This window comes from Candidatus Methylobacter oryzae, from assembly GCF_003994235.2.
GTDB lineage: Bacteria > Pseudomonadota > Gammaproteobacteria > Methylococcales > Methylomonadaceae > Methylobacter_A > Methylobacter_A oryzae.
Window position 1 is genome coordinate 1 of sequence record NZ_RYFG02000101.1, and the last position, 57,671, is coordinate 57,671.

A 57,671-nucleotide genomic window follows, 5' to 3' on the forward strand; every position below is an offset into this window, starting at 1 on the left:
AGGTTATCGCCACGTTCATCACCGGCTTTATGCCGGGCAAAGACCAGCTCAATCCACAATATTAACCAGCGGTCAATGCGTAACTTCTATAATGCGTTTTATCTAATACAATTACTCGTCCACAACCCTGGAGGCATTCATGAAAAAGCAATACTTAATAGCAACTGTGTTAGTTACCTTGCCAATCATTGTTAATCAAACAAGTGCAGGCGGAAAAGAGCTGGCTAAAAGCCAAGTACCCAAAGCGGTTATAGATGCGTTCGAAAAGGCGTATCCGAATGCCAAGTCCTCGGAGTTTGAAACGGAAACTTTTGAAGGCAAAGCCGTCTATGAAGTGGAATATAAGGAAAACGGCAAAGAATACGAGTTGCTGTATAGCGCCGACGGCATTCTGGTACAGAAAGAAGAGGAAATCGACGTTAAATCGCTGCCTGAGCCTGTCGCCAAGGCGATTAACGAAGCTTATCCGAAAGCCACCGTCAAGGAAGCGGAAAAATTGATGAAGCCCGACGGGACGCTGACCGGCTATGAGGTGGAAATTAAAACCGAGGGTAACAAGATTGAGCTTGTGCTGGATGTTAACGGAAAGATTCTAAGGACAGAGAAGGAGTAATTACACTGTATTTACCGCATAAAAGCGCTATAAGCTGAGTTGAGCAGCTTGCCTGCTCAATCGAAACTTACGCCGTTTGAGCATAAACAGCGCTGTTATGCGGTATTTTATTTTGAATGACGCCTGCTGAAACCGATGCAAAAAAACTGAAAGCAACTGTTGCGCAAGCAAGATAAGAGAAGCGGCAACAGCGTCAAACGCCGCAGGCGGATAATTCCAGACTTTCAGGAAAACTTTCGTTAGCGGATTTCAAGCACTTACGGGCGCAACTGGTACAAAGACCGCAATCAACACTTACTTTCAAATCGCGGCGTAAATCGCTGAGCGTTTTTGCGCCGTTTCTGGCGGCTTGATGAATATCGAACTCCGTCACTGCCTGACAAACACATATATACATAGAATAAGCTCCTCTATAATGCAGCAATATACATTTATTAAGAAACATTCTCATTTAGTTTAAAGTGTCTGTCAAGGCCAATTAGAAAGTAAAACAAAAAACGCGTCATTCCTCGCAAACATTCAGTATATGAAGCATTGCGATACTACATGTGCGATTGCAGATAATTAGGCAAGCTGACATCTTTCATCAGGCTTTGCTGGCATTCCAGCCAATCGATGGCTTGCTCGCAGTGCTCTAACAGTTCTTCCAGCAAATCGCGGCTGACGTAATCCTGTAGTTCTTCGCATAAACGCACGGCTTCTATCAACTGCGGACGTTGAACGTTTTTTTCATACTCCAGATCGCCGTTTAAGCATTCAACGACATTTTCGCCGATCAGCAGCTTGCCAAGATTTTGCAGATTGGGAAGACCTTCCAAGAAGAGGATTCGCTCAATCAGTTCATCGGCTTCCTTCATGACGCGGATCGATTGCTTATAGTGGTAATCGTTAAGTTTTTCCAAGCCCCAATGACGAAACATGCGGGCGTGCAGGAAATACTGGTTGATCGACGTCAGCTCGTTTTTAAGTACTTTATTGAGGGTTTCAATAATTTTTTTATCGCCTTTCATGTCTCCTCCTCGCTCTAGTTAAATACTTGGTTTCATTTGACTTTGTTGGTAGTTCTCAAGGCCGACAAGATTAATCAGCTTCAATTGTTGCTCCAGCCAATACGCATGATCCATTTCCGTATCTTCCAATTGCACCGTCAACATGTCGCGCGTCACATAATCCGAGGCTTCCTCGCAAGAGGCGATGGCTTTTTTCAATTCGCCAACCACATGATATTCGACTTCCAAATCGGCTTTTAGCATTTCCGGCACTGTGCTGCCGATATTCAAGGCCGCACGTTTAACCAGATTGGGAGTGCCTTCCAAGAACAGAATGCGCTGAATCAAGGCTCGGGCATGCAAGCGTTCATGCTCGGACTCGTGCAGGCTTTTTTCTGCGAGATGGTTCAATCCGGAATCGGCATACATCTCGCCATGAATCAGGTATTGATCGGAGGCGCTCAGCTCTCCGGCAAGCAGATCGTTGAGAATTTCCAGAATTTTATTGTCGCCTTTCATAATAGCCTCTTAAAGTGAGTCGGACGGAATCCTATCAGCGAGCTGATAAGTACTTGAATAGCGATTCTATCCTGCTGAAATCTACGGTCAAATTAATTCTTCCGGAACGACTCATCCAGCCATTCCGTTTGAAAGCTAGAGCTCTACTATCAAAGTACCCAATCCGGAAATTGGGGACGGGCGGACAGTGCAATCTTAGTTTTTATGAAGATTCAGCTCATTAGCGGCAACCAGCAACTCGTCGATAAAATGCTGCGTATACAACGGCAGGTAGTTGTTTTTCAAATACGCGATCTTGGTTTTCGAGCAGGGAATCAGGTGCGACAGGTCCCGTGCCGCCAAATCCTGATCCATTGCCGGGTCATAGGCCATGCCGGCGATAATGCCGGCGCCCATGCCCAAACGTACGTAAGTCTTGATCACGTCGGTATCGGCGGCGGCCAGGATGATGTCCAATTCCATATTGGTGTTTTTAAACGCGCTCTCGATATTCGAGCGCCCGGTAAAACCGAAGCTGTACGTCAATATCGGGTACGAAGCCAGCCGTTCCAGCGAGATATTGCCTTCGCTGAGCGGATGCCGCTGCGGCACGACCGCCGCATGATGCCATTCATAGCAAGGCTTGACGACCAGGTCGGCCACCTCGCCGACTTTCTCCGTGCAAATCGCAATGTCCGCTTGCCGGGTGTGCAGCTTGTTGATCAGCTGCTCCGGCGACGCCTCGATCATGTAAATCCGGACGCCCGGATATTTTTCCCTGAAACGCAAAATCGGTTTCGGCAGGAAATACTTGGCCTGGGTGTGCGTCGTCGCGATATGCAGAACGCCCTGGTTGCTGTCGATATAATCCGCCGCGATGCTCTGGATGTTGGTTTTAGCCAGGTTAATGGCCGCAACTTCTTTCATGATCCGGCGTCCCAACGTGGTTAAGCCAATCAATTTTTTGCCTTGCCGTTCATACAAAGGCGAACCCAATTCCTCCTCAAAAAGCTGCAATTGCCGGCTGACCGCAGATTGCACGACATGCATTTTTTCCGCCGCTTTGGACAAGTTGAAATCGTTTTCCTGAAGTACGCGAAACAGTTCGATCTGGCTTAAGTTCATAGTAATGAGCCGCTATATTATTTAAAAAGTATTAATAGTCAGGGAAATTTTAAAGCTGAGTTGAGCAGTTTGTCCGCTCAACCGAAACTTATGCCCTTTGGGTATAAAGCTGAGTTGAGCGGCTTGTCCGCTCATACGAAACTTATGCCCTTTGGGTATAAGTTACTAAAGGCTATGCCACACCCAATTATCTTATTATTAGAACATATAATCTATTAATATCATTTTATTAAAGACAATTCTGCGATTAAGATGCAATCCAACAGCACTGCCTGCTAAAGCTGAGTTGAGCAGCTTGTCTGCTCAAACGAAACTTATGCCCTTTGGGTATAAGAAGCAATCAAGCAGATCGACGCATATTAGCTCTGTTACGAAAGTTAAGTTTTTGATCACCTCTCATGAAATAAGGATGTTGTTCGGCGGGTTACGGCCCGCCTTTTTTTAGCCGCGAAGGCTGGCAGGTCCGATACAAACTTGGCGATATTGGCTTCGGCGAAATAGCTTAGTATTTTGCAACAGTTAATAATCAAAATCCGCTGGCCCGGTCCGCAATACTGGATGGCTGCAAACCTATTTCTTTATCCGACAACCGTTAATAGCGATTCATTTCCTGATTGCGGCATTTGCTAAAAAATATCTTTCGCTTCAGTTTTAACCGGTTAGCGTTATGACCCAAAGGCAAAAAATATGTCCCCTTATATAATTAACACATTAGAAACAAAAATTGCCCGCTTTGAGCATCTGCTTTCTGCCGCGCCAATCACCATTTATACCCGCAAACCGTTTGCCGATTTTGGTATTACGTTTATTTCGAATAGCGTAAAAGAGCTATTAGGGCATGAGGCCGACGCGTTCATTTTCTTTCCCGATTCATGGCTAAGCCACGTACATCCTGAGGATCACCCGGTCGTACTGGAGAATTTCCATCGTATTCTGCTGGGCGATGCGACGATCATAAAATACCGGTTCAAAATGAAAGACGGGCAATGGAAATGGATACGGGATCGTGCAAAACTGATCACCGACAGTGCAGGACGTGCGTTAGAGATAATCGGCGGCTGGACCGATATGACCGAGCTGATTCAGACCGAAGAAGCGCTGAAGCAAAGCGAGAAGAAACACCGTTTTTTGCTCGAGCAGGTCAACGCCGGCGTTATCGTTCAAACGCCGGATACCCGGGTAGTTTCGTGCAATCGGCAAGCAACGCATTTGCTCGGCTTAACCGAACAGCAATTGCTCGGCAAATCAGCCGCCGATTTTGAGCACGTTTTTATAAACGAAGACGGCACGCTGACTGCGTTGGATGACTTTCCGGTCAATCAAGTCATCGATACTCACAAAGCGGTAAAAAGCCGCGTACTGGGTATTGAGCGTAGCGACATTGACGAAATTGTCTGGGTAATGGTCAATGCATTTGCCGAATTCGATAACAACGGCGGCATAGGCGTAGTTAACACCACATTAATCGACATCACGCCGCATATTAAATCCCAGGAAAAAATTCATCGCCTCGCCCATTACGATTCGCTGACGCAATTGCCGAACCGGGTTTTAATCAACGAACGCATCGAACAAGCCATACATTACTCTTACCGGGAAAATAAAAGCTTTTCACTGCTGTTCTTGGATTTAGACGACTTTAAAATCGTCAACGATTCGCTCGGCCATCATTACGGCGACGCACTATTGCGGCAAGTTGCCCAACGCCTGGAACACAGTTTGCGCGAAACCGATAGCGCCGGGCGATTAGGCGGCGATGAATTTGTCGTTATTCTGAATAACACTAACGCCGACGGCGCTGCGGCGGCCGCACAAAAAATCATCCATCTTTTTAAAGATCCTTTTGCCGTTGACGGGCAGGTTCTTTCCATTCAAACCAGTATCGGCATCAGCATCTACCCCAAAAACGGCTGCGACAGCAATACCCTGACACGCCATGCCGACATTGCAATGTACCATGCCAAACAGGAGGGGCGAGGACGTTTTTCTTTTTTCGATTTCAAAATGAACACCCGCCTCGAATACCGCCTGGGAATGGAGCGCGAACTACGCCTGGCAATAGAAGAAAATCAATTCCTGGTTTATTACCAACCGCAAATCGATTTGACCAGCGAGCGGATTATCGGCATTGAAGCCTTGATTCGTTGGCGGCACCCACAGCGCGGCATGATTTCGCCGGCCGATTTCATTCCCGTTGCGGAAGACTGCGGCTTAATCAACCCGATAGGCGAATGGGTCTTGCGGCGCGCTTGCGAAGATATGAAAACCTGGCAGGCATCAGGTTTTGCACCGCTTAAAGTCGCGGTAAACCTGTCTTTGCGCCAGTTGCAGGAAGGCACGCTGTTTAACAAAATCAGCAACATTCTTGCCCAGAACGGCATTGCCGGCAGTCAATTGGAATTAGAGCTAACCGAAAGCGTAATGATGGAAAACCACTCTGTCACGCTTAATTTCATGACGCAATGCAAAGATTTGGGCATTCATTTTTCAATCGATGATTTCGGCACAGGCTATTCGTCGCTGAGTTATTTAACGAAGCTTCCGCTGCTGGATAAGTTAAAAATCGATCGTTCTTTTATCCAGGAACTGTTTAAAAACAACGACGCGAATACGATCGTCGGCGCAATCGTCAACATGGCAAAAAGTTTGCGATTGAAGGTCATTGCCGAAGGGGTGGAAACCGAACAGCAACTGGATTATTTAAGAGACTGCGGCTGCGATACGGTGCAGGGATTTTATTTCAGTCCGCCGGTCAGTTATGAGGCATTGACGCAATTGCTTGCGCAAGAGGAATTAATCGCATGAGTAAGCTTAGACCTTCCAGGTTTTGAAAACCTGGAAGGTCTGTTTATCGGCCTATTTTTGCAAACGCAAGCGGTTAAAACCGCCTGGACCAAGCCAGTTGAAGAGACAACTGGTCCATTTCAAGCTTGATATTCTGGCTTGGGCTCAGCGGATTAGCGCCTTTGACGGAATTGGTGGGCGGGCTCCTCTCAATACGCATAGCCCTATTTTTACGAAATAACAGTATTTTTCCGCTAACTTGCGTTTTAGGGAATGTCTGTAATAGGTATGCATAGAATAAGCGGATCATCGGGAAGAGCGACAACCCCATAACGGGCATAGAATGCTGCCAATTCAGTGTTTTTCGCATCGATAAATAGAAAACTGCCGCCAATTAGTTTGGAAGCAATTTTAGCTTTCGCCACGGCGTCGAGTAATAATCGTTCGCCGTGACCTTTCTTTTGTTCGTCAAGCGATACGGCTAAACGGGCAAGGGTTATTGCCGACACATTTGCAGGAAGGGCTTTTTTCATGTTTTGCGGCAAGATGTCTCTCTGCGCCAATCCACGAATAGCAAGCGCGTAATAACCGGTAATGCTGGCAGGGGCGACCTATATAGGCTTGCCGATATTTTTTTCATTTCTCGGAATTTTAATTATGTCACAGCGGTGCCAATATGACACCGCTTTATTACAATCTCGCCTGCCCAGATAAGCTTGGGATTGTTTACGTCACCCGGCTTGCTTAACAACGTTAAGAGCGAAGTGTCGGCGTGCCGTAAGCGGTATATTTCCGCCTCAACTTGAAAACGTACCCAATAGGCAAAGATAGAAATTAACAAAAAAAGAGCAGGGGCTTCTGAGCGTAAGCCTTACTGAGAACTCAACTCGTTAGCCGCGCCCAGCAGCTCGTCGATAAAATGCTGCGTATACAACGGCAGATAGTTGTTTTTCAAATACGCGATCTTGGTTTTCGAACTCGGAATCAGGTGCGACAGGTCCCGTGCCACCAAATCCTGATCCACCGCCGAATCGTAGGCCATGCCGGCGATAATGCCGACGCCCATGCCCAAACGTACGTAAGTCTTGATCACGTCGGTATCGGCGGCAGCCAGGATGATGTCGAGTTCCATCCGCGTGCTTTTAAACGCGCTCTCGATATTCGAGCGCCCGGTAAAACCGAAGCTGTACGTCAATATCGGGCACGAAGCCAACCGCTCCAGCGAAACATCGCCTTCGCTGAGCGGATGCCGCTGCGGCACGACCGCCGCATGATGCCATTCATAGCAAGGCTTGACGACCAGGTCCGCCACTTCGCCGATTTTCTCGGTGCAAATCGCGATGTCCGCTTGCCGGGTGTGCAGTTTATCGATCAGTTGTTCCGGCGAGGCTTCGATCATGTAAATCCGGACGCCCGGATATTTTTCCCTGAAACGCAGGATCGGTTTCGGCAGGAAATACTTGGCCTGGGTGTGCGTCGTCGCAATATGCAGAACGCCCTGGTTGCTGTCGATATAATCCGCCGCAATGCTCTGGATGTTGGTTTTGGCCAGGTTAATGGTCGCGACTTCCTCCATGATGCGGAGCCCCAACGGCGTCAAGCCGACCAGTTTTTTACCCTGACGCTCGTAGACCGGCGAACCCAGCTCCGCTTCGAACAGCTGCAATTGCCGGCTAACCGCCGATTGCACAATATGCATTTTTTCCGCCGCTCTGGACAGGCTGAAATCGTTTTCCTGAAGCACGCGAAGCAGTTCAATTTGGCTTAAATTCATTTATTGAATGTCGTTTAATGATTGAATACGGATGGCACAGATCAATCAATGAAACCAATGCGCGTGCCGTATCCGCAAATCAACTTTATCGCCTTTATTCAACTGCAAACGCCTGAATTGATCGTTCGGCATTTCCGCATAAACGCTGGCGGATTGACCGTTCACGCTGCTTTTGACTAATTCAATACGGATCAAAGAGCCCAAATGCTGCCAGTCTTTCAGGATCACAAACGCATCGTTGTCATCGGTCGATTTGGCGATCACGATGTCGTGCGGCCTGACATGCGCAACGCGGCCTTTCTGGTGCGTGGTCGGCAATCCGGCTGTTTGCAGCCAATCGGCATCGTGTTCTTCCAGATTGAATACGTTAGTCTGGCCGATAAACTTGGATACGAATTCATTGCTCGGATGATCGTAAATATCGCTAGGCGTTCCTTGCTGCTCGATATGGCCGTGATTCAGCACGACAACCTGGCTGGCGACTTCCATCGCTTCTTCCTGGTCGTGAGTCACGAAAATGCTGGTGACGTTCAGATCGTGATGCAAGTTGCGCAGCCACTGGCGCAAATCCTTGCGCACGCCGGCATCCAGGGCGCCGAACGGCTCGTCCAGCAACAGCACCGACGGTTCCACGGCCAACGCGCGGGCCAGTGCGATACGTTGGCGCTGGCCGCCGGAAAGCTGGTCGGGATAGCGGTCATGCAACCAGTCCAACTGCACTAAGTTCAATAAGTCATGCACTTTCTTGCGGATAATCGCTTCGCTCGGCCGCTCGCGGCGTGATTTGACCCGTAAGCCGAACGCTACGTTCTCGAATACGGTCATATGCCGGAACAGCGCGTAATGCTGAAACACAAAGCCGATGCCCCGCTGGCTGACGTCGTGATCGGTTTTGTCCTGTCCGCTGATCAGCACCCGGCCTTCGTCGGCGCTTTCAAGACCGGCAATAATCCGCAGCAGCGTGGTTTTACCGCAACCGGAAGGTCCCAGCAAAGCCACCAGCTCGCCTTCCGGGATTTCCAGGTTAATCTGATCCAGCGCGGCAAACGTGCCGAATTTTTTGCTGATGTTGGAAAGTAAAATACTCATAAAGAAACTCTCAAAAATAAAATCGTTGGCCTGACGATTGGTCCGTGAAAATCATGAAAATCTACGGTAGCGATTGGTCCACGAAAAGCACGAAAGACACGAAAAAATGAATAGCAAAAACCATGCGGTAAAAAATTTTCGTGCTTTTCGTGTGTTTCGTGGACATTGCTGTTATTGACTCTGTTACCGGTTAGCTTGCCGCCATTCCAGCGCCGTTTTTAAAATCAACGTCACGATAGCCAATGCCGCAAGAATCGATGCGCCGGCAAAAGCGCCGACGACGTCATAGTCGTTATAATTGACTTCCACATGCAACGGCAGCGTATTGGTCACGCCCCGGATATGGCCGGAAACCACCGAAACCGCGCCGAACTCGCCCATCGCCCTGGCGTTGCACAGCAGTACGCCGTACAGCAGCGCCCATTTGATATTCGGTATCGTAACGGCCCAAAAAGTCTTCCAGCCGCTGGCGCCCAGCGACAGCGCGGCTTCTTCTTCCTGGTTGCCCATTTCCTGCATCAATGGAATCAATTGCCGGGCCACGAACGGAAACGTGATGAACAGCGTTGCCAGCACGATGCCCGGCACCGCAAAAATGATTTTCACGTCGTGCGCGTTCAACCATTCGCCAAACCAACCTTGCGCGCCGAACAGCAGCACGAAAATAAATCCTGAAATCACCGGCGACACTGAAAACGGCAGATCGATTAACGTCGTCAGCAAGCTTTTTCCGGGAAACTCGAACTGGGTGATCGCCCAGGCTGCGGCAACGCCGAAAACGGTGTTCAACGGCACGGTGATAATCGCGGTCAACAGCGTCAGCTTGATAGCGGCCACCGTATCGTCTTGGGCTAATGCCGACCAATAGGTGGCAATGCCTTTGGAAAAAGCCTGGAAAATCACCAAGCCCAGCGGCAGGCAGATAAACAGGCCGATGAAACTTAAGGCGATAGCAATCAGGCTCCATTTGATCCAGTTCGGGTCTTGCAGCGCCCGCTGTTCGCGAACGAACAATCGCGCGGGATTTACGGGTTGGGTAGCAGCGCTCATATCGGCATCATCCTCATAATTGTCCTGAGCGCTTACGCACCCAGTATTGCAACATATTAATCACCAGCAGCAGCAGAAACGACACCACCAGCATCGTCAGCGCGATTGCGGTGGCGCCTTCGAAATCGAATTGTTCCAGTTTGGTCACAATCAGCAGCGGTACGATTTCCGACACATAGGGAATATTGCCGGCAATAAAAATGACCGAGCCGTATTCGCCGACGCCTCTGGCAAACGCCAGCGCGAAACCGGTCAACAGGGCCGGGAAAACATTCGGGAAAATAATTTTTGTAAACACCTGCAAGCGCGTGGCGCCGAGGCTTAACGCGGCTTCTTCCATCGTCGTTTCGAATTCCAGCAACACCGGCTCGACGGTGCGCACAACAAACGGAATGCTGATAAAAATCAGCGCCATGACGATACCTAGCGGCTTGAAAGCCACCTGGATGCCGAAGGTTTCGGACAACAGCTTGCCGAGAAAACCGCTGGGCTGGAAGATGGTTGCCAGCACGATACCGGCCACGGCTGTCGGCAGTGCGAACGGGAAATCGATCAATGCATGAAAGAAGCGCTTGCCGAAAAACGAATAACGCACCAATACCCAGGCGACGATAAAACCGAAGAAACCGGCGACAAAAGCAGCCACCAGCGAGGTGACGAAGCTGACGCGAAACGAGTGCAGCACTCGTTTGCTGGTGATGATATTGACGTAATCGTCCCAGCTCAGCTGAAAACTTTTAAACACCAAGGTGCTGAGCGGGATTAAAACCACCAGGCTCAGGTAAACCAAAGTGAACCCGATAGCCGGACGGAACCCCGGCATGATACTGCTTTTTGCCATTACCTCTCTCCAGTATTGATTGAATCTTTTATCGTTCCCGCGCTCCGACGCTCGCCGTTATACTCATCTCGACGTAGTAGGAAATACCCATAGGCATAAGTAAACCGATTAGACCTTCCAGGATTTTAAAACCTGGAAGGTCTACCTATGGACTATTTCCCGCATAACGCATCTGTCGCGAACGATACCCGCAAGGGGCTCATCCTATGGTCCTTTTACTTACTTCCCCGACCCGTATATCTGGTCGAAAATCCCGTTATCCGCAAAATGCTTTTTCTGTGCGGCCTCCCAGCCGCCAAGCTGGTCGATGGTGACCAACTCCACCGGCTTGAATTGCTTCGCATATTTGGCCGCAACGTCAGGATCGGTCGGGCGGTAAAAGTTTTTACCGATAATGTCCTGGCCTTCCTTGCTGTACAGGTATTTCAGGTATTCGGTCGCAACCTCGGTCGTACCGTGTTTGCGCGCCACATCTTCAACGACGGCAACCGACGGTTCGGTCAAAATGCTCAATGACGGCGTGACGATTTCAAACTTATCCGCGCCGAATTCGCGCAGTACCAGATAAGCTTCGTTTTCCCAGGTAATCAATACATCGCCGATTTCCCGTTCGACAAACGTAGTGGTTGCTCCACGTGCACCGGAGTCCAGTACCGCAACGTTTTTATATAACTTGCCGACGAACGCAGTCGCGGCCGCTTCGTCATTATTGTTGGCTTTCAGCGCATAAGACCACGCCGCCAGGTAGTTCCAACGCGCACCGCCGCCGGTTTTAGGATTCGGCGTGACGACACTGACGCCTGGCTTGACGATGTCGTTCCAATCTTTAATGTCCAACGGATTGCCTTTGCGTACCAGTAATACAATCGTGGACGTATACGGCGAGCTGTTGTGAGGCAACGATTTTTGCCAATCTTCCGGCAGTAACTTCCGTTTTTGATACAGCTGGTCGATGTCGTTCGACAAAGCCAAAGTCACGACATCGGCTTCCAGGCCTTCCAGCACCGAACGCGCCTGCTTGCCTGAACCGCCGTGAGACTGGTTGACTGTTACGGTATCGCCGGTTTTGTCTTTCCAGTATTTGGCAAAGACGGTGTTGTATTCCTTGTACAATTCGCGGGTCGGATCGTAAGAAACGTTCAGCAGGTTAATGTCTGCTGCGGAGACCGGGCTTACGGCAACTACCGACAACACCGCCGCCACGATAGTCCGGGTAAAGTATGTGTTCATGGATAAATCCTGGTTCAGGTTATTGAGCGATAAAGTCGTAATAAGTGTCTTTTAAACCGAATCCCACTTGCCGATGGGGCAAGCGGGAATTCCAAGTGCGGTTTATTTGCCCGGTCCGTAGACTTGGTCGAACACGCCGCCGTCGGCAAAATGCTTGGCCTGCGCAGCATTCCAGCCGCCGAAAGTATCGATTTTGACCAGCTCCAATGGCTGAAATTGCTTGGCGTACTTGGCGGCAACTTCAGGGTCGGTCGGACGATAAAAGTTCTTGCCGATAATGTCCTGGCCTTCTTTGCTGTACAAATACTTCAGGTATTCGGTCGCGACTTCAGTCGTGCCATGCTTGCGTGCCACATCATCAACCACGGCAACCGGCGGCTCAGCCAGAATACTCAACGATGGAGTCACGATTTCAAACTTATCGGCGCCGAACTCTTTTAACGACAGGTAGGCTTCGTTTTCCCAGGCAATCAACACATCGCCGATTTCGCGCTCAATAAACGTGGTGGTAGAACCGCGAGCCCCTGTATCCAATACGGCTGTGTTTTTGTATAAAGCCGCAATAAAAGCTTGGGCGGCGGCTTCATCATTGTTGTTATGCTTGAGTGCATAAGCCCAGGCCGCCAGATAGTTCCAGCGCGCACCGCCGGAAGTTTTCGGGTTCGGCGTAACGATGCTGATGCCGGGTTTGACGATGTCGTTCCAATCCTTGATTTTCAGCGGATTGCCTTTACGGACCAAGAATACAATCGTCGAGGTATAAGGCGAACTGTTGCCGGGCAGCTGGCTTTGCCAATTTTCCGGAATCAGTTTGCGTTTTTGGTACAACTGATCGACGTCATACGCCAGCGCCAGCGTCACGACATCGGCTTCCAGGCCTTCCAGCACTGAACGCGCCTGTTTGCCGGAACCGGCGTGAGACTGGTTGATCGTCACGGTGTCGCCGGTTTTGGCTTTCCAGTATTTGGCGAAAGCGCCGTTGTATTCTTTATATAATTCGCGGGTCGGGTCATAGGAAACGTTCAGCAGGTTGATCTCCGCCGCGCGTACTTCACTGGCTGCCGCTACGGCTAATACGGCCGCAAAGACAATATTGGTAAATTTGTTTTTCATCGGTAAAACCTCTTGCTCAGGTTGTTTAAAACGCTAATTGGAAGCGTGTTGCAAAGACTTGTTCGTTGGCTAGATCGCGGCCTCTGGCAGCACCGCCATCAAAAGATACATTTTCATAATCCGCCCGGATGACCGCATTGCTGTTCAAGTACCAGTTGGCTCCTACGGTCCAGGCTTTGGCTTTTGAAGCCGATTGGTTCGGATCAATAATCTTGAAAGTCGCGTCGTCGACATCCAGTTCGCTGTAGCGGGCAGCGAGCTGCAATGCGCCCCAGTTACCTTTCAATGGATCGAAGTTCCTGATCGGTTTAACGCCGGCGAAACTATTGTCTTCGCCAGTAAGTACATAAGAAGCCAGAATCTGCCAAGCGGTATTCTTTTGCTGAATGTCCGTTTTGCCGCTAACCAAGTGCTGGGACGAAACAACATATTCGCCAATCGCGCCGAATGGGCCGGCAAACCAGTAAGCCTGCGGGTAAATACGGTAAGTAGCGCCGTCCGATGTCGGTGCGGCAAATCCGGTATTAACCTTGGTATAGTCAAGATAGGTAGATCTGCCCAGCGGCGTAGCCTGAGCTTTAAGAGCCTGTTTATCGGGATTGCCGAAAGAGCCCGCGACACCCAGCCCCAAGCCTTCCAACCAGGAATAACCGGTATGATGGAACGGATGAGCAAACAAACGGCCGTTTACTTCTTTATTATCATCTGTATCCGGCGAATCATTGTTAGGACTGCCGTCGTCCCCGGAACCATTGGTAACACCGATCTGGTAGGTAAACGTATTTTTGGTATCGATAGGGCCTGCGACGGTCTCTGCCTTAAAACCAGGCTTTGCGAACGCGCCATGGATTTGTATACCCACGTCGCGGTTACTTGCTAAATAAGTAGGAAAGGCGCGTTCAAGGAAAGTACCGTCCGAGTCACCCTGTAAACGTTCAAGACTGATTGACGGCTTGAATTTACCAACCAACAGGTTGACTGCCGGATGATAGGCATAATCAAGATAAGCGTCCGGCAAAATATTGCTGCCGGCGGCAAAGTCGGGCATGATTTTGTAATAAATATCTTTAAAAAAGTAACCTTCTATCCATATCCGCGCTTGTTTGAGCTGGAATTTATCGGTTCCCTTAAAACCGTTATCTTCGACATAGAAGCGCCCGTCGGTTTGCGCCGCGCCGCGTATCCGCACTTGATGTTTCTTATCCGAAGAAGTGATCTTGAATCCGTCCGCGCCGGCGTCGAATACCGGCAATTTTTGCAGCGCACCGGTCGTCACTTCATCCTGAAGTTCCAATTTACGCTCAAGGGTATTAACTTTTCGGCTCAGTTTTTCTACTTCAGGAGCCGCGGCCGCAGGTTTGGCGGATAACGCGCCGGCCCGGTCCAGTTTTTCCAAGCGGCTTTCCAGTTCACGAATGCGACGCTCCAAGGCTTCGGTATCGGCATGGGCATCGGGGATACCGAATAAGGCAAGGTTAATTACACTGGCTAAAGCAGTGCGCTTAAAATGTTTCATAGTTTGAACCCTTAAATAAATCCGTACCATCCGGCGATCCGGTCAGGTCGCTATCTCTCATGTAGTATTTTTTAATCGCCGTTTTTTTACGGTAGAAATGGATAATTACTTTTTAGTATCAAAACGTAGTTTCTCTTTACGCTCGATTTGCACGACTTTGCTTTCGTGAATGATGATCTCAACCGAACCAAACTTGATCTCTTGCAAAATACCGGCAATCTGATTTGCGATTTCAGCCGTTTGGGATTCTCTATGTGTCTTTTCCAATTTAAGCGCCATGAAAATGCTCCTGAAAAGCTATTACTGTTGAAAGTTAAAGCTGTCGTTTACGTTGGCGGGAAGTTTAAAGAGGATTTAATATTTAATAAAACGACATTATTAGATGGATATATCTAATTAAAAGATAATAGAGCCCATATTATCCCTGTTACCCTTGCGGCAGCTTATGTACGGGAAATAGCACGAAAATCGAATTGAAACTTCGTATTTTCTCGATCCGCTCTGTTAACTTGATAGGCATCAGGTAAAAACCTTGCCGCTTGAACTTGCGATAACCGATACTCACCAACAGTCTGCAGGTACGACTATCTAATCGCCAGCCGGTTTGAATTCCGGTCCGGAGCAATGCTGCCCCCTGCATTTCTAATGCCTTTTCTTGCAATTCAGCTTATTATATTGATCATTGTTACCATGAAACTCATGCTTACCAACGATCATTTACGATAATGCTCAATGAAATCTTATAAATTACTAGTGCTTTTGTTGCTGAATCCGCTCATCGTAGGTTGCGGACAGCCCGGCCCGCTTTATTTGCCGGGGCAAGCGGCACCGATTCATGTCGAACCGGAGCCCGTAGCAAAACCAGACCCCCAATCCGACAAGAATAAATAACCATGGATTACTTTAATTACCAAAACGACGAGCTTTTCGCTGAAGACGTTGCTGTCCAGGATATCGTCTATAAATACGGCAGCCCTTGCTACATCTATTCAAGAGCGACCCTGGAACGGCACTGGAAAGCTTTCGACCAAGCGTTCGGCGAGCAAGCGCATTTGATTTGTTACGCCGTCAAAGCGAATTCCAATATTGCAATACTCAACTTGCTGGCGCGTTTAGGTTCGGGCTTTGATATTGTTTCTCTGGGCGAGTTGGAACGGGTCATTACCGCCGGCGGCGACCCTAAAAAAATCGTGTTTTCCGGTGTCGGCAAGCGTGAAGACGAAATTCTGGCCGCGTTAAAAATCGGCATACGCTGTTTTAATGTTGAAGTCAGCGGCGAATTGGACCGGATTAACCAGTTGGCCGGTCAGTTGGGCGTTATCGCGCCGGTATCTTTTCGGGTCAATCCCGATGTCGACGCCAAAACCCACCCTTATATTTCCACCGGTTTAAAAGAAAATAAGTTCGGTATCGATATTCAGCAGGCTATGGTTGAATACCGTCGGGCGGCAGCGATGCCGCATATCGACGTGATCGGCATCGATTGCCATATCGGCTCGCAACTGACCGAAACCCGGCCTTTCCTGGATGCGCTGGATAAGATTCTGGACCTGGTTGCCGCGCTTGAAGCCGAAGGAATCAAGCTGCACCATCTGGATTTGGGCGGCGGCTTGGGCATTTGTTATAAGGATGAACTGCCGCCCGAACCTGCCGAATATATTAAGGCTGTTTTAGCGCGGCTGGGCAAAACGGATTTTGAGATATTAATGGAGCCGGGCCGTGCTATCGTCGGCAATGCAGGTATTTTAGTCACTCAGGTTGAATATCTTAAACCGACCGCCAACAAAAACTTTGCCGTCGTCGATGCCGCGATGAATGATCTGGTTCGCCCTTCGCTGTACAGCGCCTGGCAAAACATTATTCCGGTCAACTTGCAAAGCAACGAAGCTGAAACAACATGGGACATAGTTGGACCGGTCTGCGAAACCGGCGACTTTTTAGGTAAGAACCGTCCGCTGAAAATTGCCCAGGGCGACTTATTGGCGGTACGGTCATCCGGCGCCTACGGTTTTACGATGAGCTCAAACTATAATTCCAGGCCGCGCTTGGCTGAGCTGATTGTTGACGGCAGCGACCTGCATGTAATCAGGGAAAGAGAAACGATTGCGCAACTTTGGGCCGGCGAGCATTTATTACCCTAACATATAAATATTCACCACGAAGACACGAAGAACGCAAAGAAATAATAAAGCTTCGCGTTCTTCGTGTCTTCGTGGTGAACTTAAGTCCAGATATTGAAAATGATCAACTTCACTAAAATGCACGGCCTCGGCAATGATTTTGTCGTCATTGACGCGATCAACCAACAAATAGCCTTAACGCCTGAACAAATCCGGCAGCTGTCCGACCGGCACTTTGGCATCGGCTTTGACCAGCTGTTACTGGTCGAAAAAGCGGTCAATGCCAATGCCGATTTCAAATACCGGATTTTCAACGCGGACGGTAGCGAAGTCGCGCAATGCGGCAACGGCGCACGCTGCTTTGCCCGCTTTGTACGCGATAAAAAACTGTCGGACAAAGACGAAGTCTGCGTGGATACAGACTCGGGCCAATTAATACTGCGCTTTGACGACAACAACCTGATCACGGTTAATATGGGCATTCCTAAGCATGCGCCTTCTGAAATCCCGTTGCTGGCGGATGAAGAGTCGCGATTTTATACGGTAGTCGTCAACGACATTGAAAAAGCCTTTGGCGCCGTCTCGATGGGCAATCCGCATGCGGTTATTCAAGTGACGGATATTAAGACAGCTCCGGTCGCTGAATTAGGAAAAGCCTTGGAAAACCATGCCTTTTTCCCGGAACGCGTTAATGTCGGCTTCATGCAGGTCGTAGACCGCCAACATATCAAGCTGCGCGTGTTTGAGCGCGGCGCGGCTGAAACGCTGGCTTGCGGCAGCGGCGCTTGCGCAGCCGTCGTTATCGGCATTGAACACAATCTGTTGGATCATACGGTCAGAGTCGACCTGCCCGGCGGAACGCTAACCATCAACTGGCCGGGCCGCGGCGAGCCTGTTTTAATGACGGGGCCTGCCATCTCTGTTTTTGAAGGACAAATAACACTATGAACGAACAACCTCCGGTAATCTCGCCTGCTGTTGACGCTCTAACTGCCGATCCGACCGCTACTGACAACGGAAGCGCCGCCCTGCCCTCGTCCGAAATCACTTCAGCCCAAGTTGAAAACTACTTACGCAAACATCCCGAATTCTTCCACGAACACTTGAGTTTGCTGGAACATATGAGCATCCCTCATCCTACCGGCAATGCGGTTTCCCTAATCTCTAAACAACTGGAGCTGTTCAGGAGCCGGCACCATGACATGGAAAACCAGCTGACTGCGCTGATAGAAATAGCCAGGGATAACGACACCTCTCTGAACCGTATGCACAAACTGACGCTGGCGCTGTTGGACTCGACGTCGCTGGAAGAAGCCGTTGCCAACCTTGAAGTCGTGCTGTCGGAATACTTCCTGATCGACTTTGTTGCGGTACGCATCATCAAACACAACCCGACGCCGGAAACCGCGATTACCAATCTATTTATCGAACCGGACAGCAAAGACCTGGAACCTTTTGCCAACGAGCTGGCCGGCCACCAGCCCAAATGCGGCCGTCCGACTATCGCTCAGGCAAGAGTTTTATTCGGCGAGTTAGCGTTTGAAGTTAAATCCTGCGCTATCATTCCGCTGGCTTTCACTGAACTGGAAGGTATCTTAGCTATAGGCAGCAGGGAAGAAGGCCGGTTCCATTACAGTATGGGCAATCTGTTTTTAAACCAGATGAGTGAGATCATAGCCACCCGGCTTATCACCTTGTTGCAGCAACGTTAATAACATGCATGCCGATGCCGAACTTATTCTGGCTGACTTTTTTAAACAGCTCGCCGTTCAAGTTCGCGCCTCGGAACATACCGTAAAAAACTACCGGCGAGACCTTGAGCATCTGTCTCGCTACTGTACCGGCAAAAACATAAACCACTGGGCCGACCTGAAACACACGGATATCCGTGCCTATATAGCCGGCCGGCATCGCCGGGGGCTAAGCAGTAAAAGCCTGCAACGCGAGCTGTCCGCTATCCGCAGCTTCTACAACTACTTGTTAAAAACAGGCCGAAGCCTTACTAATCCCGCCCAACATATTCAAGCCCCCAAACAAGCCCGGAAGCTCCCTAAAACGTTGGATGTCGATCAGTTATCCGGCTTGCTGGAGGCGGGGACCAGTTCATTGCTCGAAATACGTGACTTGGCCATGTTTGAATTATTCTATTCATCCGGCCTTCGTTTGAGTGAATTGTCGGCTCTTAATTTAACCGACCTTGATTTGCCGGACAGTTCGCTGGTTGTCCGTATCGGTAAAGGCGGCAAATCCAGAGTATTGCCGATAGGCAGCAAAGCCGTTGCGGCTATTGAAAACTGGCTCAGGCAGCGAGCCGTAAAAATCCCCGCTATCGACTCCGCGTTATTCGTTTCAATGCGCGGCACCCGGCTCGGCCAGCGCAGCATTGAGTTAAGGTTGGAACAGTGGTGCATCAAAAAAGGCATAGCCGAACATATCCATCCGCATATGCTGAGGCACTCTTTCGCCAGCCATTTGCTTGAATCCAGCCAAGACCTGAGAGCCGTGCAGGAACTGCTCGGACACAGCAATATCAGCACTACCCAAATATACACTCACCTTGACTTTCAGCATCTGGCTGAAATCTATGATAAAGCGCACCCAAGAGCCAAAAAAAAACCATTATGACAACGTGCGCCATAAGCAAATAACCAAAAAACCTGCTACCATGTAGCCAATTTTTATATAAAGCTGAGTTGAGCGGCTTGTCTGCTCAAACGAAACTTATGCCCTTTGGGTATGAAAAAGCGGTAGGATGAAATATTTTTAGATCCTACAAAAAACCTCTTTACGGGATTTCAAAAATGGCGGCAAACGATACACTCAACGATATAAAATCTAAAGGAATACTCTGGGGCTTTGGCGTTTTTACTCTCATTGTAGTTGCCATTCTGGTTTTCCTGGGAGCCTGGTGGGGCAGAGAGCCGGACCAATTTAATGTGCTGGACGAAGCTGTAAAACGTGCCGAAGAAACCCATTCCACTGAAAGCATGCCTGTCGGCTACGTCTATACCAACACCTTGGCGCATATCGCCGAAACCTTGCTGCACAAAAGCGGCGGCTATATTACTAACGACGTCGCGCCTCCCGGCGTGCTGCTGGACAACATTTCCAATTGGGAATACGGCGCGCTGGTTATGCTGCGCGACGCCACATCGGCATTAAGAAACCACTTTGCAAGAGATCAGTCGCAATCGGCCGAAGACCCGGATCTGGCGATTGCCGAGCCTTATTTCTATTACGAAAACGACTCATGGGCCCTGCCGTCAACGGAAGCCGAGTATCAAAAAGGCATTGAGTCTCTGCATAAGTATATGGAGCGCCTGCAAAAATACGGCGGCCCGATAAAAAAAGCACAATTTTATTCCCGCGCCGACAATCTTTGGCAATACACCGAGGTTGTGATCAAACGTCTGGGCGGGCTTTCCACGCGCTTGACCGCAAACAGCGCCGGCGGCAACTACGGCCCCGGATTAACCGAACTTGAGAAAGAAGCAGCCGATGAAAAAGGCACCACCGTCGCCAAAGTGGGCTGGCTGGAAATCGACGACGTGTTCTACGAAGCACGCGGGGCAAGCTGGGCGTTGTTGCACATCCTTAGAGCCGTCAAGCATGACTTTGAAGATATTTTGCTGGACAAACGCGCGATGCGTACCGTCGATATTATGATTAAGGCGCTGGAAAACGCCTTAACCCCGATTTTAAGCCCGATGATCTTAAACGGTAGCGGCTACGGTCTTTTCGCGAACTACTCCTTATCGATGGCAAACTACATAGCGCGTTGCAATGCAGCAGCCCTTGACTTACGCGACATTATGAACCGAGGTTAATGACGATGGATGAACAGATCAACTACAACCTGACCCAAGCGAGCACCTGGAAAAGAATTTTCTTCATGCTGATTTTTGCCGCGATAGGCGGCTTGGTCAGAATGCTGCTTTGGGCCGTTATTATCTTGCAGGTCGCATCCACGTTATTAACCGGAAAAGCTAACGTCAACATCCTTAATTTTGGACGCAGCCTTTCCACTTACACTTACCATATTTTGCTGTTCCTGACTTTTAATACGGAAACACTGCCTTTTCCTTTCTCCGACTGGAATGTGACCGCGGAACTGCAACTGCCGGAAACGAAAAATCCTGAAAAATAATGTCTAATGAGCTCTATCCGCAAAATCATTCATATCGATATGGATGCGTTTTTTGCGGCCGTAGAGCAACGCGATTTTCCTCAATATCGTAACAAGCCGCTGGTCGTCGGCGGCTCGCCGGACTCTCGCGGCGTTGTCGCCACCTGCAGCTATGAAGCCAGGAAATACGGCATCCATTCAGCGATGCCTTCGGCTCATGCTTATCGTTTATGTCCCCATGCTATTTTTGTAAAACCCCGCTTTGAAGCTTACCAACAAGCATCAACCGCCATCCGGAAAATCTTTGCCGACTATACCGATCTTTTTGAGCCGCTTTCGCTGGACGAAGCCTATCTGGACGTCAGCAATGCGGACCTGCATCAAGGCTCCGCGACCTTAATCGCCAAAGCCATCAAGGCCGCGATTACACAGGAGACGCAATTAACCGCTTCGGCCGGCGTTTCTTACAACAAGTTTTTCGCTAAAATCGCTTCGGACATCAATAAACCGGACGGATTTTATTTAATCACTCCGGAGCAAGGCCCGGAGTTTGCCGAACGGCTTCCGGTCGAAAAATTTCACGGCATAGGCAAAGCGACTTTGATCAAGATGCATTCGCTGGGCATCAAAACCGGTAAGGACTTGAAGTCTTTGCCGCTGGAAACGTTACAACACTATTTCGGCAAAGCCGGTTTGCATTATTACAACATTTCAAGAGGCATAGACAACCGCCCCGTCAACAACTACCGCGCCAGGAAATCGCTGGGCGTGGAAATTACTTTTCAACAAGACGTTAAGCTCAAGCAAGACGTGATCGTACATTTGCAAAGCCTGCTGGAAAAAGCCTTGAGCAAAGCCGCCGAAAAGCAACTGAACGCCCGCACCCTGACTATAAAAATCAAATACCACGATTTCGTACAAATCACCCGTAGCCGGACACTGCCTTATATCATCACTGCCGCATCAACGCCGGTCGACGTTCTCGACGACTTATTGAGAAATACCGATGTCGGCAGCCGCAACGTCCGTTTGCTGGGAGTGGCGTTATCGTCACTGGATAACAACCCCAGCCAGACTCACTACCGGCAACTGGACTTATTCAACGATTGTTAGGCGTTAGAACTAGCTATTAATCATCATCCTGTTCATCATCAGTCGCAACGTCATCATCCAGCTCATTTTCAAAATCAAATAACTGTTTCAGTTGGCGATATAACAAACGCGATGATTTAGGCGGCTTACCTGCTTCGGCTTCTTTTTGTGCATTGCGCAATAACTGTCTCAATAGTTGCCGGTCGGCATGAGGCTGCTCATCAAGCAGTTCCGTCAACGCATCGTTGCCCTCGGCAATCAGCCGGTCCCGCCAACGCTCGACAATATGATGCTCCCTGACTGCATGAGCGCTTTTGTTTTTGATGCGCGCCAATTTTTCTAAAATCGGCGCGGTATCTATTTTATGAAGCTGGCCGGCAATAAACTTCAGCAGCCGTTTTCTTGCGCCTGTATGGGCCATTCCCGATACTTCCACCACAGCGTTATGAATAACCTCGGGAAGCTCAAGCGTTTTTAACTGTGCTGCCGATAACTCGGACATATCTTCGCTTACTGCAAAAAGAGCCGCCATGTCTCTCTTTATTTGGGTTTTGTTCGGTCGAACTGCGTAATATTCAACCTCTTCGTCATCGTATTCGTAGTATTCTTCATTCATTTCATATCAAACCATAGCGATTAAAAACAAGCTTAACAGCGGCCAATCAATGCTTAACATAACCGAGATTGACCCGTGCATTTGAATCATTCTACAGCATTTTCTAAACGGCCTGTTTGGCCCGGTAATGATTACGTTTATTGCCTATCACTGTTACAGCCGGGCAGGATGCGGGATTTCTCGATAACGGATCAACTCAGCTTTATACCCAAAGGGCATAAGTTTCGTTTGAGCAGGCAAGCTGCTCAACTCAGCTTTATATTGCTCGAGCTGCGGTCAGCTTTTAACGAAAAAGCCGGTAGTCAGACATAGTCAGAGCTACCGGCCGTTTGAAATGCCTACGGAATAATTACTTGGTTTTTTCCGTTATTTTTTATCCGCTTTTTCATCGATCTTTTTATCTGTCTTTTGATCCGCGGCAGCTACGGGATCGCTTAACAGAATGTCACTCTTGATCTTCTCGACGGTTTTCGGGCCGATTCCGTCAACGTTAACCAGATCGTCCACTGTTTTGAACTCGCCTTTGGCTTCCCTATATTTAACAATAGCTTCGGCTTTTTTCAGACCTATACCCGACAATGCTTCCCCTATCGTTTTTGCATCCGCGGTATTGATATTGACTGGAGAGGCAATGACACTAAATGAGCAAAAACCGGCAAATAACACTACAAACAATCTTTTCATCTTTATTTTCCTATTTTGAATAATTACGGATTTACGATTTTTAGAATAGTCTTATATGCCAATCAAATTATTATGAACCATTCGCGGCTTAGTTTAGACGCTTGTCCCACAAATACAACTTTTTTCTTTACCTCCCTATCGCGTAGTATGCCAACCCGCTACGTTTAACCCTATCCGGCTCATACATATTACGGCCGTCAAAAATTACTTTATCATTCAACTGCTGGCTCAATACATCAAAATCAGGGCTGCGAAACTGCTTCCATTCCGTGACTATGACCAACGCGTCGGCTTGCTTTAACGCATCTTTCGGCGAGTTGCAATAGCTTAGCCCCGGCTTATCGCCATAAAGCCGCCGCGCCTCCCGTAGCGCTTCCGGATCAAAAGCTTGAACCGTCGCGCCGGCGTCAATCAAGGCTTCCAACACAACCCGGCTTGGCGCATCGCGCATATCGTCGGTATTGGGTTTAAACGACAGTCCCCACAAAGCGAACACCTTGCCTGCTAAATTAGCTTGATAATGCTGGTTAATTTTTTCAAACAACCGATGTTTTTGCCGATTGTTGACGTTTTCCACGGCATTGAGCAATTCGGCATGATAACCCTGCTCTTTTGCGGTTCTTTCCAATGCTTTTACGTCTTTTGGAAAACAGGAACCGCCGTAACCGCAACCGGGATAAATAAAGCTGTAACCGATACGGCTATCGGAGCCTATGCCTTGCCTGACATGTTCAATATCCGCTCCCAGATGTTCGGCCAGATTTGCCAACTCATTCATAAAGCTGATTTTAGTCGCCAACATCGCATTCGCTGCGTACTTGGTTAATTCAGCCGAGCGTATATCCATGATGATGACCCGTTCAACACTGCGGTTAAACGGTGCATAAAGCGCCTTCAGCAGTTCCGCCGTTCTGGGATTATCGGTACCGATAACGATACGGTCCGGCTTCATAAAATCATCCAGCGCCGCGCCTTCTTTCAGGAATTCGGGATTCGATACCACATCGAACTCCAGCTCTTTACCGCGGCTTGCCAACACTTGCTGTATGACAGCTTTGACTTTATCCGCAGTCCCTACCGGCACAGTCGATTTATCGATAATAACCCGGTACTCGTTCATATTCTCGGCAATGCTCTTCGCAACCGCCAATACATACTGTAAATCCGCAGAGCCGTCGTCATCGGGCGGTGTGCCGACCGCTATAAATTGAAATACGCCATGATCTACGGCCGTCTTAATATCGGTAGTAAATCTTAATCGCCCTTCCGATTGATTTTCTTTAATCATGGCTTCCAACCCGGGCTCAAATATCGGAACAATGCCCTGTTGCAGCTTAGCGATTTTATCCGCATCAATATCGACGCAGATAACATCATTGCCGACTTCCGCAAGACAAGTGCCTGTCACCAAACCTACATAACCACTTCCAAATATTGTAATTTTCATTTATTTACTTTAATTTTTTATAAAATATAATTCTGCCGCTATAGCCATAGAGCTACCGTTAGCCGCCAGATCATCACGTTCTATCTCATCGCATTTTAATTAAAACGAATATTTTTGAGCTCCATCTCTAAAGTGCATGCTCCGGCCAAAAGCCTTCGTTACTTATATTCATAGGACAATGATTGCTTGTTACCTTTGCCGGCATTGACCTATCATAACCATTAGCTTCGCAAATTATTGACTATCGTTTGATGCAAAGAAATACCGAGACCAATAAACAACTTTTTAACGGGTTTTCTGCTCCCGATAACGAACAGATCAATCGAGCGCTCGCAATTATCGCGCAAATTCCTGACGACCCTCACTATTTTCGTCCTAAAGGAATTGAAGTAGCGGCAATTTTAATGGACTTTAATGTCGACCTGAAAACTATCCTTGCCGCAATATTAAGCGATCCGCGTCTGGCCCACCTAAATCCTTCGCCCAACATTAAAGAACAATTCGGCGAAACGGTTGCGACCCTGGTTAACGATGTGAACTGGCTGAATAAGTTAACCGTTTATTCGCTGGAAATGACTGATCAACCGAGCCAAGCGGAAACCCTGCGTCGGATGCTGCTGTCGATGACCCAGGATGTCCGCGCCGTTTTGATAAAACTGGCTTACCGGATACAACGGCTTAAGATTTTACCCAAAGAATCTTACGAACTCAGACGCTTTATTGCCCAAGAGACGCTGGATATTTACGCGCCGATCGCCAATCGCATGGGTATTCATCAGTTAAAATGGGAACTGGAAGACATGGCCTTCCGCTATCTAAAGCCCCAGTCCTATCGCCGCATTGCCAAGTCGCTATCCGATAACCGTATACAGCGGGAAAACTGTATTAATAAATTTATTGGCCTGTTGCAGCAAAAACTCGCCGAAGAAGGCATTACCGCGGAAATCTACGGTCGGCCTAAACATATTTACAGCATCTGGAAGAAGATGCAGCGCAAGCAATTGGACATAGACGAACTTTACGACCTGTTGGCAGTGCGCGTTATTGTCGATAACCTGACTAACTGCTATGCCGCCCTGGGCGTTGTGCATAGCCTCTGGCAAATCATTCCGAAAGAATTCGACGATTATATCGCCAACCCCAAAGAAAACGGTTACCAGTCTTTGCATACGGTCATTCTCGATCCTGAAGGCAATCGTATCGAGGTGCAAATCCGTACCCAGCAGATGCATGACTTTGCCGAACTCGGGGTCGCTGCGCACTGGTCTTATAAAGAAGGCGGCAAACACGACACGGCCATAGAAAAAAACATCGCGTCTTTACGTAAATTGCTGGAAGAAACCAGTCCTGAGCGTAACCGCAAGGAAGACAGCGACGAAGTACTGTCGCAAAATTTCCGTAGCGAATTATTCAACGACCGCGTCTATGTCTTAACACCGGCCGGTAAAATCATCGACTTGGTTAAAGGTTCCACGCCACTGGATTTTGCTTATGCCATCCATACGGAAATAGGCCACCGCTGCCGGGGTGCAAAAATCAATGGCCGCATTGCACCGCTCACGTACACGTTAAAGTCCGGCGACCAGGTAAAAATCCTGACCGCGAAGGATGGCGGCCCGAACCACAACTGGATCGACCCTAACCTGGGCTATCTGAAAACATCGGCCGCGATCAGCAAAGTCAAAAGCTGGTTTAAAAACCAGCAACAAGCTCAAAACATGGCTGCCGGCAAGGCTATTCTGGACAAGGAAAGCCAACGGCTGGGCTTGAAGACGATCAACTTGGCGGAGTTGGCTAAACATTTTCATCAACCGGACACCGACAAGCTGCTCGAAGCCATAGGCCGAAGCGATATTACTAGCCGGCAATTGGCAGCATTTTTTAAGATTCCCGAATTGGAAACGCCACCGGCAGCCGCCCAGCGCAAAAAAAGCGAAGCCAAGTCGGCAATTTCCGTGGAAGGCATCGATAACGTGCTAACCACGCTTGCTCACTGCTGCTCGCCGATTCAGGGCAACGATATTATCGGCTATGTTTCGCATAAAAAAGGCATTACCATTCATCGCAAGGACTGCGAGAACATTCTGCATCTCAGTCCCGAAAAACAGGCCCAACTTATTTCGGTTAACTGGGGCGCCAAAAGAGCCAGCTATGCGGTGCCTATCGTTGTCCATGCCTTTAACTCCCAAAATGTGCTCAGCGATGTAACCCAAATTCTGGCCCAGGCTAAAATTCATATTTCCAATGCCGCGTTGGAGACCCATCCCGATCTTTCCGCGCAACTGAACTTAACGATTCAAATTGAAAATACCGATCAATTAAGCCAAGTGCTTAATAAAATCAGTCAATTGCCTAATATTGTGGATGCCAAGCGCAAAACTTGACGCCTCGCACCTTTTAACCTTGCACCTAAAATTCTATGTCCGAACAAACACAAACTTGTCCTGAGCAAAACCCAAGGGAACGCCTGATTCTGGTTGACGGTTCGTCTTTTTTATTCCGCGCTTATCATGCCATTCCGCCGCTAACCAACGCGAACGGCGAGCCTACCAATGCGATTTACGGCGTCAGCAACATGCTGCGCAAGCTGATAGCCGACTATCATGCCGACCATATCTCCGTAATCTTCGATGCGCCGGGCAAAACATTTCGCAATGACCTTTACGATCAGTACAAAGCTCATCGTCCGCCGATGCCCGACGATTTGCGGATCCAGATTGCCCCGCTACACGAATTGATTCGAGCAATGGGACTACCGTTAATCATTGAGTCCGGCGTGGAAGCCGACGACGTGCTGGGAGTATTAGCCCAACAGGCCGAACGGCAAGGTTACGACGTTATTATTTCCACCGGCGACAAGGATATGGCGCAACTGGTCACCGAGCATATTATCCTGGAAAACACCATGTCCAATACCCGTATGGATATTCAGGGCGTCATCGACAAATTCGGCGTCAAACCGGAACAAATCGTTGACTACCTGGCCTTGATAGGGGACACCGTCGACAATATTCCCGGCGTACCCAAAGTAGGCCCCAAAACGGCTGCAAAATGGCTGGAGCAATATCAAACCTTAGAAAACCTGATGGAGCACGCCGATGAGATCGGCGGCAAAATCGGCGCTTACCTGCGGTCCAGCTTAGATTACTTGCCTTTATCAAAACAACTGACCACCATTAACTGCGACCTTGACTTACCCTACGGCATCGAGGATTTGCTGCAGCAGCCGATGGATACGGCGAAACTGAAAAAATTACTGGCCGAACTGGGTTTTTCGTCCTGGTTGAAAACCCTCGATTCTTCAACAACAGCTAATGCCGAAACAATTGAAATCAAATCGGAACTCGTTGTTCCGGATATAGCTGGAGCGACGACAGATAGCGCAAGTGCGGCAAAACCGCCGAAATATGAAACGCTATTGACCGAACAGCATTTCGATGCCTGGCTTCAGCGATTGAACGAAGCCGAATTATTTGCTTTCGATACCGAAACCACCAGCCTGGATTACAGCAAAGCCCGTATAGTCGGCATCTCCTTTGCCGTAACGCCCGGCTCTGCCGCTTACGTGCCTTTAGACCATGACTATCCAGACGCGCCGGACCAATTGAATCTAACCGAAACACTGGAAAAACTGCGTCCGCTGCTGGAAAACCCGCATAAGCCCAAGCTTGGGCAAAACCTGAAATACGATATGCATGTGCTGGCTAACCACGGCATTATCCTAGCCGGCATTGCGCATGACACGATGCTTGAATCTTATGTATTAAACAGCACCGCAACCCGGCATAACATGGACGATTTAGCCAAGGAATACTTGAACGTCCAAACTATCCATTACGAGGACGTGGCCGGGAAAGGCGCAAAACACATAGGCTTCCAAAAAGTAACGATAGAAGAAGCCACGCCGTATGCGGCGGAAGATGCGGATGTTACCTTGCAACTGCATCGAGTGCTGCACGAAAAACTGGCGCAACAACCGAAATTGCTGGAATTATATAACGATGTGGAAATCCCGCTGATTGGCGTGTTGGCCCGCATTGAAAACAACGGCGTACTCATCGATACCGAAATGCTCGCCCAGCAAAGTCTTGAACTTTCCAGCCAGATCATTTCCCTTGAGCAGCACGCCCACGACCTGGCAGGCCAAACGTTCAACCTGGGCTCGCCGAAACAGATCCAGGATATTCTTTACGATCGGCAAAAACTGCCGGTGCTGAAAAAAACGCCTAAAGGCCAGCCGTCGACCGATGAATCGGTACTACAGGAGTTAGCAGACCGCGGATATCCGTTGCCGAAACTAATCCTGGAACACCGCAGTTTATGCAAACTGAAATCGACTTATATCGACAAACTGCCGCAACAAGTCGATGAGCATACAGGCCGGATTCATACATCTTATCATCAGGCGGTTGCCGCAACAGGACGGCTTTCCTCTTCGGACCCTAATTTGCAAAATATTCCGATACGTAGCAACGAAGGCAGGAAGATCCGGCAAGCTTTTATCGCTCCGGAAAACAGGAAAATAGTCGCGGCCGATTATTCGCAAATCGAATTGCGCATCATGGCGCATTTATCGGCTGATGAAGGCCTGATGAAAGCCTTCAGCAACGGAGAAGACATACACAGGGCCACGGCTGCCGAAGTGTTTGGCGTTACTCCCGAACACGTCACCAACGATTTGCGCCGGTCCGCGAAAGCCATCAATTTCGGACTGATTTACGGCATGTCGTCCTTTGGGCTGGCACAGCAATTGGGCTTATCGCGCAACCAGGCGCAATCGTATATCGACCTTTATTTTGCCCGTTATCCGGGCGTTAAAAACTACATGGATAGCGTCAAGGAGCAAGCCCGGGAACAAGGTTATGTTGAAACGCTATTCGGCAGACGGCTCTATTTACCGGAGATTAATTCACGTAATGCCCAGCGCCGCCAATACGCCGAACGCACGGCAATTAATGCACCGATGCAAGGAACCGCTGCCGACATCATTAAACGCGCGATGATCGCCGCCGACCAATGGTTATACAGCAAAACCCCGGACGCTAAAATGATTATGCAAGTCCATGACGAACTGGTATTTGAAATTGCGCAAGATCAGGTAGACGATTGTGCGGAGACGATCAGATCGATCATGTGCGCTGCTGCCGATCTTGATGTGCCGCTAACTGTCGATATAGGCGTTGGCAATAACTGGGACGAAGCACACTGACTATTAGTTTTTATTTTCGGCATTGTGTCTGTAATGTATTATAGTGAATCAATATTTTGAGGTTTATGTGACCCAAATGATGCTTTCTTGTTGATTATTGCTTAACGATCCAATGCCGAACTCAAAAAACGACCAACTCATCGTCCTCGTTGAAAAAATGCCTGCTTTTCCTAAAAGCGTCCAACAGGTAGTGGAATTAACATCGGACATCAATGCCTCGGCAAAAGATATTGTTCGGGTTATCGAGTGCGATCCGGTCATGACCGTTAAGATACTTAAAGCGCTTAATTCGCCTTTTTACGGCTTACCTCACAAAATTACCTCGGTACAACGAGCGGTCGTACATATCGGCCTTAATACGATTAAAAATATAGCTCTGGGCGTTGCCGCGATGGGCATGCTGAATCCTCATAACAAAGCAAACTTCAACACCTCCGGCTTTCTATTGCATTCTTTAACCACTGCGGCAATCAGTAAATTGCTTGCAGAACGCATTGGCTTGTCTTCGGCTGAGTGCGGCGATTGTTTTGTTGCCGGGTTACTGCATGACTTCGGTAAAGTGGTATTCGCTGAATTTATGCCAGATGAATTTAAACTCGCCCTGGAAAAAAGCCAAGAGCAACAACTGCCCCTACATCAAACCGAACGCGAATTTATAGGTCTTAATCACTCGCAGGCCGGCAAGATGCTAGCCGAAAAATGGGAGTTATCAACCCCATTAATCGATGCCATTGCTTATCATCATGATCTTGCCTCTAGCGAAAATATCTTACGAGACTGTGTTTTTGCCGCCAATCAAATCAGTAAACACATGCAATTCGGTAACGGCGGCAATCCAGTCATAGAAGCTTTCCCGGAGTCCATTGTCACCCGCTTTGGCTCAACCCTCTCTGACATGTGCGATGCTTTGGAGGATTTGGAATCCATCAAAACAGAAGCTCAATCTTTTATTAACTTGTAGTGCTCGGTAACTGCTTACGCATTGCTTTACCGGCATCCATGCAGTCGAAGGACAACGATGAAAATTAAATTTTGGGGCGTTAGAGGATCCATTGCAACACCAGGACCCAATACGGTTAAATACGGCGGCAATACGACCTGTATTGAAATCAGGACCAATGATAATGATTTGATCATTCTTGACGCAGGCACCGGCATACATGCACTTGCGCAAAATCTACTGAAAGAAATGCCTGTCCAGGCTCACATTTTCATTACCCATACCCATTGGGATCATATTCAGGGCCTGCCTTTCTTTATTCCCATTTTCATCCCGAACAATCAAATCAAGATCTACGGCGGAGTCGACCCGGTAACCAATGAAACGATCAACCGGGCCCTTTCCGTGCAATTGCAATACAGCTTCTTTCCGATACGGGAAGCGCAATTAAATGCCCGGATTGAGTACGCTACAGTTAAACCCGGCGTACCGGTCAATGTAGGCAGCGCCACTATTACGCCGATAGTGCTCAGCCACCCGGTGTTGAATTTCGGCTATAGAATCGATTGCGACGGACAATCGGCTTTTTTCACCGGCGATTACGAGCCGCAACAAAACATCTATGATCCTGAAGACGACGAATTTACCGAATTCCAAGCTTTTGTCGATGCAAAATGGAACGAAGTCATACTGGCAATGAAAGATGTCGATGCGTTAATTGTCGACTCATCCTATACCAGCGAAGAATATGCCTCCAAACAAGGTTGGGGACACGGTACTTACGATTCGGGTATAAAGCTGGCTACGGCCGCCAACGCGAAAAAACTGTTTTTTACGCACCATGAACCTACACGTACCGATGAAAGTCTTGATGCCATTTACCAAGACTTGTTGAAAAACAATCCCGCAGTCAACTGTGAGTTATTACTCGCTCAAGAAGGTGTTGAGATATTGCTTTGACCAACAAGGCTTAGTATAGAAGACGTTAGCAGGAGCGAAAGTCAGTCTCGGTAATCGCTCCTGCATGCCTCACAAGAATGCAGAATATGCCCCCGCTCCTCGCTATTGGCTCCCTGCAATCCTTAACGCCCTTACTGCTGGCGATCTTGATCGGCGGGATTGAACAATCGATCTAGCGCCAAATGCATTTCATCGATACCGGTTTTTTTCAACGATGAAAATAGCTGTATTGTCAAAGGAAAACTGGCCTCCTTAAGTTCCTTTTGTACTTGTAACAAGGTATTTTTGGCAGCCCCGTAATTCAATTTATCCGCCTTGGTCAGTAAGATATGCAACGGCAATCCGGTATGCTCACACCACTCCACCATCTGCCAATCAAAATCGGTTAATGGATGACGCACATCCATTACTAAAATAATCGCGCATAATGACTTGCGGCTGGTTAAATAAGTTTCCATCAACTCGTGCCATTTTTTTTTCACGGCTAAAGGAACCTTCGCATAGCCGTAACCCGGTAAATCAACAAACCTTTGCCGTTCATTGATTTCAAAAAAATTAAGCATCTGGGTTCTGCCCGGCGTTTTACTGATCCGGGCCAATGCGTTTTGCCGGGTCAATGTATTTATCGCGCTGGATTTCCCTGCATTTGAACGCCCGGCAAACGCAACTTCCATGCCCTGATCCGCAGGCGTATCCTTGAGATGTGGCGAACTGTTAATAAATTTTGCTTGATGATAAACTGGATTCATCGTTGTCTCGCTTAGAGTTGCTATTTAGAGTAAAATTTAATGATATATAGCCGCCTGAGTAGCTAAAAGACTGGCACAAATGATTAACCATTCCGAAGGGGAATTTGATGAAGAAAAAATTGCAGGTACTTTCAATTTCTCTGGCGCTGGCCAGTGCTACAAGTATTTTACATGCAGAAAGCAATATTAACGCAGGAAAACAAAAAGCGACATCCTGCGCCAGTTGTCATGGAGAAGACGGTAACAGCATGGTAGCAACATTCCCCAAGCTTGCACAGCAGCATTCATCTTATCTTAGTAAACAATTACAGGCATTTAAAGACGGCAGCCGTACCGATCCGATGATGTCGGCTATCGCGCTGACATTATCCGATGACGACATCAAAGATGTTTCCGCCTACTACGCAACCCAAAAAATTTCCGAAAATGCGCTTCCGGACCCAGCGTCTGACGATGACGCCGAAAAGCCCGTAAATGAAAAACAAGATCCTGTCCAGGCCATGATTGCCAAAGGCGCCGACCTTTACCGTAACGGCAACCTGCAAAGCGAAGTCTCCGCCTGTATTGCCTGCCATGGCCCTTTTGGCGAAGGCAATAAGCCCGCATCGTTCCCGGCGTTAAAATCGCAGCACGCCGACTATTTGATCAAAGCGCTTACTGACTTTAAATCCGGCGCACGCAGCAACAACCCGGAAAATATCATGCATATGATTGCAAAGAAAATGACGGATGAAGAAATAAAAGCCGTTTCATACCGTATCTCGATGATGAAATAAGCGTAGTTTCGCGTTGGCAAACCGCCAAGCTTTATGTACAAATAGGCGGTTTACTAGCACGCCCCGACAAAACCTTATAGAGAACATTAGCTATGCTCAAAAAAATCGCTCAAACCAGCTTACTGATTTTATTATTTTCTTTTTCAGCCTTGCTAAAAGCCGAATCATCGACCGGCTATGAAACCCTGTCGCCGGCACAGCCCACCCATAATCCCGACAAAGTCGAAGTCATTGAATTCTTCTGGTATGGCTGCCCGCATTGCTACAGTTTCGAACCGGTACTGGAAAAATGGCTAAAAAACCTGCCTAAAAACGTTGAGTTTATCCGTCAACCCGCCGTATTCAGCGATCTTTGGGGCAAGCATGCCAAAGCTTATTTTACAGCCGAAGCACTCGGGGTCGTCGACAAGGTTCATGCCGACTTTTTCGACGCGATACAAAATAAAAAAGAACATCTTGAAACCGAAGATCAACTGGCCAAGTTCTTTGTTGCTCACGGCGTTAACGAAACCGAATTCCATAACGCTTACAATTCATTCTTAGTCGATTCAAAAATGCGCCAAGCGGCAGCGACTGCCGGCCGTTACGGTGTAACCGGCGTTCCAGCCATTATCGTTAACGGTAAATATAAAACCAACGGCCCTCTGGCCGGCTCTCAAGAAAAGATGATAGACATCGTCAATCAGCTGATTCAAAAAGAAAGCGCTGTAAAATAATTGTACATCACTAATGGCGTATCGCTTTTTAAAGTGATCATAATGATGCGGCGGCGCTCAAAGCCGCCCATTCCATGAATCATTTAGTTTTTTCATTCATCGCTACCAAGGTCTTTTATGAGTTTTTTTAATAAGGCAGATGGCCAAGATAAATGGAAAGAGAAATACTTAGACCTGCTTGACGAGCAGGAACGATCTGCTGAATCCACTAAAGAAAAAGAAGAACTGCTTTGCAAGACAATAGTACGCCTGACTATTGCTACGGCCGGCCTGGACCCGCTGCTCGACCCCCATCTGCTGCGCGTCCGCGACCAACTGAAAAGCGGAATAGATAGCCAGATACTTAAAAACGAGCTTGAAAAATTCACCGACTCCGTTGCCCAAATCAAGCATACGCCGAGACAATCGGTAGAAATCGAGCCGTTATTTAATTTCCTGCTACAGCACTACACAACCGAAAAACAACAAGAATTATTAAAACTGCTGAAAAATAAAGCGGAGACGGCAAAATTCGAGACGTCCACGCAATTATTCATCGCGATACTTGAAGCCGTTGAGCCTGACGCCGCGCCTCCGTCAAGCGGCATCCTTGCCAACCACATCGATATAGGAATTGTCAGCCGGCAATTATTGTTTTTCCTGGAGCGTATTGAAATACCTAGCGTTTTCGACCAACAGGCACAAACCGCAAAACAACTGCTTGCCGCCGGCAATCAGACCACAATGGCTTTTGAATCCATCCTGGACAAATCCTTCAAACTGCTGCTTAAAATTAAGCAACATAATCAGTCCGAACAACAAGATATCGATCAATTTCTCTCCCATATTACCGAACAATTGGCGGTGCTGGACGTCAGCATTATGGGAGCCAGCACCGCGGCTCAACAATCGGCCGAAAACAGAAACAAACTCGATCAATCCGTTTCCGAGCAAATGCAGCAATTGCAATTAAGCTCGACCAATGCCACCAACCTGGAACCGCTGAAAGCGATCATTAACAGTCGGCTGGCTAGTATTACTAAAGAAATCCAGGAACACGGCAAAAAAGAAGCTGTTGAACGCCAAAAAACACAGCAACAGCTCGACAACTTGGTCAATAAAATAAAAGAAATGGAATCGGAATCCAGCGAACTCAAATCAAAGCTAAAAATTGCCAATACCCAAGCATTACGCGACACATTGACAAGCCTGCCCAATCGTCAAGCCTACAATGAGCGCATGGAAACCGAACTGGCCCGCTGGAAACGCTACCGTACGCCATTAAGCATTATTATCTGGGATATTGATCATTTTAAGAGCATTAACGATAACTACGGCCATAAAGCCGGCGATAAAGTGCTGCAGTTAATCGCCAAACAATTGTCCGACCATTCCCGTGCAACCGACTTCCTCTCCCGCTTCGGTGGCGAAGAATTTACTATGCTGCTACCGAATACTGACGGCCCATCGGCTTTAATTCTTGCTAACCAACTGCGGCAAACGGTTGAAAGAACAGGCTTTAACGCCAGCGGCGCATCCGTTGCCATTACCATTTCGTGCGGCGTCACCCAGTTTCTTTTCGACGACACCGATGAAACAGCGTTTGAACGCGCGGATCAAGCGCTGTATCAAGCCAAACAAGAAGGCCGCAACCGATGCTGCATTTTTTAAAATGTCTAAGCCACCAGGTCGCCGCAGACAATCCGAAGCATCGTTAATTCCCGAAAGAACTGGGCAGTGGCTGTTAACACTGGCGCCCTGAATAGTTAACCTGAAAAACCTGCTTATGCATCAACTATATGATGAAGAGCAAACTCGCTACCAGATCAAATCATCCGGAACTTGATACGCTGCATAGGGATCATCCGCAACATTATCGGCCGCTTTATTGGGCTCGTTAAACACAATCACGCTAGCTGCATCGCGCGATTGTATTTTTTTTGCCGCCTCGGTGCCGACCACTTCATAATTTCCCCCCAGCTTTACAATCGCCAATCGCCCTGCGGCAATCTGATCGCGCATTGTCTCGGAAACATACAGCCGTTTGACTTTGTTGTTGTCGGTAAAATTGTAAGCTAGGCCGTCAGGATCGGTAGGCAGCCGGTTCAGCTCAATGATCTGTTTGATCTGAGCCGCCAACTGTTTTTGCTCTTCCTGCTGTTGACGCAGTTGGTTAAGTTCCTTATCCCGCTCGATTTTTTCAGCCTGTGCTTTTTGAGCAAGCTCTTTAGCTTCATCGACAACCTCAATTCCATTTTTTCGCTGCTGCTGGACCTGTTTACGTTTCTCGCTCTTAACGCTTTTGGCTTTGGAGGCGCTTACTAAACCTGATTTTAATAACTGTTCTTGTAGTGAAAGTTTCATTTTGAAATTTACTTAATCCCGTATGCCATCATTGAATGAATAAAAACCTCTGCTGAGGTTTAGCCCTGGCTTTTTCCGCTCATTATCGCGAGCCCAGAATGTGGAAATAAAATATCACACCGTCATTATCATTGGTTCGGAAAAATAAAACACTCAACGGAACCCATTAATAAAGACTTCTTTGAAGAGTCTATCTATATTTTTCCAACGATGTCCATGATTTTTTAAATGATCATTTATATTAACCTCAGTTCGGTTTAAGCATTTACAAGAAAAGGCAGTAAATCCGCGTCCCTCAAGTCAAGAGCGGGCTTTTTTTCCTGGTACGAGTAAGCGACCAAACACGCCACGACATTCGCCAAGTAATTGTACAAAGAGCGGTGACGGGAATGCTCAAGATCGAAAATGTTTTTTAACTGGTCATTGATGGTTTCAATGATGCTGCGTTTGCGCAGCATCAATTTATCAAATGCGTCAATATGTTGATTTTTCATATTTTTCTTCAATGTCGTCACCAGCTTGATATTGCGCTCCGCCAATTGTTTACCCAGCTTTTTGGAAATATAACCCCGGTCGCCAAACAGTTTGCCGATCAAGGACTTGACCAGTTTCGGCACGGGTTTCCGGTCATCGACATTGCCCGGCGTTATACAAAAAGACAGGATTTCGCCCCGGTCGTTGACAACGAGGTGTAGCTTGAAACCATAAAACCAGCCCGTGGAGGACTTTCCACGCCCGGCCTGTTCCTTGAAGGTTTTGTGGCGCGGGATACGGATATTTTTACAGACCGCAAGCGGCGTGGAATCAATGAAGGCGATACCCTGCGAGTTGCCGCAGCGGCTGAGCATAAAGGCCGTCAGCGGCACCAGCAGCCTTGGCAGAAGCTCGATAAAGCGATTGTAACTCAGCAACTTAGGGAACGCCTCCCGCCAGGATACTTGCACAAGTCTTTGATAAAACCACTTGAAAGTTCGATAGCCCGATTCCTGGTAGTACACCAAAATACTGAGCATTTCGCTGTAGCTCATGCGCGGTGCGCGCTGACGTTTCTTGTCTCCTTGGATGAGCTGTAGCTTTTGCCATTCGGGGATAAATGTCCGGCAAAAATCGTCTACGTCGCAGTAAATTTGTGTTATTTTCATGGCTGGCAGGTTTTTGGAAAGAAAAATGGTGTTAAAACTGCATTTTTCCCTATTTTTTCAAAAACCTGCCAGTTTTCTTATCCCGAACTCAGGTTATATTAATAAATTGAGACTTTGTTCCAGTTAAACGGGTTAAGAGTTGATACGACTGCATTGAGGGAGAAGCTGGCGCCGATCCTAGTTAGACGTAGAGACATCAATAATGGCGGACGCGAATGATCTTAAGAGGGCACGGATGCGACGGATTCTTACAGGGTTAACTTCTTAAGTAATCTGGCCAAATTTTGGAGTGCAAGCTCTGCTTGCAAAGCAGGCGGAGCCTGCACTCCGGCTTTGAACGAGTGTTGGAAACTTAGTTTCAGGGACTTATCCGTGTCATCCATGTTCTCTTTTTTAGAGGCATATCAATGTTGTTAATGAATCACGGCACCTATGCTGCAACGTATTTTCCAAACCGCGGCACATGGCCGCAGTTTGTGAAGACGTAAGCAATCAGGACTAACATCCCGCCGAAGCGAACCAAGTGGATAAAGGACCTACGTCCAGCAACCGGCCATTCGGCCCGACATAGTAAACATGACTATCGTTGGAAGAAATGCCGAGGTATGAATTCGTAGCCGGGTAGTAGCGATAAATATAAGGCGACAGCGTTTGCGATGCGGAACCTTTAGGAGAAAATAATTGCGAGTAGTTGTTTTCCGCCCAATTAAAAAAGCAATCGTTGCGCGAAACTTGGGCAGTCGCGGTTATTGTCTCCGATAGTATGCCGTGCCCTCCTTCCATCGGAAATACCGGCTTATGCCAGGATAAGTGGTACATGCAAGTCTGCCCCATCAGGCCGCCCGCAGAACAGTCCATGTAGGCCAATTGCGCCTGATCCGTGGCGCCGAGCGTGGGATCCGCGGCATTAAAATTAATGATGACGGCAACGTTGTTGTTGACGGGCGGATTAGTGCCGATTGCCGTTGTATTTAAGGCATAAACCCTGGCATTGATGCCGCCTTTCCCGTCGCTCTCGTAGCCCAGTTGATAATTGAGGATTTCCTTGTTGCCCATCAAGACATCGTCCAGTATGCCGTGCAGGTTGCTGACTTTTTGAGTCGCGGCATCGTAATCGAACGATCCGGTGAAGACAGTATCGTCCAGAAAGGTCACCGAGACTTCATAATGCCTGGTATCGGCCAGCGCGCTGTCGATGTTGGCAGCCATAATGAATAATGCGGTAAACAATATCAGTGGTTTCATTGTAATTTTCCTTAGCGGTTTTATTTCGCAGATGATCATAAGCCTCAAATTCTCAGTAGGTCAGCGTCATACCGACATAGACCGATCTTCCCAGACCGGGTAGATTGTTGGTATTGGCTCGGGACGAATTCAGCGTCATCGCATTTTGATCGCCAATATAGACGCCGGACAACGGATAGTAATATTGCTTGTCGAGAATATTGTCCAGGCCGACGTCGATGGCGAGGTGTTTCCATTGATAGCCGGTTTTAGCGTTTAACAGAACGTAAGCAGGCGTACGCAGCTCGTTTCTAATCGCCTGTACATCGCCTTTGGCATCGACGAATTGCATTTCCAAACCGTTCTTCCACCCTTCCCGTTCATGATCCAAACCCAGTTTAAGATTGAACGGCATCATGTGATAAAGGTTGCCGCCATCCATTCGCCGGCCATTCACGTAGCTCATAATTGAGTGCGTGGAAAATTTTCCGAATGTTTTATCGCTGTACAAATCGGCCCTAGCGCTGACGTCGACACCCCAAAGCCGCGCATCGTGATTAGCCATTTGCAGGTAATAGAAACCATTGTTGGGCTGGCGGCATTTGCTGCAGCGGTCGGCGTCGATAAAGTTTTCAACATAGCTAAAATAAGGCGTGACCTTTAAGCCCCAAGCATCTTTCTTAGGATCGTTAAAATCCGCGGTAAAGCTGATGTTGTGCGCTGTTTCCGGCTTCAGGTTCATATTGCCGACATAGCCGTTGCCGTCGCCGAACCAACCGACCATCGTCATCTGCATCGGGCTCGTGTTCCACGGGTACAGCTCGTGCAACGACGGGGCACGGTTTTTGCGCGCGTAACCGAACATATATTGTCCCCAATCATTCGGCGTAAACTGCATTAACGCGGTCAAATCAAAAGTATCGTAAGTCCGTTGATGGTCCAACGCATTGAATGCCAGCGCCTGGTTATAATCGGCAGTAACATTGTTGTAAGCCTGGACATTGCCGGTATCGGTCATCGTATGATCGTACCTGAGCCCCAACATGCTTTTCCATTGCGCAGTCCACTCCGACTCCCACTCGGCAAAGGTGCCGACACGGTCGCGCGTGGCGTTGTTCAGGTTAAAGAAGGTATTGGGCCCCATCATGCTCGGCAATGGCGAAGTAGCCGGCCAAAAGTCGTTGATCAAGCTGCTGTGGAATTCGTTGCCGAAACGAAATGTTTGCTGTTCGCCGAACGGTATTTCGGCTTGCAGCTTATAGCCGTGGTTCCTGCCGCGCGTTTCCATCGGCATCGGTTCCGGCGCGCGTCTGTCGCCCTCATAATCCATGGTATGGCTGGTATTCTCCAGGTACAGCTTAGCGTCCAGGTTACCCCAATCGAACATGCCCTTATAATGAACATTGCCGAAAATACTGTCGTTATTGGTCAAGTCCATCCGTGCGGTCGGGAAGCCTTGATAAGGAATATGCTGTTGCCCGCCTTTGATCTCCAGCAAGTGGTCATCGAATTTGAACGACAGCGCGGCCGCGTGGTTTTGATTTTCATAAGCGCTGGAATGCACGACGTTGCCGTTACCATCCTTGTAATTGCGGCTTTGCGTATCCGAGCCGGTGTAATCCAGCCTGACGTGCTCGTTCGCAATCCCGGCCGCGATGCTGCCGCCGAACGAATCGCCATTGCTGCGGTAAAACGACGACATTTTGCCGCTCAGCAGAATATTCTTGCCCGGCTCGGCAAATTCCGGCCTAGCCGATTCGACAGAAATCGTTCCGGCAATACTGTCCCCGCCCATGCTGACCGGGGTAACGCCCTGTAAAACCGTGATATTGCCGACGTTGGTACGGTCGATATAAGACAGCGCCGGATTCATATGATTCGGACATATCGAATGCACGGTCATGCCGTTAACGTCGATTTTGATCCGGTTATCGTTTAAGCCGTGAATGATCGGCAATGAAGACACCCCGCCGCCGGCTTGAAAACTGAGCCCCGGAACGTCCTCCAATAATTTTGCGGTATCGGCGACTTGAGCTTGTTTTGCGGCAATGTCGTCTGCCGACATTTCCTGTTTGTCCGACATCGCCGAGGAAGAGGCTTTACCGGTAACAATGATGTCTTCAAGAAAGGTGATGCTATCGTCGGCGTAAGCGGCCGGACAAACCGTCAACGCTAACAGGCTTAAAGTAAATAATGGACTTTTGTTCATACGCTATTGTTATTGTCTAGGGCGCCAAATAATCGGCGAAGGGTTGCAGCGGAACCGCCGTACCGCTTGCACCGACGGCAGGAATCGCCAAGAACTGGTCTTTCGCCTGGTTCGGGTACGACGCGTAGGGCACCGTAAAGGCTTGGTCGCCTTCATGCCCATGCGGAATAAAAATCTCGGGATGATCGAAAGGCGCTTGCTCGTAACGAACGCGATCGTCGGTTAATGTTTTCAGGAACGCGATCAAATCCGCGCGGTTTTGCTCCGAGAATTGCAAGTTATGCAATTGAAAGACGCGGGTCACTTGTTTCGCATCGTTGTTAAAATTACCGCCTCGGGTATAAAACTCGAGCACTTGTTCCAAGGTCGCCATACTGCCGTTATGCATATAAGGCCCGGTCAGCTCGACGTTACGCAATGACGGCGTTTTGAAAGAGGCATTTACCTCGGCGGCCATTTTTGTTGTATCGGCATTGTTCAACTCGCTGAGCGCCGCTTTAGCGGTCGGAAGAAACGCATGGCTTGCCGCCGATAAATAGCAGTTTTCCGTACTCTGCGGCTGGGGTTTAATGCCGTCGCCGGGAGTAAATAAGCTGTCGGCCTGATAAGGCGGCTGGAAATTTAGCGCAAATTCTTCCTGAAAATCGCAGGCACGTACCTTGCTGACGTCGGCATCCGTTACTTTATCGGTATTTCCGGCTAAATGTTGCAGGTATTGCAGACTGAAAGATAAGGGATTGCCGAAATCGTCGACGCCGCCGAGCCCTATGTCCGCCGATTGTTTCGCAACGCCAGTAGACGCGAAACCGGTATCGTAAAACGCGGTAACCGCTTTATTACGAACGAACAGCGGAATGCGGTCGACCACATTCGTTGTCGTACTGATATAAAACGTCGGTTGGCCGAAAACTTCGGGGTGGATCTGAGCTAAAGCCGCATTCGCGTTGACCGAGGCGGCAGTGAAATTCGGCCCCAAATGGCAGAGGGCGCACATGTTCACCCGGAATTGTTCCAAGCCGTTCAACTCGGAAGCCGTCAAGTCTATCGGTTGATTGTTCGCATCGCGCCGGCTGTTATCGAACGGAGCTTGGTCGGAAATCAGCGTGCTTTCATAAAGCTGAATCGCCAAACCGAAAAACATCCCAAAATTGGCTTCCATCTGGTTGTAAGGCGAACCGCCGCTTGGACTGCCGAATTCTCCCGTTCCTGTGTAGGACCAGTATTTTTGATCGAAAGCCTGCCTGATCAACTCCCCGTAAGTTATGTTAAGTCCGGGTTTTAAATTTCCCGGACTGCTGAAACTCAAACTTGCCAACACACTGTCGGCCCAGTGCACCCGTTGATGCTCCAGCGGCCGGCGCGACACTAATTTTCTGCCGATGTCTTTCAGCGTCCGTTTTTTACAAGTCATTTCCGTCGCATTTAAAGGAGGGCCCATAGCCAGCGAGGCCAGCGAGGAATTGATCAAGTGCAGGCGTTCCTTGCCGACCTTTCCGGCATTATCCTTGACCCACACGCCGGCATCGGAATCGCGTTCGCCCCAAGGGCTGCTGCCGTTAAACACATTGTTCGCGCGGCCGTCCCAAAAACTGCGATGGTTGAAAATCGCGTTGATCACGCTTGGCGCATTACGTGGTGTAACCTGCCGGGTGCCGGTATTTCCGGCATGAAACAAGGCATCGGCGTCGCGCTTGCAATCGTCGACCATGTCGGTACGGCTCACCGTCCTGAACTCGCCGCCGAAAGTGCCTGCCGATCCGACAACGTTGTCGATATCGAAAATAATTGGAGAAAACTCTTGCAGGGGATTCTGCCGTTGATGCAACGGAAAGTCGCTTAATCTCAGCGTTTGATTGGCTCCCAACAAGTCATTGACTGCGGAAACAGCAAATTGCCGGCTGTTTGACGGTGTCGATTGACCGCCGGGAGCAATCTGGTTTTTTATCCGGCGATCCGCGCCGCCGTGGAAGTGGCAAGAAGCGCAGGCCATGCCGTCGCTGCCGACATTGATATCCCAAAACAGCGCCTTGCCCAACGCAATAGCGGCCGTCTTATTGACTACGATAGGACTGGAGCCGTCCACCAAGCCGGGTACTTCCGGTACCGGCAAATATTTCAGGCTAATCGGCATAGGGCCAAGCGCCAATGCTTCAGCGCTGCATTGAGGCAGCCAGACCCATGATAGAAATATGGCCACTAGGCCATGACGAAAAACGGCCATGGCTCTTCTCCAAAATAATCGTTTCAGAGGCGTTATCAAGCAATCCAAAACGCACTCAAACATATATAACCATATGAAAATAAAGCACAACCAGTTTTTAACAATAAAATTCCGGGCAATACCGCCGCACTGCCTGGAATCTTGATCTCCGAAAAAACCAAAATCCGCCGCTTTGCTGGATCATGGCATTGCCGAGCACGATCCATACGCCCGGCAATGGCGGTTAATCTTATTTACATCCTGCGGCCATCATCAAGCCGGCAGCAGCTCCTTGATCTTGCATCTTGCCGTCGGTCCCAACGTAATACAGATGGTTGTCGGTAGAAGATATGCCTAAATAGGAATTAGTTCTTGAGTAACCGCGATAATAGTAAGTCGTCACCGATTGAGACGGCGCGCCTGTCGCAGGCAACAAATCCGGATGTGCCTTTTCTTGCGCATTTAATAAACAGTCGGAAGCCGGTGTCCCTAACGCGGAAACCTTAACATCTATCGGCGTACTGCCAGCCGTATCATTGGTGTTGGTGCCGCCCAAAAAGATCGTGTAATAACCCGGCGCCAAATTAACCAGTGTTAAATTAGCGTAGTTTGTGTTGCCTTCGGTAGCAATGTTGCCGAAAACGCCGTTTTCATAAAGATTGTCGATACTGGTGTCGTTAGCGCCGGCTTTGATAACTCCGCCAAAACCATTGATATATTCAATTCCGGAACCGTTAACATAACCCAGCGTTTCAACAATACCGTTAACCGTCGTATTACCTGTCAGAGAACCGGTAACCGAATCGTCGGTTGCCCAAACAACACCTGCCGTTCCGGCTTGTCCGACTTGGTTGAAGCTATGAATGGCATCCTTAGTGTCGGCCGGCGTACCGGTACCGGTACCGGTAAAACTGCCATCCGTTCTGTAAACGGTAAAACCCGGCGCGTTGGTCGTTGGCGACGTTAACGTAACAAGCACGGTAGATCGGGTTGGCACATTAAAACTCAGCCATGCTCCCTGCATGCCCCATGCGTTGTTTTTTAAAGCCGGGTTGCTGGTGTAGCTGTTTTTATTAGAGTTTGCTGCAATGGCCTGAATAGTGGTGCCGGGTTCGACTATGCTATCGCCGTTAAACCATTTACTACTGGTGGATGCGGACATATCCATCCCAGCCGCGGATGCCCCCATCGCAACCGTTAAGCCGGCCGCGATTAATGTAGTTTTAAAAATAGGCTGAATAGCGTTATTCATTGCGTAGTTCTCCAAATAGTTACAGGTAGACAAGCTTTGTTTCAAAAAGAGTCGTTTCAGAGGAAAACCAAATTATCGGTATCTATAAATTGAAAAATTACAGAACACGATCCTTCGGACATCACTCCTTTCAAACGAAGTTCAAGAACTTCAGCAATAATTACGCCAATAAACGCAAATCCTCTACCGGCGCGGGCTCGGACGGTTATTATTAAGTTATTGGGGAAAATAATTTATGGCATATCACCGATCCTACATAATATAACTATGTTATATAACGCAGTCCGGCACTAAGTAAGCAGATGTTAGGAATTCGCCCATACTGGGTAATTGGCTCAATTTCGTATTTATCGTCGGAAAGAAGAACAATGTTTTTATTGAAGACTAACGAGAAGCCTATGGTCTGTAATGGTTTGAAAAACCGGAGTTCATGATCTGCGGCTTACTTTGGAAGCTTGTATATTCAATCCCTGCCTCGTCGGCTAACGCGCTGGTATCTCTAAGGATAAAAGAAGCTATTCAGGGATGGAGTATACAATAAATTTATGCCCTGCGGCGCTGGCTTTTTGCAGGGCTTTGACGGATGAACTTAGGAAGGCAGGGTTGTAGCACGAATTACTTGTTCTTAACCGGATCGCCATCATTATCACCGACGAGAGTAAACAGCGGTATATCTAACACTGCGCCGTCAGCTTCAATAGCTTTGGAGATACCGAAGAAAGAATTGACTCTCGGCTCGTAGCCGAAGGTACCAGTCTTGACGGTTTGCCCATTGAACTTAAGTTCAAACAGTTTGAAGTCAGGCTGTATTTAGCTATTGACCAGGCCGCTAAGAAATGGGCCATGCCGATCCACAACTGGAAGTCCGCTCTAAAATCAATTTATGATACTCTACGAGAACCGGTTTTCAGGAGATTTTTAATTGCAGTGACACGGATATTCTTACATTTTCCTTTCCTAGTCCGCTTAATTAGTCAACTTGAACCCCTATTTAGCTTGCAGATAAGAATGCAAATTTATGGTTAACATCTCTATATCCTTAATCTCACATTCCCAAATAACTAAAACCTCCCAGCCTAATTTTTTAAGTTCTCTAATATTTCTATTATCTCTGCTCGCGTTATCCGCGAGTTTCTTCTGCCAGAACTCAAAGTTCTTGCTTGGCATAGATTTTCCTTTCCTACAGTCGTGCCTGTGCCAAAAACAGCCATGTATGAATATAACCTTTCTTTTGCCGGGAAAAACCAAATCCGGTTTTCCGGGTAGATTGGCGTAATGCAGGCGGTAGCGATAACCTAGGCTATATAGCAATTTCCTGACTATCAACTCGGGTTTGGTATTTTTCCCGGAAATAGATGCCATGCAACGTTGGCGTTGCTCGGGAGTCAATATATCCATCGCTAACAAAGTAAAAGCTTATTTCGACATTAACCTAAGCCATTCTGATTCCGTTAAGCCGACTCTGGATAAATTGCTAGAAAACTGTTCGGCTGCTCTTTGGGCGTGCTCAGGTTTAAGTTGGGCTATCCATTTATAACTCTGCCCGTCTGTTTTACAAATAAAACTTAAGTTATCATTTTCCGCCATCACTTTTTTAGTTTCAGGACTCGGAGAAAATTCAAGAGTGACACAATTATAAGAATTCGGTGAGTATAAGAGCTCTTTATACGCCTTCTCATCCTCAATAATATGACTTGTTTTTTCTTTAGTTGAATTATCTTTATTCATGACATTCAACGTACAAAACACAAAACGACGTTCTTCAGATAATCTAACTGTATCGCATGAAGGGAGTAAACAAAGAAGATATTCCGGATTGTCTATAGTCCCTCTACGAATAATAGTTCCTAAAGTCAGTGATTTCTCTTTATTGTCATAAAAAGTGCGATGACTCATTAACATTGCAAATTTATGGCTTGATTTAGACTCATCATTTATATCTATTAAATTTGACAACTTACGAAGACTTTCTCTATCTTCGCTGCTACTTCCTTTCCAGCCCCTCTTATCAATTATTTTTTTTACAAAGTTCGAAGCAAAAGTATTAGGTTGATATTTTTCCTTGATCTTTTCACCATTGATACAAAAATATTCAACAAATTCCTTAGCATTTTGATCATTACTAAATAATTGACGAGCCGTATTCGTTGGACTCCAATGGTCAGAAACCCAATTTTTTATAACATTGTTGGTAATAGTTTGACCTGACAAACAATCTTGCAAAATTGATTGAATCTCAGCAACTAAAAGGGGATGAACGTGCTCACAGGCCTCTTCATGAGGCAATGACATTGCTCTATTACTAATAAAAAATGATTTATCACCACTATCTAACTTAATTTGTTTTTCGCCTTGTATATCTTTCAACCAAAAAATAGCGTTGTCGATAATATTGACGAATACCGGATAAAGCGTTGATGGAAAACCATGAACAACCATATCTGTAAAATTTTCTGTAGCGTTTAATTTAACGTCATGTCGTTTTAGTCGAACATCAAACAGGGTTTTTACATAATGAAGGATGTCACTCCCTTTGATTTCAATCGGTTTCCGATATAGACGACGCTGTAATGGAGTAAATAAATTTAAATGTCCATCCAAATGATCAAAATTATTACGAATTTCCTGATAAAGCGGTGCCAAATTACTATTTAAATTCGCCCAAGGACGTAGCTCTCGTAGGGATCGACGCACACCTTTGATGGCGGCCTCAAATTCATGATTAATTACCGCCACCGCTAACCCTAATTGAACCAAGTCCGCATCCGTATCGACTTGTTCCCTCAGAGTTTCCAGTTCTTCATCCATGGCTTCCATCATATCGATCTGAGTAATATCGGGATCGGTTGTCATGTTTTCCGCAACCGAGGTCAGCACATCTCGTATCCGGCTAAGTGATTCAGTGTTTTTCTTACTGACACTCTCGATACGCGTCTCAAATTCCTTGCGCACTTGTTCCGTTTGCTCAGGCGATAACCCGCTAAAGTCTTTACTGGCAAATTCCGCTTCAACCTTAGATATGGTGTTTTGAAGCTCGTGGATCGCATCTCTGGCGACTTTGGTAGCCGCTTTGCGAGTATCCTCGGCGGTATTATTCAATTTTCCCGCTTCACTCCTGACCGATTTCTTTTCATTCTCCGCTAATTCGTTAATCAGTGATTGGAGGCGCTTGCGTTGGTCGATATAGATTCTGGCTTGAGTTGCTATATTGCCCAGCTGCTGAGTAATTTCCTCGGCATAAGGCCGAAATACCTCGCTTTCCAGGCGTTGCACTTCTGTCGCGTAAGCATCCCAGTCGCGCTGCAATTGGCGGGAGAGTCCCACCCCGCGAGGTTTGGCAATTCGATAGCTCTCCTGTAATTCCGACAATCTTCGGTTTGCTTCTTTCTCCGCATCCAGTAAGGCAATTGCGGCCTCATCAGGATCAGCTATTTTTGCAGCGCTATCCATGCGATGCTTTACGTGGCTTCTAATACTTTCGATTTCAAGTTTAGGTTCGCCACGTTGTGTTCGTACAAAGAATTTATCAAGTAAACCGGTCAGATTTTTGCGTTTTGTTGAAACTTGTTTTTCACGTTTCCTTCGCGCAAATTCTAGCTTTTCCAGCTCTTTCTTACGTACTTCAAAATATTCACCACGTTCCGCTCCATCACGGAAAAAATCTATGGCAAGCCGGATAAAAATATTTTCAAGAATATTTTTTAATTCTCGATATGCTTTGTCTTGTTGGAAACCTTCGCGTCCAGCCTTTTCCTGTAATCCGCTATTGTCATTTCGGTTTAAAATTACAGCTCCAAAGCACCGTCGATATGAGAAAAAATAATATCCCGCACCTCTATTTCTTCTTAGTTCAATATTTAACCAATCAACATCTGAATTTCCATAGGGCAATATACGAATACGATCTCTAAAAACGTATATTCCTCCTAATTGTGCTAATTTTGAATTCAATCGACTCCATTCATCTGGTACCAGTCGACTTTCTCTTTGATTGCCATGGATATAGCCAAATTCTATATTAAATGGCCCACAAATAGTTTTTCTGCCACCTTCTTGTTGCCATGGGATAACGTAGTCGTCAGTAACTTCCTCATAAACTCTGACGCTTCCCCGAAACTGACCAAACTCGTCAATTTTTCCAGAAATTCTGTGATCAGCACTGTCTAGCTCATCTTTTGTAAAAAATTCACGATCAGAAATTAAATCTTCATTATCAGTATCGGAGGGCCAATAACGAAAAGCAGTCTGTATGGGAGGAGGCGGCTCTTCAAGAAATGTAGAGTTACAGAATCCAAGCAGGAACTTCGAAAACTCTTTTTCATTTTTGGTTTTTTCCTGCTCAATATCAGCTTGTATTGTACGATTCGCGGGCGCTATATAAAAATGTGTGCCGGATGACTCAATCAGTGAAATACCGCCAAGGAAGTTTTGTAAGTTTTCCGGGTCAACTTGAAAGTCGTCTAAAGCTTTTAAAATTTTACTAAAGTCATAATCAATATTTTTACCTTCCAATAATTCGACGTTTTTCTTAAACTCCTTAACAAGACTGCCAACTTCAATATCGGATGGTATTTTATTGTCCGTAATGATGTGAATCGGAATTTCAATTTCATCCAGATTAATAGCCGGAACCTCAAAAAGCCCCCAATGGATAAAACACATTACCAAGTCATGTAAGCCATTTTTACGCCGTGCACGCGTTAACACTAAAACTTGTTCGCCAAGCAAGCCGATGGCTAATCGCCCAATGCCTTTTTCTCCCATGACTGCCCGTTCGATTTTGTCGAATGGACGGTACGTCTCGATGAGGCGATTTTGAACGGCATATTTACTTTCGGTCCCTAAAACCAACCATCGATTTTCGAAGTCGTTTTTCGTCATCCCTATCCCGTCATCACGAATGACTAATAAATTATCTGAGCGAAAATAATCCACTTCGGTATGATCAGCATAGGCATCGTGGGCATTTTTAAACAATTCGCTGATCGCGGTGGATACGTTGGCAATTTGCTGACGGCCAAGCATATCAACTGCTCTGGCCCTGGTTTTGAATTTAGCCATTTTTAGCAATATCGATAATATGAGCGCCTATGCGTCTGGCGATTTCCGGCGGAACCGCGTTGCCGATTTGCCTTGCTAAACTAGCCATATTGCCACCTTTAAAAACAAATTTTTTGGGGAAGGTTTGTAAGGTGGCTCCTTCGCGTATGGAAATAGCCCTGTCTTCTTCAGGATGTCCGAAACGGCCGTTTGAAAAGCTATTAAATCGTGTAGTAATGGTTGGTGCCGGGCGGTCCCAATACATACGAGCATATACATCGCGAAAGATATCGTCCTTTCCTTGATAAGCAGGAATTTGGAGTGTTTTATTATTTTTCCAGCAGGATCTATCACCACCTGATTTAGGGGTCAACTGAATTCGCTGTAAATTTTCCTTCGAAAGCTTGGCTGACCAATGCTGGAAATTGGATTCGTCTTTATGACCGGCTACAATTTTATTAAATCCATTAGCAACGCCAATATAATTTTTAACTATAAGATTAGGATTGTGTTCTGGAGTAGGTAAGCTTATTTTACTCGTAAGTCTTGAGGCAATAAGCAGATAACGTTTCCTTTTCTGAGGAACCCCGAAATCGATAGCATTGATTACGCCATCATTATAAACGTAACCTTCTTTGTCTAAGAAACTGATAAAATCCGGCAGAATGGTATGTGTTTTATTTGATGCTAATCCAGGAACATTTTCAACTATTACAAAGCCAGGCCTAAAATAGGAGATAAAGCGCTCGAAGTTTTTAAGTAAAAATGCACTCTTTAGGCTTTTTGTTTTATTGGTTCTAACTTTGCTCCAGTATTGGCATGGGCTGCAACCGGCAAAGATAAGGTTATTATCATTTTTATTGATTTTTAAGATATTAGCTAATTCGAGAGTATCCAAATCGCTTATATCATGGTGAATAAATTTTGCATCTACAATATTGGCTTCATATGTTTCTTTGCATGAATAGTCATTATCAAGCCCTGCCAAAATTTTAATTCCGGCAGCTTGCAAACCGTAACTCATACCGCCGGCTCCGCAAAAAAAATCAATTGCTTTTAAACCTGACATTACTAATTCTTTCATTCAAAATATTATATACCATAGCCGAGAAGCATAATTTGGGCAATACAAATCAATAGACCAGCTTCTTGGCCTTATCAACTACCTCGACTCCATTCTTGCTCTGCGGCTGAGTTTGTTTACGTGTTTCGAATTTAATACTTTTGGCTTTAGCGGCGCTGACTAAACCAAACTTTAACAATTGTTCTTGCTGTAGAAGAGTATTTCTTTATTACTCACCCACACTTGCTGTAGGAGAGTACTTTATTACTCACCCACACTTGTGTGGGTGAGTAATAAAGTTTCATACTAAACCACGCTTGAAGCCACATTCTACCATTGCAAAAATTAACTTCTGGAAAATAAAGCATCATACTGATTCAGCATAATAACCCATCGCTCACGAAAAATAGAGTAATAAAGTTTCATACTGAAAGAGGTCAACCATATTGCAAGGAATGTTCAATAATACTCACTTCGTCAGATCAAACGTATAGCAAAACCTCAACCACTTCCGATAGAATTGTTCCACCAACACGACTTTCGGACTTCGATCCTACAAGTCCTCGCCGCGCAGAGAGCGTCTCCTAGTCAAGAACTTTAAGGCGTCTCTGCCAAGCTGCATATTCCATCCCAAATCAGCCATCAACTCCAATCAAAAACAGCCAACCATTCTAATCTAAAGTCGGCCACTGATTTCAATTGAAAAGCCACCATCATTTTCGTTAGGAGTTTTCTACTGTGTAAGCAGCTAGCCGAAGCCGCCTAGCAAATCATACAAATAGTTAGAGTATCGCGCACATGGATAACGACTGGCGCAAAGTGCAGCTCCCGACTGGTTCCATTTTTGGTGTCACCTAAATAGCCGATATTATCTTTAAAGTTCACATCACACCAACGCAAGTTCATCAGCTCGCCCTTACCGGCTTGTAAAAACAGCTCAGCGCCGCCCATGCGCTCAATTTCTTGCGGTGATAGTTGCAGTAGCTCTTTTTTGCTTAGCGCATTGATAGCCTCTAATTGAGCTTGATTACGAAGAGAAAACAAATCAACACCCAACTGCTTGAATAAATCCTCACCGCCCATGCTATCAATATCGGTCTCAGATAGTGCCAGCAGTTGAGTTTGATCCATATATGGAATGGTTTTAATGCTTTGTTCGATTTTTTCCGCCCAAGCTTGGGCAATTGATTCGGAAGAGAAGGTTTTGTTTTTAACAATTCCTTTCATGCGGACATCGGCGCGGAAGTTTCCGTTTGCTAAAGGGCGAATATACCTGATCGATAAAAACCGAGGGCAGTCTGTTTTAAAGCCCCAAGTTTTCGATTGAAGTAGAGTTTTGGAAACATGTTAGATGGCGCAATCAGTATTGAGCGTTACTAAAAGCAACGGCATTAATATTGACTCTTGAATTTTAATCGTACTATCTCTTTGCAGATACTTACTTAAGAGATCGTATTGAACTGCGTGGTTTGATGGTCTGGCTTTAAAACCATTTTTACGCAGTTGCAAATCTTACAATATCATCTTGACAATTAATATCTACCATCTCGATACCCTCAGCTTCAATTTGCCCTTTAATTTCATTAAAAGCATTAAATAGGTTGCATTGATTAGCTTCCGGTGCATCGTAGGCAAACAAAATTTCATCTGGCCGAATAAAGCGATATTTTTCCAATTGTTGGATTTTTGCAAGCCAAGAAAGTCCGTGGTCAATCAGCAGACTAGGTTTCTCATGCTTAAAGTGAATCGGCTTGATAACCGTTTGCTTTGTATTTTTGTAAACGAAAGGGAATCTAACCTCATACTTATCCGCCTCCCCAATTATGCCTTCCTTATATTTTTCGCCAAGATTGTAATGGCTAAGCAAGTCACGCACCTGCTTTTTCATTTTTTCTTCATGTACAGGTTCGTGGATAAAGCTACGATGAATATAATGCTCAAACAATTTATCGACAGTTGCCACTGGATCAACGCAGAATAAAACTCGGCTATCACTGAAACGAATAATATCTTCTCGACAACGGATTAATTCCGCATACAGATCAACCTCGACATTCACAGTCTCATCTAAAAATTTCTTAACCCGCTCAATTTCCGCCCGAATTATTTTGCTTGTTTGCACAAAAACATCTTTACACATGGGATGATCAAAAAAATGAGTAATCCGCGCATGTTGTTTGCCATCCAGCAGCTTGAACTCCAGGCGCTTAGACGCAGAGGCATAAAGCACAATACCAATATTGGCAAACTCCTCCGTTTCAGGGTAAGGCTGAAAACGAATAATGCTGTACTTACAAATTTGCTTATTCATGGCAATTTTAACCAGATGTCTCCTTTTGCTTCATTGCTAAGGCGTTGTAGATGTTTTCCAGGATCAAAACACTGTGTGTCATCGTTTAATTCGATCCATTCTTCGGGTATGTTATCCCACGCTGATTGCCAACAGGCAAGCGCTTTATTCATTCTTGCTTCGAAATCTAATTTTTCAACAGCATCGTATTGTTTATTAATAAATACGGATTTAAAAACATGGGTAGTCCAAAAATCTGTTCTATTAAACTCATCATCAAAAATCAAATTGTGATCAATAACATACAATCCTGCCGATTCGTCCGTTTTCCAAAGTAAATTAGGATTTCCGCCTTTCTCTGTTAAAGTCCGGTCTAAGTTTTCAACCCAAAGATCAAACATCAATACATTTAATTGTAGTAGAGTATTAATTTTCTTTAGCGTTTCAAACTTTAATTCGGTTGCTGAAGCTACTTTTTTAGAAGCAAAGACATGACCACCTTTAAGCTCCGAAGCAGCTAGACCGCCATAGTTAGCAGCAAGCCTATCATCCAATAACGCTATTTTGAACGGTGGCACTGGTAACCCAAAAGCCTGCGCTAAATTTGCGCCCATCCATTCCTTAATCAATCCGGCAACTGAAGCCGCATAGCCTTTAACATAGTAAGCCTTGCCATCGGATGCATTGCATAGAAAAGGAGTGGTTCTTCCCTGGTGGGCTGGTCTGATAATTTCTTCGATTTCCAGCATTGAGGAGTTATATAAATAAGAAGAGCGTGAAAAAGCGGAATTTTATAATAAAAATGCTCTAAAATTTACCATGTGTCGATTTTGGCCTTATCCTTCTTTATGCTACCAAATTCTATTAGTTTGGATATGCCGTAACCAGTGCCGTTACCTAAACCGTCTTGCCACCATAATAAAGCAGCTAAAATGATACGGCCCGTAGCAGTCGCTGCCGGTTTAGTGCAATTGTTGTTTGCAGCAGTTTGATCGCATTAAGGTCCGGCATTACTAGAAAATTGCAAATGTTACCGGATAAACGTAGCGGCCACTATTAGGCAGCGTGCCATGGATTGCTGAAGCGTCTATCCCCCCATCCTTAGGCTAATTCTTCTTTGTCTTCAATGCAGTTGGATACGTGGGACTTGATTATAGGGTTTATCGTCTTTTTTATTCTAAGGACAATAACATCGATAGCCCTATCGCTTCAGGCACAAAACCTCTCCGACGGTTATTCTTCCTCACTATCTTTTGGCGTATTCTTACTGGTGATTGGCTTGGTTAGTGGCTTCACTTCGATTTTGCGCTTTTTAGACCAGACATTGTCTAAATAATCGAGTAAGCGCCTCAGGTAACAATTAGTAAATTTTGCGTGCCGCCAAAAGATCCATTGTATTGGGTTAATGTAGCCAATGAAGCTATTTTTCCGAATTCGGAAAATACAGCAAATGTCTTATACCGGAGTAATAACACGAGACGATAAATGCTAAATCAGCGTTAAAAGAAAATGCTTCGTATTGGTTTATGCTTCCAATTTCTGGTGTTTACGGTCCAAAGCAACGATCTTCATCCCAATCCCTTATATGGGGCCATAAAAATTTTACCGCACCATCGATTGTAACCCGTAAGACCACAAAATGACGCTGCCGAAACCTACTCAAGAGCAACAAACCATTCTGAATAGCAAATGTGCATGCAAGATTGTTGTCGCTGTGCCGGGCTCTGGAAAAAGCACGTTATTGTTTCAAGCGATTCAGCAGTATTACACACAAAAACAGCAGCCTGGGCATTGCTTAATGCTAACGTTTTCCAAAAAGTCCGACAACGACAACAAGAAGAAGGGCAAAACATTATTTTTTGCGCACAGGAAACAGCTTGATATTCGCACTTTTGATTCTTTTTGCTGCCGTATCCTCAAACAGCATTGGCAACTTGCTGGCTACAAAAAGCGTCCCGACTTTGATAACGGTTATAACCAAAAAATTCTGCAAGCCGTATACGACTCCATTGCTTTGCAAAAACACAAAGATAGGCTGCCGTTTGAAGACGTCGAGTCGATTATCAAACAAGTACTTGAAACCCAGGAATCCTCTTTAAAAGCGATTGCCAGTGTCTATAAAAAAGGGCTCTATGCCAATGCCGTTAAGCCCTTCACCAAGATTCTCGCGGAATATCAACACCACAAGAAGAGTAGGGGCATTATTGGCTTTAAAGAGCAGGTTGAAGGCTGTTATCAATTATTTGTACGTCATCCGGAATTATTGCAAACCATTGCTCAGCAGTATGGCCTACTGTTAATCGATGAAACACAAGACTTGTCACCGGTACAACTAAAAATTGCCATTATGCTGGCAGGCGCTATCAAGCAATCCTTTTTTGTTGCCGATGATGCACAAAACATTTATTCATTCCGGGGCGTTAAAGCCACCAATCTGAAGACCTTAGAACAAGCGCTTTCTAAAGCAAAAGTTTTTACGTTAACCCAAAGTCATCGCTGTACAAAACCGGTGGCGCTATTGGCTTCAAAGCTTCGACAAGCAATTCAAGAGGTCCGCAATATCAAGATGTGGTCGGAGAAAGAAGGCGATAAACCGGACTTTTATACTTTTGCCAATAAAAATGCCCAATATCGCTTTGTTACCCAGAAAATTGTAAAGCTTCATCACCAGGGTATGGCATACTCCGATATGGCGATTATTGCTCGCAAGCATGAAAGCTTAGTCAACCTGCAACGGTATCTGCAACTTGAAATGGATGCTTTTCATACCGCGTATGATGATAATCGAACTTTTACCCCGACATTATTGGCTCTCCTTCTTGACTTAATGGTGAACGGTTATCAGGAAAGTCTTGTTGATAAGATCCTACTGTCTCTGGATATTACCTCGACAGAAGAAAACTTTGCTTATGTTAAAGCAGAACTATCCAGTACCAATAAGACCGCCCGAAAAAATTGCAATAAACATTTAAAATTATTCGGCGACTTAATTCGCAAAGGTCTTCATGCCAATACTACAGAAGCGAGAGTACGTTTTATACACGCGTTTTTGGTTAGTTATAGCACGAAAGTCGCTTCCAGCCAGTCCAGTAAAAAATCCGATAAGCACTATTTCAATGCAGAATTGACCGGCGCTACGATGCTTGCTAAACAAGGGATTGACGATGCGCAGATGCTTGAGCATCTTTATGCTCTCGGCAAATCTGATCAAGGCGGTGTTTCATTATTAACCGCGCATGGTGCCAAAGGTTTAGAGTTTAAAGTCGTTTTTGTAATTGATGCCGATAATACACTTTTTCCCTATGTACATTCACACCGTCATCACGATAACGAAAATGATGAACGCAAACTCTTTTATGTCGCGATCACACGTTGCTCGCAAACTTTGATTATGAGCTCAGTTTATAATGAAGCGAGTAATATTAAACCCACGGATTTTATATTAAAGCTAAAAGGTTTTAAGCGTATTATTAATATTACAGATACGACAAGAAACCATTGAAGGGTAATGTATTTGAATGGAAGCTTTGGTTATAAATTAACGAGATAATACCCTATTGAGCCATTAATAACATTGAGTTTGATAGCGTATAATAATAACGTATATTCTATTTGAAAATGTTCGCAAAACGGAATTTGGTATTTATAGGCTAAATAGGCTTTAAATAATACTAGAGCTTTTAAAACACTATACTCAGGACCAATTAATGGCTTGAAATAGGGAAAATATCGAATTATTTATTATTAGGCGTTGATTCATAATACAAGCTAATTAGCCTGATTAAGACTGCTTAACCTTAAATCAAAGCAGAATCGGACGTATAATACGTTCAATAACGATACAACATCATTCTAAAAAGATAGCATTTCGTCTTATTTTAAAAAAGACTGCGCTGAGTATTCAGCGCAATCACAAATACTCGAATAAACAACGGTTATAAATCAGTGTTAAAAGAAACTTGGGTTGCGTTATTGTTTAATTAAAGCCTTCTGCATACTCTCTGTAAATTTTTGGTTTATTTTCCGCGTGACTTTACTTCCATGCAACACCTGTTTTAGAGGGGGTATTTTATAAAGCAGTTTTTGCACGGTTGGATCATTTATTCTGGTCAAGGGATTCTTCATAAAACTGTCATAACGCTTCTCCAGCCCTCTATCGGTAGTAATCACATGATTATTCATCAGTGCAATGGCTCGACCAATATCTCGCTTGATGGGTGTTACATAAAATTTTGTATTTAATTTAAAAAACTCGTCAAAGTTAAAATAAATCAAATCGGAAGGCACACTCAGAAGATGCTGATCGCACATCGCTTTGCCCTGCATTCTATACTCAAAGTGGAAGCAGGGTTTCTGGGCAATTTTTGATATATTGCAATAGCTCACCGGAAAAAAAGTGCATTTGTTCTTCTTTCTCTCTCCCCAGTAATGTGTGTCTTCACACACGTCATAATAGCAAGGCCCTCGTTTTAGATGCACTAGATGCGCATTTACCAAAGTTGCCAGCGCAAGGGGATCAGAACCGATAAAATCATACGTCACTTCGGCGTATCTCACATTAAAATTGATGGGGAGATGTGCACTCCTATCGCAAAAGTATGCTAGGTTGCCAACTGAGGGCTGGAATAACGTTAACAGATAGTAAGGACTTTGAAACTTGATGTCCTTTTTAACGATGGTCGGAGGTCTTTGTTTTGTCGATTTTAGGTTGGTTAGTTTTTTTACATTGAAGATATTAAAGTCAATTTCCATATCAGCCTTTAAGATTACCTTGTCAAAATGCGGATAAACCTTGTCCACAAGCATTTTGGTCTTCGCAATGGTTTCTTTTTTATTCACGTTTAATACCTA

General features: G+C 46.6%; 49 protein-coding genes. 18 read left to right on the forward strand and 31 right to left on the reverse strand.

Annotated features, from left to right (window positions below; genetic code table 11):
• The first annotated feature begins 139 nt into the window (after window positions 1-139).
• Window positions 140-613: a PepSY-like domain-containing protein gene (locus EKO24_RS12530; protein WP_127028800.1), complete on the forward strand. Its 474-nt coding sequence runs from the start codon at window positions 140-142 to the stop codon at window positions 611-613.
• A 193-nt stretch (window positions 614-806) separates the two neighbouring features.
• Here the strand turns inward: EKO24_RS12530 and EKO24_RS12535 are convergent, their stop codons facing one another.
• From EKO24_RS12535 to EKO24_RS12550, 4 genes are all read right to left on the reverse strand, one after another.
• Window positions 807-1,010: a (2Fe-2S)-binding protein gene (locus EKO24_RS12535; protein ID WP_127028799.1), complete on the reverse strand. Its 204-nt coding sequence runs from the start codon at window positions 1,008-1,010 to the stop codon at window positions 807-809.
• Between the two features lie 145 nt (window positions 1,011-1,155).
• Entirely contained in the window at window positions 1,156-1,623 is a 468-nt protein-coding gene (bfr, locus tag EKO24_RS12540) for a bacterioferritin (protein WP_127028798.1), read from the reverse strand.
• 18 nt (window positions 1,624-1,641) lie between these two features.
• A complete protein-coding gene (bfr, locus tag EKO24_RS12545; RefSeq protein ID WP_127028797.1) occupies window positions 1,642-2,121 on the reverse strand; it encodes a bacterioferritin in 480 nt (159 codons plus the stop codon).
• A gap of 195 nt (window positions 2,122-2,316) precedes the next feature.
• Window positions 2,317-3,225, reverse strand: a complete 909-nt coding sequence (locus EKO24_RS12550) for a LysR substrate-binding domain-containing protein (protein WP_143733221.1) — start codon at window positions 3,223-3,225, stop codon at window positions 2,317-2,319.
• Between the two features lie 687 nt (window positions 3,226-3,912).
• On the opposite strand from EKO24_RS12550, the gene EKO24_RS12555 reads away from it, so the two are divergent.
• The gene (locus EKO24_RS12555) at window positions 3,913-6,030 is read left to right on the forward strand and encodes a putative bifunctional diguanylate cyclase/phosphodiesterase (protein ID WP_127028795.1); all 2,118 of its coding nucleotides are present in this window, start codon (window positions 3,913-3,915) and stop codon (window positions 6,028-6,030) included.
• A 245-nt stretch (window positions 6,031-6,275) separates the two neighbouring features.
• Here the strand turns inward: EKO24_RS12555 and EKO24_RS12560 are convergent, their stop codons facing one another.
• From EKO24_RS12560 to EKO24_RS12600, 9 genes are all read right to left on the reverse strand, one after another.
• A complete protein-coding gene (locus EKO24_RS12560) occupies window positions 6,276-6,542 on the reverse strand; it encodes a GNAT family N-acetyltransferase (protein ID WP_161990600.1) in 267 nt (88 codons plus the stop codon).
• A 338-nt stretch (window positions 6,543-6,880) separates the two neighbouring features.
• Window positions 6,881-7,783, reverse strand: a complete 903-nt coding sequence (locus EKO24_RS12565; RefSeq protein WP_127028793.1) for a LysR substrate-binding domain-containing protein — start codon at window positions 7,781-7,783, stop codon at window positions 6,881-6,883.
• A gap of 45 nt (window positions 7,784-7,828) precedes the next feature.
• The gene (locus tag EKO24_RS12570; protein ID WP_127028792.1) at window positions 7,829-8,872 is read right to left on the reverse strand and encodes a sulfate/molybdate ABC transporter ATP-binding protein; all 1,044 of its coding nucleotides are present in this window, start codon (window positions 8,870-8,872) and stop codon (window positions 7,829-7,831) included.
• A 183-nt stretch (window positions 8,873-9,055) separates the two neighbouring features.
• On the reverse strand, window positions 9,056-9,922 hold the full coding sequence (cysW, locus tag EKO24_RS12575; protein ID WP_127028791.1) for a sulfate ABC transporter permease subunit CysW: 867 nt from the start codon (window positions 9,920-9,922) through the stop codon (window positions 9,056-9,058).
• 13 nt (window positions 9,923-9,935) lie between these two features.
• Window positions 9,936-10,763, reverse strand: a complete 828-nt coding sequence (gene cysT / locus EKO24_RS12580) for a sulfate ABC transporter permease subunit CysT (protein ID WP_127028790.1) — start codon at window positions 10,761-10,763, stop codon at window positions 9,936-9,938.
• 219 nt (window positions 10,764-10,982) lie between these two features.
• The gene (locus EKO24_RS12585) at window positions 10,983-11,993 is read right to left on the reverse strand and encodes a sulfate ABC transporter substrate-binding protein (protein WP_127028789.1); all 1,011 of its coding nucleotides are present in this window, start codon (window positions 11,991-11,993) and stop codon (window positions 10,983-10,985) included.
• 102 nt (window positions 11,994-12,095) lie between these two features.
• Window positions 12,096-13,106, reverse strand: coding sequence for a sulfate ABC transporter substrate-binding protein (locus EKO24_RS12590; RefSeq protein ID WP_127028788.1), 1,011 nt, complete (start codon window positions 13,104-13,106; stop codon window positions 12,096-12,098).
• Between the two features lie 25 nt (window positions 13,107-13,131).
• On the reverse strand, window positions 13,132-14,622 hold the full coding sequence (locus tag EKO24_RS12595) for an OprO/OprP family phosphate-selective porin (RefSeq protein WP_161990601.1): 1,491 nt from the start codon (window positions 14,620-14,622) through the stop codon (window positions 13,132-13,134).
• Between the two features lie 105 nt (window positions 14,623-14,727).
• Entirely contained in the window at window positions 14,728-14,901 is a 174-nt protein-coding gene (locus tag EKO24_RS12600; RefSeq protein ID WP_127028786.1) for a YezD family protein, read from the reverse strand.
• Between the two features lie 453 nt (window positions 14,902-15,354).
• On the opposite strand from EKO24_RS12600, the gene lptM reads away from it, so the two are divergent.
• The 8 genes from lptM (at window position 15,355) to dinB (ending at window position 21,981) form a co-directional block, all read left to right on the forward strand.
• Window positions 15,355-15,513, forward strand: a complete 159-nt coding sequence (gene lptM, locus EKO24_RS23635) for an LPS translocon maturation chaperone LptM (RefSeq protein WP_143733222.1) — start codon at window positions 15,355-15,357, stop codon at window positions 15,511-15,513.
• A 2-nt stretch (window positions 15,514-15,515) separates the two neighbouring features.
• Entirely contained in the window at window positions 15,516-16,763 is a 1,248-nt protein-coding gene (gene lysA / locus EKO24_RS12610) for a diaminopimelate decarboxylase (protein ID WP_127028785.1), read from the forward strand.
• A 99-nt stretch (window positions 16,764-16,862) separates the two neighbouring features.
• A complete protein-coding gene (gene dapF / locus EKO24_RS12615; protein ID WP_127028784.1) occupies window positions 16,863-17,690 on the forward strand; it encodes a diaminopimelate epimerase in 828 nt (275 codons plus the stop codon).
• Window positions 17,687-18,454 carry a DUF484 family protein gene (locus tag EKO24_RS12620; protein ID WP_241674508.1) on the forward strand — a complete coding sequence of 256 codons (768 nt, stop codon included), beginning with the start codon at window positions 17,687-17,689 and terminating at the stop codon, window positions 18,452-18,454. Before dapF ends, EKO24_RS12620 begins: the two co-directional genes overlap by 4 nt.
• A gap of 4 nt (window positions 18,455-18,458) precedes the next feature.
• Entirely contained in the window at window positions 18,459-19,367 is a 909-nt protein-coding gene (gene xerC, locus EKO24_RS12625) for a tyrosine recombinase XerC (RefSeq protein ID WP_127028783.1), read from the forward strand.
• A gap of 176 nt (window positions 19,368-19,543) precedes the next feature.
• A complete protein-coding gene (locus tag EKO24_RS12630; protein WP_127028782.1) occupies window positions 19,544-20,569 on the forward strand; it encodes a DUF2333 family protein in 1,026 nt (341 codons plus the stop codon).
• A 5-nt stretch (window positions 20,570-20,574) separates the two neighbouring features.
• Window positions 20,575-20,889, forward strand: a complete 315-nt coding sequence (locus tag EKO24_RS12635; protein ID WP_127028781.1) for a DUF4389 domain-containing protein — start codon at window positions 20,575-20,577, stop codon at window positions 20,887-20,889.
• Window positions 20,890-20,895: 6 nt separating this feature from the next.
• Window positions 20,896-21,981, forward strand: a complete 1,086-nt coding sequence (gene dinB / locus EKO24_RS12640) for a DNA polymerase IV (protein WP_127028780.1) — start codon at window positions 20,896-20,898, stop codon at window positions 21,979-21,981.
• Window positions 21,982-21,997: 16 nt separating this feature from the next.
• On the opposite strand, the gene yjgA is transcribed toward dinB, so the two are convergent.
• The 3 genes from yjgA to EKO24_RS12655 form a co-directional block, all read right to left on the reverse strand.
• The gene (gene yjgA / locus EKO24_RS12645; protein WP_127028779.1) at window positions 21,998-22,576 is read right to left on the reverse strand and encodes a ribosome biogenesis factor YjgA; all 579 of its coding nucleotides are present in this window, start codon (window positions 22,574-22,576) and stop codon (window positions 21,998-22,000) included.
• Window positions 22,577-22,942: 366 nt separating this feature from the next.
• On the reverse strand, window positions 22,943-23,260 hold the full coding sequence (locus EKO24_RS12650) for a ComEA family DNA-binding protein (protein ID WP_127028778.1): 318 nt from the start codon (window positions 23,258-23,260) through the stop codon (window positions 22,943-22,945).
• Window positions 23,261-23,387: 127 nt separating this feature from the next.
• On the reverse strand, window positions 23,388-24,707 hold the full coding sequence (locus tag EKO24_RS12655) for a UDP-glucose dehydrogenase family protein (RefSeq protein WP_127028777.1): 1,320 nt from the start codon (window positions 24,705-24,707) through the stop codon (window positions 23,388-23,390).
• A gap of 251 nt (window positions 24,708-24,958) precedes the next feature.
• Between EKO24_RS12655 and EKO24_RS12660 the strand changes: the two genes are divergently transcribed.
• From EKO24_RS12660 to EKO24_RS12675, 4 genes are all read left to right on the forward strand, one after another.
• Window positions 24,959-27,091, forward strand: coding sequence for a RelA/SpoT family protein (locus EKO24_RS12660; RefSeq protein WP_127028776.1), 2,133 nt, complete (start codon window positions 24,959-24,961; stop codon window positions 27,089-27,091).
• A 35-nt stretch (window positions 27,092-27,126) separates the two neighbouring features.
• Window positions 27,127-29,916: a DNA polymerase I gene (gene polA, locus EKO24_RS12665; protein WP_127028775.1), complete on the forward strand. Its 2,790-nt coding sequence runs from the start codon at window positions 27,127-27,129 to the stop codon at window positions 29,914-29,916.
• A 112-nt stretch (window positions 29,917-30,028) separates the two neighbouring features.
• Window positions 30,029-30,877, forward strand: a complete 849-nt coding sequence (locus EKO24_RS12670; RefSeq protein WP_127028774.1) for an HDOD domain-containing protein — start codon at window positions 30,029-30,031, stop codon at window positions 30,875-30,877.
• Window positions 30,878-30,934: 57 nt separating this feature from the next.
• Window positions 30,935-31,816, forward strand: coding sequence for an MBL fold metallo-hydrolase (locus EKO24_RS12675; protein WP_127028773.1), 882 nt, complete (start codon window positions 30,935-30,937; stop codon window positions 31,814-31,816).
• 131 nt (window positions 31,817-31,947) lie between these two features.
• Here EKO24_RS12675 and yihA read toward each other — a convergent pair whose 3' ends face one another.
• A complete protein-coding gene (gene yihA / locus EKO24_RS12680) occupies window positions 31,948-32,565 on the reverse strand; it encodes a ribosome biogenesis GTP-binding protein YihA/YsxC (RefSeq protein ID WP_127028772.1) in 618 nt (205 codons plus the stop codon).
• A 107-nt stretch (window positions 32,566-32,672) separates the two neighbouring features.
• Here yihA and EKO24_RS12685 point away from each other — a divergent pair, with 107 nt between their 5' ends.
• The 3 genes from EKO24_RS12685 to EKO24_RS12695 all read left to right on the forward strand — a co-directional run bounded on the left by EKO24_RS12685 (window position 32,673) and on the right by EKO24_RS12695 (window position 35,707).
• Window positions 32,673-33,341: a c-type cytochrome gene (locus EKO24_RS12685; protein ID WP_127028771.1), complete on the forward strand. Its 669-nt coding sequence runs from the start codon at window positions 32,673-32,675 to the stop codon at window positions 33,339-33,341.
• 92 nt (window positions 33,342-33,433) lie between these two features.
• Window positions 33,434-34,057 carry a thiol:disulfide interchange protein DsbA/DsbL gene (locus EKO24_RS12690; protein ID WP_127028770.1) on the forward strand — a complete coding sequence of 208 codons (624 nt, stop codon included), beginning with the start codon at window positions 33,434-33,436 and terminating at the stop codon, window positions 34,055-34,057.
• 117 nt (window positions 34,058-34,174) lie between these two features.
• Entirely contained in the window at window positions 34,175-35,707 is a 1,533-nt protein-coding gene (locus EKO24_RS12695; protein ID WP_127028769.1) for a GGDEF domain-containing protein, read from the forward strand.
• Window positions 35,708-35,854: 147 nt separating this feature from the next.
• On the opposite strand, the gene EKO24_RS12700 is transcribed toward EKO24_RS12695, so the two are convergent.
• The 13 genes from EKO24_RS12700 to EKO24_RS12760 all read right to left on the reverse strand — a co-directional run bounded on the left by EKO24_RS12700 (window position 35,855) and on the right by EKO24_RS12760 (window position 53,569).
• Window positions 35,855-36,400 (reverse strand): DUF2058 domain-containing protein, encoded by a 546-nt coding sequence (locus tag EKO24_RS12700; protein ID WP_127028768.1) that lies wholly within the window; start codon window positions 36,398-36,400, stop codon window positions 35,855-35,857.
• 257 nt (window positions 36,401-36,657) lie between these two features.
• Window positions 36,658-37,542: an IS982 family transposase gene (locus EKO24_RS12705; RefSeq protein ID WP_127028767.1), complete on the reverse strand. Its 885-nt coding sequence runs from the start codon at window positions 37,540-37,542 to the stop codon at window positions 36,658-36,660.
• A gap of 498 nt (window positions 37,543-38,040) precedes the next feature.
• On the reverse strand, window positions 38,041-38,787 hold the full coding sequence (locus EKO24_RS12710; protein WP_127028766.1) for a hypothetical protein: 747 nt from the start codon (window positions 38,785-38,787) through the stop codon (window positions 38,041-38,043).
• 52 nt (window positions 38,788-38,839) lie between these two features.
• On the reverse strand, window positions 38,840-40,975 hold the full coding sequence (locus tag EKO24_RS12715) for a TonB-dependent receptor (RefSeq protein WP_127028765.1): 2,136 nt from the start codon (window positions 40,973-40,975) through the stop codon (window positions 38,840-38,842).
• A 16-nt stretch (window positions 40,976-40,991) separates the two neighbouring features.
• Window positions 40,992-43,196 (reverse strand): cytochrome-c peroxidase, encoded by a 2,205-nt coding sequence (locus EKO24_RS12720; protein ID WP_127028764.1) that lies wholly within the window; start codon window positions 43,194-43,196, stop codon window positions 40,992-40,994.
• Between the two features lie 229 nt (window positions 43,197-43,425).
• The gene (locus tag EKO24_RS12725; RefSeq protein ID WP_127028763.1) at window positions 43,426-44,427 is read right to left on the reverse strand and encodes a hypothetical protein; all 1,002 of its coding nucleotides are present in this window, start codon (window positions 44,425-44,427) and stop codon (window positions 43,426-43,428) included.
• A 987-nt stretch (window positions 44,428-45,414) separates the two neighbouring features.
• On the reverse strand, window positions 45,415-45,825 hold the full coding sequence (locus tag EKO24_RS12730) for a very short patch repair endonuclease (RefSeq protein ID WP_127028762.1): 411 nt from the start codon (window positions 45,823-45,825) through the stop codon (window positions 45,415-45,417).
• An 18-nt stretch (window positions 45,826-45,843) separates the two neighbouring features.
• A complete protein-coding gene (locus EKO24_RS12735; protein ID WP_127028761.1) occupies window positions 45,844-49,488 on the reverse strand; it encodes an ATP-binding protein in 3,645 nt (1,214 codons plus the stop codon).
• Window positions 49,481-50,551, reverse strand: coding sequence for a DNA cytosine methyltransferase (locus EKO24_RS12740; protein WP_127028760.1), 1,071 nt, complete (start codon window positions 50,549-50,551; stop codon window positions 49,481-49,483). The genes EKO24_RS12735 and EKO24_RS12740 overlap by 8 nt, the downstream gene beginning before the upstream one ends.
• A 49-nt stretch (window positions 50,552-50,600) precedes the next feature.
• Window positions 50,601-50,729 (reverse strand): hypothetical protein, encoded by a 129-nt coding sequence (locus EKO24_RS12745; protein WP_127028759.1) that lies wholly within the window; start codon window positions 50,727-50,729, stop codon window positions 50,601-50,603.
• A 563-nt stretch (window positions 50,730-51,292) separates the two neighbouring features.
• Window positions 51,293-51,757 carry a site-specific integrase gene (locus EKO24_RS12750; RefSeq protein WP_127028758.1) on the reverse strand — a complete coding sequence of 155 codons (465 nt, stop codon included), beginning with the start codon at window positions 51,755-51,757 and terminating at the stop codon, window positions 51,293-51,295.
• Between the two features lie 268 nt (window positions 51,758-52,025).
• Complete coding sequence (locus EKO24_RS12755) at window positions 52,026-52,841, reverse strand: DUF3037 domain-containing protein (RefSeq protein ID WP_127028757.1); 816 nt, start codon at window positions 52,839-52,841, stop codon at window positions 52,026-52,028.
• Window positions 52,838-53,569, reverse strand: a complete 732-nt coding sequence (locus EKO24_RS12760) for a HipA family kinase (protein WP_127028756.1) — start codon at window positions 53,567-53,569, stop codon at window positions 52,838-52,840. The genes EKO24_RS12755 and EKO24_RS12760 overlap by 4 nt, the downstream gene beginning before the upstream one ends.
• Window positions 53,570-54,459: 890 nt before the next feature.
• Between EKO24_RS12760 and EKO24_RS12765 the strand changes: the two genes are divergently transcribed.
• Entirely contained in the window at window positions 54,460-56,322 is a 1,863-nt protein-coding gene (locus EKO24_RS12765; RefSeq protein ID WP_127028755.1) for a UvrD-helicase domain-containing protein, read from the forward strand.
• A gap of 467 nt (window positions 56,323-56,789) precedes the next feature.
• On the opposite strand, the gene EKO24_RS12770 is transcribed toward EKO24_RS12765, so the two are convergent.
• Window positions 56,790-57,659 (reverse strand): hypothetical protein, encoded by an 870-nt coding sequence (locus EKO24_RS12770; protein ID WP_127028754.1) that lies wholly within the window; start codon window positions 57,657-57,659, stop codon window positions 56,790-56,792.
• Window positions 57,660-57,671 lie beyond the last annotated feature (12 nt).

What these genes read in the sequence shown, in the direction of transcription:
- lysA (WP_127028785.1), top strand. Translation starts at nt 15,516, where the DNA reads ATGGATTACTTTAATTACCAAAACGACGAGCTTTTCGCTGAAGACGTT.
- EKO24_RS12700 (WP_127028768.1), bottom strand. Translation starts at nt 36,400, where the DNA reads ATGAAACTTTCACTACAAGAACAGTTATTAAAATCAGGTTTAGTAAGC.
- EKO24_RS12760 (WP_127028756.1), bottom strand. Translation starts at nt 53,569, where the DNA reads ATGCTGGAAATCGAAGAAATTATCAGACCAGCCCACCAGGGAAGAACC.
- EKO24_RS12765 (WP_127028755.1), top strand. Translation starts at nt 54,460, where the DNA reads ATGACGCTGCCGAAACCTACTCAAGAGCAACAAACCATTCTGAATAGC.
- EKO24_RS12695 (WP_127028769.1), top strand. Translation starts at nt 34,175, where the DNA reads ATGAGTTTTTTTAATAAGGCAGATGGCCAAGATAAATGGAAAGAGAAA.
- EKO24_RS12595 (WP_161990601.1), bottom strand. Translation starts at nt 14,622, where the DNA reads ATGAAACATTTTAAGCGCACTGCTTTAGCCAGTGTAATTAACCTTGCC.
- EKO24_RS12690 (WP_127028770.1), top strand. Translation starts at nt 33,434, where the DNA reads ATGCTCAAAAAAATCGCTCAAACCAGCTTACTGATTTTATTATTTTCT.
- dapF (WP_127028784.1), top strand. Translation starts at nt 16,863, where the DNA reads ATGATCAACTTCACTAAAATGCACGGCCTCGGCAATGATTTTGTCGTC.
- xerC (WP_127028783.1), top strand. Translation starts at nt 18,459, where the DNA reads ATGCATGCCGATGCCGAACTTATTCTGGCTGACTTTTTTAAACAGCTC.
- EKO24_RS12725 (WP_127028763.1), bottom strand. Translation starts at nt 44,427, where the DNA reads ATGAATAACGCTATTCAGCCTATTTTTAAAACTACATTAATCGCGGCC.
- polA (WP_127028775.1), top strand. Translation starts at nt 27,127, where the DNA reads ATGTCCGAACAAACACAAACTTGTCCTGAGCAAAACCCAAGGGAACGC.
- EKO24_RS12655 (WP_127028777.1), bottom strand. Translation starts at nt 24,707, where the DNA reads ATGAAAATTACAATATTTGGAAGTGGTTATGTAGGTTTGGTGACAGGC.
- EKO24_RS12590 (WP_127028788.1), bottom strand. Translation starts at nt 13,106, where the DNA reads ATGAAAAACAAATTTACCAATATTGTCTTTGCGGCCGTATTAGCCGTA.
- EKO24_RS12585 (WP_127028789.1), bottom strand. Translation starts at nt 11,993, where the DNA reads ATGAACACATACTTTACCCGGACTATCGTGGCGGCGGTGTTGTCGGTA.
- EKO24_RS12555 (WP_127028795.1), top strand. Translation starts at nt 3,913, where the DNA reads ATGTCCCCTTATATAATTAACACATTAGAAACAAAAATTGCCCGCTTT.
- EKO24_RS12630 (WP_127028782.1), top strand. Translation starts at nt 19,544, where the DNA reads ATGGCGGCAAACGATACACTCAACGATATAAAATCTAAAGGAATACTC.
- EKO24_RS12560 (WP_161990600.1), bottom strand. Translation starts at nt 6,542, where the DNA reads ATGAAAAAAGCCCTTCCTGCAAATGTGTCGGCAATAACCCTTGCCCGT.
- EKO24_RS12705 (WP_127028767.1), bottom strand. Translation starts at nt 37,542, where the DNA reads ATGAAAATAACACAAATTTACTGCGACGTAGACGATTTTTGCCGGACA.
- bfr (WP_127028798.1), bottom strand. Translation starts at nt 1,623, where the DNA reads ATGAAAGGCGATAAAAAAATTATTGAAACCCTCAATAAAGTACTTAAA.
- EKO24_RS12740 (WP_127028760.1), bottom strand. Translation starts at nt 50,551, where the DNA reads ATGAAAGAATTAGTAATGTCAGGTTTAAAAGCAATTGATTTTTTTTGC.
- EKO24_RS12635 (WP_127028781.1), top strand. Translation starts at nt 20,575, where the DNA reads ATGGATGAACAGATCAACTACAACCTGACCCAAGCGAGCACCTGGAAA.
- EKO24_RS12730 (WP_127028762.1), bottom strand. Translation starts at nt 45,825, where the DNA reads ATGGATATATTGACTCCCGAGCAACGCCAACGTTGCATGGCATCTATT.
- bfr (WP_127028797.1), bottom strand. Translation starts at nt 2,121, where the DNA reads ATGAAAGGCGACAATAAAATTCTGGAAATTCTCAACGATCTGCTTGCC.
- EKO24_RS12685 (WP_127028771.1), top strand. Translation starts at nt 32,673, where the DNA reads ATGAAGAAAAAATTGCAGGTACTTTCAATTTCTCTGGCGCTGGCCAGT.
- lptM (WP_143733222.1), top strand. Translation starts at nt 15,355, where the DNA reads ATGAAATCTTATAAATTACTAGTGCTTTTGTTGCTGAATCCGCTCATC.
- EKO24_RS12530 (WP_127028800.1), top strand. Translation starts at nt 140, where the DNA reads ATGAAAAAGCAATACTTAATAGCAACTGTGTTAGTTACCTTGCCAATC.
- EKO24_RS12660 (WP_127028776.1), top strand. Translation starts at nt 24,959, where the DNA reads ATGCAAAGAAATACCGAGACCAATAAACAACTTTTTAACGGGTTTTCT.
- EKO24_RS12715 (WP_127028765.1), bottom strand. Translation starts at nt 40,975, where the DNA reads ATGAACAAAAGTCCATTATTTACTTTAAGCCTGTTAGCGTTGACGGTT.
- EKO24_RS12600 (WP_127028786.1), bottom strand. Translation starts at nt 14,901, where the DNA reads ATGGCGCTTAAATTGGAAAAGACACATAGAGAATCCCAAACGGCTGAA.
- cysW (WP_127028791.1), bottom strand. Translation starts at nt 9,922, where the DNA reads ATGAGCGCTGCTACCCAACCCGTAAATCCCGCGCGATTGTTCGTTCGC.
- EKO24_RS12735 (WP_127028761.1), bottom strand. Translation starts at nt 49,488, where the DNA reads ATGGCTAAATTCAAAACCAGGGCCAGAGCAGTTGATATGCTTGGCCGT.
- EKO24_RS12570 (WP_127028792.1), bottom strand. Translation starts at nt 8,872, where the DNA reads ATGAGTATTTTACTTTCCAACATCAGCAAAAAATTCGGCACGTTTGCC.
- EKO24_RS12565 (WP_127028793.1), bottom strand. Translation starts at nt 7,783, where the DNA reads ATGAATTTAAGCCAAATTGAACTGCTTCGCGTGCTTCAGGAAAACGAT.
- EKO24_RS12620 (WP_241674508.1), top strand. Translation starts at nt 17,687, where the DNA reads ATGAACGAACAACCTCCGGTAATCTCGCCTGCTGTTGACGCTCTAACT.
- EKO24_RS12650 (WP_127028778.1), bottom strand. Translation starts at nt 23,260, where the DNA reads ATGAAAAGATTGTTTGTAGTGTTATTTGCCGGTTTTTGCTCATTTAGT.
- EKO24_RS12710 (WP_127028766.1), bottom strand. Translation starts at nt 38,787, where the DNA reads ATGAAACCACTGATATTGTTTACCGCATTATTCATTATGGCTGCCAAC.
- EKO24_RS12750 (WP_127028758.1), bottom strand. Translation starts at nt 51,757, where the DNA reads ATGAAAGGAATTGTTAAAAACAAAACCTTCTCTTCCGAATCAATTGCC.
- yjgA (WP_127028779.1), bottom strand. Translation starts at nt 22,576, where the DNA reads ATGAATGAAGAATACTACGAATACGATGACGAAGAGGTTGAATATTAC.
- EKO24_RS12550 (WP_143733221.1), bottom strand. Translation starts at nt 3,225, where the DNA reads ATGAACTTAAGCCAGATCGAACTGTTTCGCGTACTTCAGGAAAACGAT.
- EKO24_RS12535 (WP_127028799.1), bottom strand. Translation starts at nt 1,010, where the DNA reads ATGTATATATGTGTTTGTCAGGCAGTGACGGAGTTCGATATTCATCAA.
- dinB (WP_127028780.1), top strand. Translation starts at nt 20,896, where the DNA reads ATGAGCTCTATCCGCAAAATCATTCATATCGATATGGATGCGTTTTTT.
- EKO24_RS12675 (WP_127028773.1), top strand. Translation starts at nt 30,935, where the DNA reads ATGAAAATTAAATTTTGGGGCGTTAGAGGATCCATTGCAACACCAGGA.
- yihA (WP_127028772.1), bottom strand. Translation starts at nt 32,565, where the DNA reads ATGAATCCAGTTTATCATCAAGCAAAATTTATTAACAGTTCGCCACAT.
- EKO24_RS12755 (WP_127028757.1), bottom strand. Translation starts at nt 52,841, where the DNA reads ATGAATAAGCAAATTTGTAAGTACAGCATTATTCGTTTTCAGCCTTAC.
- cysT (WP_127028790.1), bottom strand. Translation starts at nt 10,763, where the DNA reads ATGGCAAAAAGCAGTATCATGCCGGGGTTCCGTCCGGCTATCGGGTTC.
- EKO24_RS12670 (WP_127028774.1), top strand. Translation starts at nt 30,029, where the DNA reads ATGCCGAACTCAAAAAACGACCAACTCATCGTCCTCGTTGAAAAAATG.
- EKO24_RS12720 (WP_127028764.1), bottom strand. Translation starts at nt 43,196, where the DNA reads ATGGCCGTTTTTCGTCATGGCCTAGTGGCCATATTTCTATCATGGGTC.